General features: G+C 71.3%; 47 protein-coding genes and 2 tRNA genes (2 of these 49 only partly in view). 10 read left to right on the forward strand and 39 right to left on the reverse strand.

All coding sequences use genetic code 11. The features are described 5' to 3' along the window. A protein-coding gene (locus OG766_RS11335) for a carbohydrate kinase family protein (protein WP_266377998.1) crosses the window boundary here: on the reverse strand, positions 1 to 228 show its 5' portion. The gene continues 831 nt to the left of window position 1, outside the view; only the first 228 of its 1,059 coding nucleotides appear in the window; the start codon lies at positions 226 to 228; its stop codon lies off the left edge, out of view. A 370-nt stretch (positions 229 to 598) separates the two neighbouring features. On the opposite strand from OG766_RS11335, the gene OG766_RS11340 reads away from it, so the two are divergent. Then, positions 599 to 1,888, forward strand: a complete 1,290-nt coding sequence (locus OG766_RS11340; RefSeq protein WP_266374292.1) for an MFS transporter — start codon at positions 599 to 601, stop codon at positions 1,886 to 1,888. Between the two features lie 87 nt (positions 1,889 to 1,975). Here the strand turns inward: OG766_RS11340 and OG766_RS11345 are convergent, their stop codons facing one another. The 7 genes from OG766_RS11345 to hrcA form a co-directional block, all read right to left on the reverse strand. Then, positions 1,976 to 2,977, reverse strand: coding sequence for an adenosine deaminase (locus tag OG766_RS11345; RefSeq protein WP_266374291.1), 1,002 nt, complete (start codon positions 2,975 to 2,977; stop codon positions 1,976 to 1,978). A gap of 53 nt (positions 2,978 to 3,030) precedes the next feature. Next, positions 3,031 to 3,939, reverse strand: coding sequence for a ribonuclease Z (locus tag OG766_RS11350; RefSeq protein ID WP_328725211.1), 909 nt, complete (start codon positions 3,937 to 3,939; stop codon positions 3,031 to 3,033). Between the two features lie 63 nt (positions 3,940 to 4,002). Continuing rightward, the gene (locus OG766_RS11355; protein WP_266374289.1) at positions 4,003 to 4,362 is read right to left on the reverse strand and encodes a histidine triad nucleotide-binding protein; all 360 of its coding nucleotides are present in this window, start codon (positions 4,360 to 4,362) and stop codon (positions 4,003 to 4,005) included. Positions 4,363 to 4,437: 75 nt separating this feature from the next. Continuing rightward, a complete protein-coding gene (locus OG766_RS11360) occupies positions 4,438 to 5,178 on the reverse strand; it encodes a 16S rRNA (uracil(1498)-N(3))-methyltransferase (RefSeq protein ID WP_266374288.1) in 741 nt (246 codons plus the stop codon). Next, positions 5,175 to 6,248, reverse strand: coding sequence for a nitronate monooxygenase (locus OG766_RS11365; protein ID WP_266374287.1), 1,074 nt, complete (start codon positions 6,246 to 6,248; stop codon positions 5,175 to 5,177). The genes OG766_RS11360 and OG766_RS11365 overlap by 4 nt, the downstream gene beginning before the upstream one ends. Positions 6,249 to 6,384: 136 nt before the next feature. Continuing rightward, entirely contained in the window at positions 6,385 to 7,524 is a 1,140-nt protein-coding gene (dnaJ, locus tag OG766_RS11370) for a molecular chaperone DnaJ (protein ID WP_328725212.1), read from the reverse strand. Then, positions 7,525 to 8,541 (reverse strand): heat-inducible transcriptional repressor HrcA, encoded by a 1,017-nt coding sequence (hrcA, locus tag OG766_RS11375; RefSeq protein ID WP_266374283.1) that lies wholly within the window; start codon positions 8,539 to 8,541, stop codon positions 7,525 to 7,527. 200 nt (positions 8,542 to 8,741) lie between these two features. Between hrcA and OG766_RS11380 the strand changes: the two genes are divergently transcribed. Next, positions 8,742 to 9,464: an MBL fold metallo-hydrolase gene (locus OG766_RS11380; protein ID WP_266374282.1), complete on the forward strand. Its 723-nt coding sequence runs from the start codon at positions 8,742 to 8,744 to the stop codon at positions 9,462 to 9,464. A 10-nt stretch (positions 9,465 to 9,474) separates the two neighbouring features. Beyond that, positions 9,475 to 10,284, forward strand: coding sequence for a DUF3097 domain-containing protein (locus OG766_RS11385; protein ID WP_266374281.1), 810 nt, complete (start codon positions 9,475 to 9,477; stop codon positions 10,282 to 10,284). A gap of 287 nt (positions 10,285 to 10,571) precedes the next feature. On the opposite strand, the gene hemW is transcribed toward OG766_RS11385, so the two are convergent. The 4 genes from hemW to lepA all read right to left on the reverse strand — a co-directional run bounded on the left by hemW (position 10,572) and on the right by lepA (position 18,079). Further along, positions 10,572 to 11,804 carry a radical SAM family heme chaperone HemW gene (hemW, locus tag OG766_RS11390; RefSeq protein WP_266374280.1) on the reverse strand — a complete coding sequence of 411 codons (1,233 nt, stop codon included), beginning with the start codon at positions 11,802 to 11,804 and terminating at the stop codon, positions 10,572 to 10,574. A gap of 41 nt (positions 11,805 to 11,845) precedes the next feature. Continuing rightward, positions 11,846 to 13,738: an ATP-binding SpoIIE family protein phosphatase gene (locus OG766_RS11395; protein WP_328727468.1), complete on the reverse strand. Its 1,893-nt coding sequence runs from the start codon at positions 13,736 to 13,738 to the stop codon at positions 11,846 to 11,848. Positions 13,739 to 14,087: 349 nt separating this feature from the next. Continuing rightward, positions 14,088 to 15,977, reverse strand: coding sequence for an AMP-dependent synthetase/ligase (locus OG766_RS11400; RefSeq protein WP_328725214.1), 1,890 nt, complete (start codon positions 15,975 to 15,977; stop codon positions 14,088 to 14,090). 230 nt (positions 15,978 to 16,207) lie between these two features. After that, entirely contained in the window at positions 16,208 to 18,079 is a 1,872-nt protein-coding gene (gene lepA, locus OG766_RS11405; protein WP_266374278.1) for a translation elongation factor 4, read from the reverse strand. A 205-nt stretch (positions 18,080 to 18,284) separates the two neighbouring features. On the opposite strand from lepA, the gene rpsT reads away from it, so the two are divergent. After that, complete coding sequence (gene rpsT, locus OG766_RS11410; protein WP_266374277.1) at positions 18,285 to 18,551, forward strand: 30S ribosomal protein S20; 267 nt, start codon at positions 18,285 to 18,287, stop codon at positions 18,549 to 18,551. 205 nt (positions 18,552 to 18,756) lie between these two features. Here the strand turns inward: rpsT and holA are convergent, their stop codons facing one another. From holA to leuS, 8 genes are all read right to left on the reverse strand, one after another. Beyond that, the gene (holA, locus tag OG766_RS11415; protein WP_266374276.1) at positions 18,757 to 19,743 is read right to left on the reverse strand and encodes a DNA polymerase III subunit delta; all 987 of its coding nucleotides are present in this window, start codon (positions 19,741 to 19,743) and stop codon (positions 18,757 to 18,759) included. Positions 19,744 to 19,797: 54 nt separating this feature from the next. After that, entirely contained in the window at positions 19,798 to 20,043 is a 246-nt protein-coding gene (locus OG766_RS11420) for a hypothetical protein (RefSeq protein ID WP_266374275.1), read from the reverse strand. Beyond that, complete coding sequence (locus OG766_RS11425; protein ID WP_266374274.1) at positions 20,036 to 20,872, reverse strand: arylamine N-acetyltransferase family protein; 837 nt, start codon at positions 20,870 to 20,872, stop codon at positions 20,036 to 20,038. The genes OG766_RS11420 and OG766_RS11425 overlap by 8 nt, the downstream gene beginning before the upstream one ends. A gap of 205 nt (positions 20,873 to 21,077) precedes the next feature. Next, the gene (locus tag OG766_RS11430) at positions 21,078 to 23,594 is read right to left on the reverse strand and encodes a ComEC/Rec2 family competence protein (RefSeq protein WP_328725216.1); all 2,517 of its coding nucleotides are present in this window, start codon (positions 23,592 to 23,594) and stop codon (positions 21,078 to 21,080) included. Continuing rightward, positions 23,591 to 24,625 carry a ComEA family DNA-binding protein gene (locus tag OG766_RS11435; protein ID WP_266374272.1) on the reverse strand — a complete coding sequence of 345 codons (1,035 nt, stop codon included), beginning with the start codon at positions 24,623 to 24,625 and terminating at the stop codon, positions 23,591 to 23,593. Before OG766_RS11435 ends, OG766_RS11430 begins: the two co-directional genes overlap by 4 nt. 140 nt (positions 24,626 to 24,765) lie before the next feature. Then, entirely contained in the window at positions 24,766 to 25,611 is an 846-nt protein-coding gene (locus OG766_RS11440) for a DegV family protein (RefSeq protein WP_266374271.1), read from the reverse strand. Between the two features lie 291 nt (positions 25,612 to 25,902). After that, entirely contained in the window at positions 25,903 to 26,670 is a 768-nt protein-coding gene (locus tag OG766_RS11445) for a hypothetical protein (RefSeq protein WP_266374270.1), read from the reverse strand. 131 nt (positions 26,671 to 26,801) lie between these two features. Then, the gene (gene leuS / locus OG766_RS11450) at positions 26,802 to 29,693 is read right to left on the reverse strand and encodes a leucine--tRNA ligase (RefSeq protein ID WP_328725218.1); all 2,892 of its coding nucleotides are present in this window, start codon (positions 29,691 to 29,693) and stop codon (positions 26,802 to 26,804) included. 586 nt (positions 29,694 to 30,279) lie between these two features. Here leuS and OG766_RS11455 point away from each other — a divergent pair. Together OG766_RS11455 and OG766_RS11460 are read left to right on the forward strand one after the other, a co-directional pair. Further along, complete coding sequence (locus OG766_RS11455) at positions 30,280 to 31,797, forward strand: hypothetical protein (RefSeq protein ID WP_328725219.1); 1,518 nt, start codon at positions 30,280 to 30,282, stop codon at positions 31,795 to 31,797. After that, a complete protein-coding gene (locus tag OG766_RS11460) occupies positions 31,794 to 33,374 on the forward strand; it encodes an NADH-quinone oxidoreductase subunit NuoF family protein (protein ID WP_266374266.1) in 1,581 nt (526 codons plus the stop codon). Before OG766_RS11455 ends, OG766_RS11460 begins: the two co-directional genes overlap by 4 nt. A 65-nt stretch (positions 33,375 to 33,439) precedes the next feature. Here OG766_RS11460 and OG766_RS11465 read toward each other — a convergent pair. The 8 genes from OG766_RS11465 to OG766_RS11500 form a co-directional block, all read right to left on the reverse strand. Next, positions 33,440 to 33,512 (reverse strand) — tRNA-Ala (locus tag OG766_RS11465). Between the two features lie 223 nt (positions 33,513 to 33,735). Further along, the gene (locus OG766_RS11470) at positions 33,736 to 33,969 is read right to left on the reverse strand and encodes a hypothetical protein (RefSeq protein ID WP_147986417.1); all 234 of its coding nucleotides are present in this window, start codon (positions 33,967 to 33,969) and stop codon (positions 33,736 to 33,738) included. 446 nt (positions 33,970 to 34,415) lie between these two features. Further along, positions 34,416 to 34,488 (reverse strand) — tRNA-Ala (locus OG766_RS11475). A 94-nt stretch (positions 34,489 to 34,582) separates the two neighbouring features. Continuing rightward, positions 34,583 to 35,242, reverse strand: a complete 660-nt coding sequence (locus OG766_RS11480; RefSeq protein WP_266377992.1) for a histidine phosphatase family protein — start codon at positions 35,240 to 35,242, stop codon at positions 34,583 to 34,585. Next, on the reverse strand, positions 35,239 to 35,679 hold the full coding sequence (gene rsfS, locus OG766_RS11485) for a ribosome silencing factor (protein WP_328725220.1): 441 nt from the start codon (positions 35,677 to 35,679) through the stop codon (positions 35,239 to 35,241). Before rsfS ends, OG766_RS11480 begins: the two co-directional genes overlap by 4 nt. Before the next feature lie 112 nt (positions 35,680 to 35,791). Further along, complete coding sequence (locus OG766_RS11490; RefSeq protein ID WP_328725221.1) at positions 35,792 to 37,585, reverse strand: LCP family protein; 1,794 nt, start codon at positions 37,583 to 37,585, stop codon at positions 35,792 to 35,794. A 19-nt stretch (positions 37,586 to 37,604) separates the two neighbouring features. Further along, entirely contained in the window at positions 37,605 to 38,222 is a 618-nt protein-coding gene (gene nadD / locus OG766_RS11495; RefSeq protein ID WP_266374263.1) for a nicotinate-nucleotide adenylyltransferase, read from the reverse strand. 38 nt (positions 38,223 to 38,260) lie between these two features. Continuing rightward, a complete protein-coding gene (locus OG766_RS11500; protein ID WP_266374262.1) occupies positions 38,261 to 38,422 on the reverse strand; it encodes a hypothetical protein in 162 nt (53 codons plus the stop codon). Between the two features lie 304 nt (positions 38,423 to 38,726). On the opposite strand from OG766_RS11500, the gene OG766_RS11505 reads away from it, so the two are divergent. Continuing rightward, positions 38,727 to 39,842, forward strand: coding sequence for a M48 family metallopeptidase (locus OG766_RS11505; RefSeq protein ID WP_266374261.1), 1,116 nt, complete (start codon positions 38,727 to 38,729; stop codon positions 39,840 to 39,842). Here OG766_RS11505 and OG766_RS11510 read toward each other — a convergent pair. The 11 genes from OG766_RS11510 to rplU form a co-directional block, all read right to left on the reverse strand. Next, positions 39,827 to 40,930: an SCO2583 family membrane protein gene (locus tag OG766_RS11510; protein ID WP_266374260.1), complete on the reverse strand. Its 1,104-nt coding sequence runs from the start codon at positions 40,928 to 40,930 to the stop codon at positions 39,827 to 39,829. The genes OG766_RS11505 and OG766_RS11510 overlap by 16 nt on opposite strands. Before the next feature lie 78 nt (positions 40,931 to 41,008). Beyond that, on the reverse strand, positions 41,009 to 41,614 hold the full coding sequence (locus tag OG766_RS11515) for an SCO2584 family spore wall biosynthesis protein (RefSeq protein ID WP_266374258.1): 606 nt from the start codon (positions 41,612 to 41,614) through the stop codon (positions 41,009 to 41,011). A gap of 66 nt (positions 41,615 to 41,680) precedes the next feature. Continuing rightward, a complete protein-coding gene (locus tag OG766_RS11520) occupies positions 41,681 to 42,964 on the reverse strand; it encodes a glutamate-5-semialdehyde dehydrogenase (protein WP_328725224.1) in 1,284 nt (427 codons plus the stop codon). A 98-nt stretch (positions 42,965 to 43,062) separates the two neighbouring features. Next, positions 43,063 to 43,641, reverse strand: coding sequence for a hypothetical protein (locus tag OG766_RS11525; protein WP_423247034.1), 579 nt, complete (start codon positions 43,639 to 43,641; stop codon positions 43,063 to 43,065). A 142-nt stretch (positions 43,642 to 43,783) separates the two neighbouring features. Then, a complete protein-coding gene (proB, locus tag OG766_RS11530; protein WP_266374254.1) occupies positions 43,784 to 44,911 on the reverse strand; it encodes a glutamate 5-kinase in 1,128 nt (375 codons plus the stop codon). Between the two features lie 173 nt (positions 44,912 to 45,084). Next, complete coding sequence (locus tag OG766_RS11535) at positions 45,085 to 47,232, reverse strand: hypothetical protein (protein WP_266374253.1); 2,148 nt, start codon at positions 47,230 to 47,232, stop codon at positions 45,085 to 45,087. 139 nt (positions 47,233 to 47,371) lie between these two features. Then, positions 47,372 to 48,871 carry a bifunctional cytidylyltransferase/SDR family oxidoreductase gene (locus OG766_RS11540; protein WP_266374252.1) on the reverse strand — a complete coding sequence of 500 codons (1,500 nt, stop codon included), beginning with the start codon at positions 48,869 to 48,871 and terminating at the stop codon, positions 47,372 to 47,374. A gap of 193 nt (positions 48,872 to 49,064) precedes the next feature. Further along, positions 49,065 to 51,194: a glycosyltransferase family 4 protein gene (locus OG766_RS11545; RefSeq protein WP_328725226.1), complete on the reverse strand. Its 2,130-nt coding sequence runs from the start codon at positions 51,192 to 51,194 to the stop codon at positions 49,065 to 49,067. 505 nt (positions 51,195 to 51,699) lie between these two features. Continuing rightward, positions 51,700 to 53,136, reverse strand: a complete 1,437-nt coding sequence (gene obgE, locus OG766_RS11550) for a GTPase ObgE (RefSeq protein WP_266374250.1) — start codon at positions 53,134 to 53,136, stop codon at positions 51,700 to 51,702. Positions 53,137 to 53,254: 118 nt separating this feature from the next. Next, on the reverse strand, positions 53,255 to 53,509 hold the full coding sequence (gene rpmA, locus OG766_RS11555) for a 50S ribosomal protein L27 (protein ID WP_023550764.1): 255 nt from the start codon (positions 53,507 to 53,509) through the stop codon (positions 53,255 to 53,257). 14 nt (positions 53,510 to 53,523) lie between these two features. Then, positions 53,524 to 53,844, reverse strand: coding sequence for a 50S ribosomal protein L21 (gene rplU, locus OG766_RS11560; protein WP_030211179.1), 321 nt, complete (start codon positions 53,842 to 53,844; stop codon positions 53,524 to 53,526). Positions 53,845 to 54,159: 315 nt separating this feature from the next. Between rplU and OG766_RS11565 the strand changes: the two genes are divergently transcribed. The 3 genes from OG766_RS11565 to OG766_RS11575 all read left to right on the forward strand — a co-directional run. Next, positions 54,160 to 56,007: a hypothetical protein gene (locus OG766_RS11565; protein WP_328725227.1), complete on the forward strand. Its 1,848-nt coding sequence runs from the start codon at positions 54,160 to 54,162 to the stop codon at positions 56,005 to 56,007. A gap of 966 nt (positions 56,008 to 56,973) precedes the next feature. Then, on the forward strand, positions 56,974 to 57,459 hold the full coding sequence (locus tag OG766_RS11570; protein ID WP_328725228.1) for a D-glucuronyl C5-epimerase family protein: 486 nt from the start codon (positions 56,974 to 56,976) through the stop codon (positions 57,457 to 57,459). Between the two features lie 27 nt (positions 57,460 to 57,486). Beyond that, positions 57,487 to 57,671: the beginning of a hypothetical protein gene (locus OG766_RS11575; RefSeq protein WP_328725229.1), read on the forward strand. Its footprint extends 367 nt past the window's final position; only the first 185 of its 552 coding nucleotides appear in the window; its start codon is at positions 57,487 to 57,489; its stop codon lies off the right edge, out of view.

Below are 57,671 nucleotides of genomic sequence, written 5' to 3' on the forward strand. Positions count from 1 at the left end.
GTAGAAGTCGTCGCCGAAGGCGGCGGCGAGCGAGGTGCGCAGACCGAGCCGGGCGAGTGCGGTGGCCATGTTGGCGACGCCGCCGGGGCTCTGGCCCATCCCGCGCGCCCAGGACTCGGTGCCCCGCACCGGCGCGCTGTCCAGCCCGGTGAAGACGATGTCGAGGAAGACCGTGCCGGTGAGGAACACGTCGCACTGCGGGTCCCCTCCGGTGCGCAGCCCGCCCAACGGGTCGACGTCCGCGGAGTGTTGCTGCGCCTGCTGGTGTGCGTGCTGCGGCGCGTGGTGCGGCGTGTGACGTGGCCTGTGCTGCTCTCCGTCGGTCGTGATCACGGTGGCTCCCGGAATGCCGTGCAGTGCGGTGCAAGAGCGGTACGAATCAAGCCAGTGTGCCTGATCCGCCCTCTTGTGCACGGGTGACGGACCACAGGAAAGGCCCGCTGCTACCCGCCAGAATCCCGCACAAACCAAATGTGTCCCGCATCACACGTTCTCACCTTCTCCGTTGCCGGGCACGCTTGATACAAATTGGCGCGCGTTCCCGTGCAACACCGGGCGCTCCTCCCCGTTTTCAGCCCTTTGTTTCCCGGGAACGCCCATGTCCTCGCGCCTGCGCGCCGCGTGGCCGCTCGTCGCCGTCTTCACCGTCGGCCACCTTGCCGCCTACCTCCTGCCGACCGTCGTCGGCCGTCTCTCCACCGGACTCGGGCTCACGCCCGCCCAGGCCGGTCTCCTCGGTTCGGCACTGCTGCTGAGTTCGGCGACGGCGGGATTCGGCCAGGCCTTCCTCAGCATGCCGGTCCGGCTGCCGTTCCGGGTAGGCCCCACCGCCCGGGCCGGCCACGGAACACCGGCGCCGCGCGGCGAGCGCCACGGTCCCCGCCGGCTCGCCCGACTGGGGCTGCTGCTCGCCGCGGCGGGGTACGGGGCCGCCGCGGCCACCTCGGCGGTGCCCGTGGTCGTCGCGGGCACCGTGGTGGGCGGCTTCGGTTCGGGCACGGCGGCGGCGGTCGCCGCGGTGGGGATCGCCGCCCAGCGCGATCCCCACCGGGTGTCGGCGCTCGGCCTGCTCACGGTGTCGGCGAGCGCCGGCGCGCTCTACCTGACGATCCCGCGCCTCGGGGGCGGTCACGCGCTGCCGTTCGCGGCGCTGGCGGCGGCCGCGCTCGTGATGTGGCCCGCGACGCGGCGGCTGGACGGTGCCGGGACGCGGGCCGGCCTCCCGGGCGTACCCGAGGCTCGCCTTCCGATCGCCCCGCTGCCCCGGCGGCGATCCGGTGCCGTGCTCGCGGTCACGATGCTCTGCTGGTCGATGGCACAGAACGCGCTGTGGGGCGTCAGCGGCCGGATCGGCGTCACCCAGGCCGGACTGAGCGAGGTCACCGTCGGTGCGGTGTTCGCCGTGGCGCTGGGCGCCGGGCTCACGGGCGTCGTCGCGGCCGGGGCGCTGGGGACACGGCTCGGGCGGGCGATGCCGATCGGCGTGGGCACCGCGCTCATCGCCTGCTGCATCGTGATCAGTTCGTCGGCGCGGGACCTGACGAGCTTCGCCACGGGCGAGATCCTGTGGAACGCCTTCTACCCGGTGGTCCTGTCGTACCTGCTCGGCCTCGCCGCATCGCTCGACCGGCACGGGCGGTGGGCGGTCCTCGCGGGCTCGGCGTCGTCCCTGGGCGTGGCGTGCGGACCGCTCGCGGGCAGCCTGCTGTCCGAGTACACCGGCTACCCCGGCATGGGTCTCGTCCTGTGCGTGGGACTGCTCCTGGTGGCCGTGCCGATGACCGCGGTGGCCGTGCACACGTCGGGACGTCGCCTGCGCCCGGTGCCCGTGCCCCTGCCCGTGCCGGACGCGGCGCCGTCCCGTACCGCGAAGGTGCTCGCTTCCTGAGGGCCGGGCGGGCGGCGGTCCGGTCCGGCACCGTCCCGGCCGTCCCGGCCGTCCCGTCGGTCCTGGTCAGGTCCCGTCGGCGCGCTCTCAGTCCCTGTCGAAGTCGTACGACTCGACCGCCGCGAGATACCGCTCACGGCGTGGTTCGTCGTGGTCGAGGAACGCCGCGCGGAACGAGTTGCGGGCCAGCTCGCGCAGCTGTTCCTGGCCGAGGGCCAGCGCCTCGCGCACCGCGTGGAAGGTGTCGCCGACGTAGCCGCCGAAGTACGACGGATCGTCCGAGTTGACGGTGACCAGTAGCCCGGCGTCCATCATCGCCCGCAGCGGGTGGTCCTCCAGAGTGTCGACGGCGCGCAGGCGCACGTTCGAGAGCGGACAGAGGGTGAGGGGCACCTGCTCACGGGCCAGACGCTCGACCAGCTCCGGATCCTCCATAGCGCGCAGCCCGTGGTCGATGCGCTCGACCCCGAGGACGTCCAGCGCCTCCCGGATGTACGCGGGAGGGCCCTCCTCGCCGGCGTGGGCGACCTTCCGCAGGCCGAGGGACTCAGCGGCCGCGTACACCTCGCGGAACTTCGACGGCGGGTGCCCCACCTCCGCCGAGTCGAGGCCGACACCGGCGATGTGGTGCAGATACGGCTTCGCGGCGTCGAGCGTCTCCATCGCGGACTCCGCCGACTGGTCACGCAGGAAGCACATGATCAGCTGCGTGGAGATGCCGTGCCGCTCCTCGCTGCGGTCCAGCGCGTGCGCGAGCCCCTCGACGACGGTGCCGATCGGGACGCCCCGCGCGGTGTGCGCCTGCGGGTCGAAGAAGATCTCGGCGTGCCGCACACCCTGGGCCGCCGCGCGCGCGAGGTACGCCTCGGCGAGGTCGGTGAAGTCGTTCGCGGTGTGCAGGACCGCCATCAGCCCGTAGTACAGGTCGAGGAAGGACTGCAGATCGCTGAAGAGGTACGCCTTGCGGAGGTCTTCCGTACCGGCGTACGGCAGCTCGACGCCGTTGCGTTCGGCGAGGGCGAAGGCGAGTTCGGGTTCGAGGGTGCCCTCGATGTGCAGATGCAGTTCGGCCTTGGGGATGAGTGACATCGGTGCTCGCTCGCAGTCGGCGTCCGCACCGGCTGGATCGGACACCGGCCGGTTCAGACTTCGCGTTTGGGGACGGGGACCCGGACGAGGTCCCGGGCCACGGACAGCTCACCCTCGAAGCCCGCGGCCCGGGCCTGACGCTCGAACTCCTCGGGCTCGCTGTAGCGCTGCGAGAAGTGTGTCAGGACGAGGTGCCGTACGCCCGCATCGCGCGCCACGCGAGCCGCCTGTCCGGCCGTGAGATGGCCGTGGTCGGTGGCCAGCCCACGGTCCTCCTCGAGGAAGGTCGACTCGATGACGAGCATGTCGCAGCCCTCGGCCAGCTCGTACGCCCCGTCGCAGAGCCGGGTGTCCATGACGAACGCGAACCGCTGCCCGCGCCGCACCTCACTGACGTCCTCCAGCGTGACGCCGCCGAGCGCGCTCTCGCGCTGGATGCGCCCCACGTCGGGGCCCTTGATGCCGTGCGCGGCGAGCCGCTCGGGCAGCATGCGGCGGCCGTCGGGTTCGGTCAGCCGGTAGCCGAAGGACTCGACGGGGTGGTCGAGACGGCGCGCTTCGAGGGTGTACGAGGGCGTCTCGGCCAGGATGCCGTCCGCGGTGACGGGAGCTTCGGCGAGCCGCACGGTCTCCCGGTAGGCGGTGGCGTACCGGAGCCGCTCGAAGAAGCGCTGTCCGCTCGCCGGGTAGTGGGCGGTGACCGGGTGCGGCACCTGGTCGAGGTTGATGCGCTGGATCACTCCGGCGAGGCCGAGGGAGTGGTCGCCGTGGAAGTGCGTGACACAGATCCGGTCGATGTCGTGCGCGGCGACGCCGGCCCGCAGCATCTGCCGCTGGGTGCCCTCACCCGGGTCGAAGAGGATGCCTTCGCCGTCCCAGCGCAGCAGATAGCCGTTGTGGTTGCGGTGCCGGGTGGGGACCTGGCTGGCCGTGCCGAGCACGACCAGTTCGCGTACGGACAAGATGCGCTCCGTGCCTGTTCTGCCTGTAGACCTGCGGGCCTGTAGACCTGTGAGCCTGTCGGTCTATCCGGGCGGCCAGTTGAAGCCGCGGCCACCGAGCACATGGGCGTGCGCGTGGAAGACGGTCTGGCCCGCACCGGTGCCGGTGTTGAAGACGATGCGGAAGCCGCTCTCGTCCACCTTGTCCCCGGCCGCGACCTCGGCCGCCTCGCGCAGTATGTCGGCGGCGATGCCCGGCTCGGCGGCGGCGAGCGTACCGGCGTCCGGGTAGTGCACCTTCGGGATGACGAGCACATGCGTCGGTGCTTGCGGGTTGATGTCGCGGAAGGCGACGGTCGTCTCCGACTCACGGACGACGGTGGCCGGGACCTCCCCCGCCACGATCTTGCAGAACAGGCAGTCGGCCTGCGGTTCTCCCGCCATGGTCCGGGCCCCTTCACGACTCCGACGATCAGTGGACCTGCATGCTATCGGTGCGGCCTGCCGGCGGGGACCGGCTCAGGACCAGCGGCCGGTGCGGCCCAGCAGCAGCGCGGAGGCGGCCGTACCCGCGGTGGAGGTGCGCAGGACGCTCCTGCCCAGCCGGTACGGCTTCGCACCGGCCTCGGCGAAGACCGCCAACTCCTCGGGGGACACGCCCCCTTCGGGCCCGACGACCAGCACGATCTCCCCGGACGGCGGCAGTTGGGCGGTGGCGAGCGGCTCCGCGCCCTCCTCGTGCAGCACGGCCGCGAAGTCGGCCGCGGCGAGCAGCTGCGCGACCTGCTTGGTCGTGGCGGCGTCCGCGACCTCCGGGAAGCGGACACGGCGCGACTGCTTGCCCGCCTCACGGGCCGTGGCACGCCACTTCGCCAGCGACTTGGCGCCGCGGTCGCCCTTCCACTGGGTGATACAGCGCGCGGCGGCCCACGGCACGATCGCGTCGACGCCGGTCTCGGTCATGGTCTCGACGGCGAGTTCACCGCGGTCGCCCTTGGGGAGTGCCTGGACGACGGTGATCCGGGGCGTCTCCTCCGGTTCCTCGTGCACCGAGTCCATCCGCACGACGAGCCGGTCCTTGCCCTCGGTGTCCAGGACCACGCAGTCCGCCCAGCGCCCCGCGCCGTCGGTGAGGACGACGTCCTCACCGGGCTGCAGCCGCTTCACGGAGACCGCGTGCCGCCCCTCGGGGCCGTCCAGCACGTAGCGTCCGCCGCTGCCCGCGGCGAAGTCCTCGACGACGAAGACCGGGGCGGTCATGAGGCGGCCCGCAGTGACAGGGCGGCGCTCGCGGCGGTCAGTTCGGCGGCGAGCACCTCGACGAGCTGCCCGGCGGGCAGCTCACGGGCCATCCGGTGCCCCTGACCGGCCCACAGGGCCATGCCCTGGGGGTCGCCGGCCTTCGCGGCGGCCTTGCGCAGGCCGGAGGTGAGGTGGTGCACCTCGGGATACGCGGCGGGCGCGTACGGTCCGTGCTCGCGCATGAACCGGTTGACGAGGCCACGGGCCGGGCGGCCCGAGAACGCGCGGGTCAGGTCCGTCCTCGTGAACAGCGGGTTGGTCATGGCCTGCTTGTGCAGCACGTTCGCGCCCGACTCGGGGCAGACGAGGAACGCGGTGCCGAGCTGGGCCGCGTCGGCCCCGGCGGCGAGGACGGCGGCGATCTGGCTGCCCCGCATGATGCCGCCGGCCGCGACGATCGGGAGCTGCACGGTCTCCCGGATCTGCGCGATCAGCGCGAGGAGCCCGATGCCGCCGCCGTCGGTGGCGGGGTCGTCGCGGTGCGTGCCCTGGTGGCCGCCCGCCTCGATGCCCTGGACGCAGATGGCGTCGGCGCCCGCGTGCTGGGCGGACTGGGCCTCTTCGGGGGTGGTGACGGTGACGACCGTGAGCGTCCCGGCGCGCTTGAGCGACGCGACGGCGGCCGGGGCGGGGCAGCCGAACGTGAACGACACCAGGGGGACGGGGTCGTCCCGCAGGATGGCCAGCTTGGCCTCGTAGCCGTCGTCCCGGCCGGAGTCGGGGTCGCCGAGCGGTGTGTCGTACCAGCTCACCTCGCCCGCGAGCTGCTGCCGGTACACGTCGACGGCCGCGGCGTCCGCGTACTGCGGCTGCGGCATGAACAGGTTCACGCCGAAGGGACGGCCGGTGAGACCGCGCAGCTGTTTGATCTCCTGGTACATGCCGTCCGCGGTCTTGTACCCGGCGGCCAGGAACCCGAGCCCGCCGGCCTCGGAGACGGCCGCGGCGAGATCGGGGCAGGAAGCACCACCGGCCATGGGGGCCTGCACGATCGGACAACGGCAGAGATCGGTGAGCGCGGAGGACATGCCCCGCATGGTGCCACGTCCGGCCCCCGCGGCCGAATCCCGCCCACCACGACCACGGCGGGGACAGGGCTCCGGCATGCCGCGGGGGTACGGGACGATGTCCCGTACCCCCGCGGCGCCCGGTGAGCGAGGCCGCTCACCTACCGTTGAACGCGTCCTTCAGACGGGAGAACAGCCCCTGCTGCCCCGGCTGGAACTGACCCAGCGGTCGCTCCTCGCCCCGCAGCTTCGCCAGCTCCCGCAGCAGCCTTTCCTGCTCCGGGTCCATCTTCGACGGGGTCTGCACCTCGACGTGGACGATCAGATCGCCGCGCCCGCCACCGCGCAGATGGGTGATGCCGCGTCCGTGGAGCGGGATGGACTGGCCGGACTGGGTGCCCGGGCGGATGTCGACCTCCTCCATGCCGTCGAGCGTCTCCAGCGGCACCTTCGTGCCGAGCGCGCCCGCCGTCATCGGGATCGTCACCGTGCAGTGCAGATCGTCGCCGCGGCGCTGGAACACCGGGTGCGGCAGCTCGTGGATCTCGACGTACAGATCACCGGCGGGACCGCCGCCCGGGCCGACCTCACCCTCACCGGCGAGCTGGATACGGGTGCCGTTGTCGACACCTGCGGGGATCTTCACCGTCAGGGTGCGGCGCGAGCGGACCCGGCCGTCGCCCGCGCACTCCGGGCACGGGGTCGGGACGACGGTGCCGAAGCCCTGGCACTGGGGGCACGGCCGCGAGGTCATGACCTGGCCCAGGAAGGACCGGGTGACCTGGGAGACCTCACCGCGGCCGCGGCACATGTCACACGTCTGCGCCGACGTACCCGGCGCGGCGCCCTCGCCCGAGCAGGTCGTGCACACGACGGCCGTGTCGACCTGGATGTCCTTCGTCGTGCCGAAGGCCGACTCGCTGAGCTCGATCTCCAGCCGGATCATCGCGTCCTGGCCGCGCCGCGTCCGCGACCTCGGCCCACGCTGGGACGCGGTCCCGAAGAACGCGTCCATGATGTCGGAGAAGTTGCCGAAGCCGCCCGCGCCGAAGCCGCCCGCGCCGCCGGCGCCTCCGGCCGCGGACAGCGGGTCACCACCGAGGTCGTAGACCTGCTTCTTCTGCGGGTCCGACAACACCTCGTACGCGGCGTTGATCTCCTTGAAGCGCTCCTGCGTCTTCGGGTCCGGATTCACGTCCGGGTGAAGCTCCCGCGCAAGCCGCCGGAAAGCCTTCTTGATCTCGTCCTGAGATGCGTCGCGGCGCACGCCGAGTACGGCGTAGTAGTCCGTGGCCACTTACGACTCCGCCAGGATCTGTCCGACGTAACGTGCCACTGCGCGTACCGCTCCCATCGTTCCGGGGTAGTCCATGCGGGTCGGTCCGACCACGCCGAGTTTGGCGACTGCCTCGTCGCCCGAACCGTAGCCGACCGCGACGACGGACGTGGAGTTGAGTCCCTCATGGGCGTTCTCGTGCCCGATCCGTACGGTCATGCCCGAATCCTTGGCCTCGCCGAGCAGCTTCAGCAGCACGACCTGCTCCTCCAACGCCTCCAGCACGGGCCGGATGGTCAGCGGGAAGTCATGGCCGAAGCGCGTCAGATTGGCGGTGCCGCCGATCATCAGCCGCTCCTCGGTCTCCTCCACGAGCGTTTCGAGGAGGGTCGCGAGGACCGTCGTGACGGTGCCGCGGTCCTCCGGCTCGAAGGAGTCCGGAAGGTCCTGCACCAGCTGCGGCACATCCGTGAAGCGCCGCCCCACGACCCGGCTGTTGAGCCGGGCCCGCAGATCCGCGAGCGAGGTGTCGGAGAACGGCGCCGGGCAGTCCACGTGCCGCTGCTCCACCCGCCCCGTGTCCGTGATCAGCACCAGCATCAGACGGGCCGGGGCCAGCGCCAGCAGCTCGACGTGCCGCACGGTCGAACGGGTCAGGGACGGGTACTGGACGACCGCGACCTGCCGGGTCAGCTGAGCCAGCAGCCGCACGGTGCGCGCCACGACGTCGTCGAGGTCGACGGCTCCGTCCAGGAAGTTCTGGATCGCGCGCCGCTCGGGTGTCGACAGCGGCTTGACGCCCGCCAGCCTGTCCACGAAGAGGCGATAGCCCTTGTCGGTGGGGATCCGGCCGGCACTGGTGTGGGGCTGGGCAATGAACCCCTCCTCCTCCAGCACCGCCATGTCGTTGCGCACGGTCGCCGGCGAGACACCCAGCCGGTGGCGCTCGGTGAGAGCCTTGGAGCCCACCGGCTCCTCCGTCCCGACGTAGTCCTGGACGATGGCGCGCAGCACCTCGAGTCTGCGTTCGCTGAGCATGGCCGCACACCTCCAGCTGTGTTCCTCGTCGGTCCGGCGGTCCTGCCTGGCACTCACCCTGTTTGAGTGCCAGCTTTCCCCGGCCCAGTGTACGGCGGGGAGGTACACCCCTAGCAAGGGCGACCGAACACCCAACCGTTCCGTGACACCCGCCACGACATGCCATGACGCCGCTGGTCGCCCCGGGATAGCGTCAGGGTATGGACGTCGCTTGGGAAGAGCCGGGATGGGAACGCCTCGCCGACGGCGTCGGCCGGCGCCGCCTGCCCGTCTGGGATGCGACCGTCGGCCTCGTCGTCGGCGGGAGCGCGGCGCTGATGATCGACACGGGCTCGACGCTCCGTGAGGGAGCCGAACTCCGCACCCAGGCCGAGGCCCTCCTCGGCGGCCGCCGTGTGACGCATATCGCGCTCAGCCACCCGCACTTCGACCATGTCCTCGGCACGGCCGCGTTCTCCGCGGTCGAGGTGTACGGAGCGGTCGGCGTCGACGACGTGCTCCGGCGGGAGCGGGACGCGCTGCGCGACGACGCGATCGGGCACGGGATGCCGCCGGCGGACGCCGCGCAGGCCACCGACGTCCTCGTCACCCCGCAGCACGTCGTCTCCGGCGAGTGGACCCTCGACCTCGGCGGCCGCCAGGTCCTGCTCGCGAACGTCGGCCCCGGCCACACCGGCCACGACCTGGCCGTTCTGGTGCCGGGCAGTCCCGAGGTCGTGTTCTGCGGCGACCTGGTCGAGGAGTCGGGAGAGCCGCAGGCGGGCCCGGACGCCATCGCGTCCCGCTGGCCCGCGGCGCTGGACCGGCTGCTCGCGCTGGGCGGGGAGGACGCGGTGTACGTACCGGGGCACGGGGCGGTGGTGGACGCCGGCTTCGTCCGCGCCCAACGCGATGAGCTGGCCCGGCGGTTCGGGGTGTCGTAGCGTCTGCCCGGTGCGCAATTACAGCCCCGACCTGACGCCCCCGTGGAAGCGCTCCGCTCCCGTGCCGGAGGTTCCCGCCGAGCCCGACCTGGTGGTCGAGGAGGTCTCGACGGGGTTCTGCGGTGCGGTGATCCGCTGCGAGGCGGGGACGGTGACGCTGGAGGACCGCTTCGGCAAGCACCGGGTGTTCCCGCTGGAACCACGGGGCTTCCTGCTGGAGGGCAAGGTCGTCACCCTGGTCCGGCCGCCCTCCGGCGCTCCCGCGGCCCGGTCCACCCGTACGGCCTCCGGTTCGCTCGCCGTGCCCGGCGCCCGTGCGAGGGTGGCGCGGGCGGGCCGCATCTATGTGGAGGGGCGCCACGACGCCGAGCTGGTGGAGAAGGTGTGGGGCGACGACCTGCGCATCGAGGGCGTCGTCGTGGAGTACCTGGAGGGCATCGACGACCTGCCGTCGATCGTCGACGACTTCGGCCCTTCCGCCGACGCCCGCCTGGGGGTCCTGGTGGACCATCTGGTGCCGGGGTCCAAGGAGTCCCGTATCGCGGCGTCGGTGACGGACCCGCACGTCCTGGTGGTCGGCCACCCGTACATCGACGTGTGGGAGGCGGTGAAGCCCTCCTCCCTGGGCATCCCGGCGTGGCCGTCCGTACCGCACGGCCAGGACTGGAAGACGGGCGTCTGCCGCGCCCTGCGCTGGCCCTCGAACACCGGCGCCGCCTGGCAGCACATCCTGTCCCGCGTGACGAGCTACAAGGACCTGGAGCCGGCCCTGCTGGGCCGCGTGGAGGAACTGATCGACTTCGTGACGGACCCGCACTGACCTGTCGCCGCACGGACCACCGCACGCGCGGGCCGGGGCTCGCGAGGCCAGGACCGCCGCACGCGCGGGCCGGGGCTCGCGAGGCCAGGACCGCCCCGACTCCGTGAGGGACCCACACGCGCCTGTCGACGCAAGGGCCGCCGCACGCGCGGGCCGGGGCCCACAGGGCCAGGACCGCCCCGACTCCGTGAGGGACCCGCACGTGCCTGTCGACGCAAGGGCCGCCGCACGCGCGGCCTCGGGCCCGGTCCCGGCCGCTCCGGGCCGCTCCGGGCCGGGGTGGAGGCTCAGTCCACCAGGTCCCGGACGACCGCATCGGCCAGAAGCCGGCCGCGCAGGGTCAGCACAGCCCGCCCCTGCTCGTAGGCCGCCCGCTCCAGCAGACCGTCCTCCAGCGCGCGCCGGGACGCCTCCAGGCCCGCCGGGCGCAGGAGGGACAGCGGGCAGCCCTCCCGCAGCCGCAGCTCCAGCAGCACCCGCTCGACCCGCCGGTCCTCGTCCGGCAGGACCTCCCGGCCGGCCCCGGGCGAGCGTCCCTCCGTGAGCGCCGCCGCGTACGCGCCGGGGTGCTTCACGTTCCACCACCGCACGCCGCCCACATGGCTGTGGGCGCCGGGCCCCGCGCCCCACCAGTCGGCTCCGCGCCAGTACAGCTCGTTGTGCAGACAGCGCCCGGCCTCCGAGGTGGCCCAGTTCGAGACCTCGTACCAGTCGAAGCCCGCCCCGGACAGCACCTCGTCCGCGATCAGATAGCGGTCGGCGTGCACGTCGTCGTCCGTCATCGGCACCTCACCGCGCCGGATCCGCCGGGCCAGCTGCGTGCCCTCCTCCACGATCAGCGCGTACGCGCTCACGTGGTCCGGCGCGGCCCCGATCGCCGCGTCCAGCGAAGCCCGCCAGTCGTCGTCGCTCTCCCCCGGCGTGCCGTAGATGAGATCCAGGTTGATGTGCTCGAAGCCCGCCGCCCGTGCCTCGGCGACGCACGCCTCGGGCCGGCCCGGCGTGTGCGTACGGTCGAGCACCTTCAGCACGTGCTGCCGTGCGCTCTGCATGCCGAAGGACACCCGGTTGAAGCCCCCGGCCCGCAGTTCCGCCAGGTACGCGGGGTCGACGGACTCCGGGTTCGCCTCCGTCGTGATCTCGGCGTCGTCCGCGATGCCGAACTCGTCGCGGACCGCCCCCAGCATCCGTACGAGATCGCCGGCCGCGAGCAGCGTCGGCGTGCCTCCTCCGACGAAGAGGGTCCTGACCGGGCGCGGATCGTCGCCGAGGACCTTCCGGGCGAGCCGGATCTCCTCGATCAGCGTGTCCGCGTAGTTGTCGCGGGAGGCGAGTACGCCGCCGCTGCCGCGCAGCTCGGTCGCCGTGTACGTGTTGAAGTCGCAGTAGCCGCAGCGCGTGGCGCAGTACGGAACGTGCAGGTAGAACCCGAGGGGCCGGTCACCCGCGCCCGCGAGGGCGTGCGCGGGCAGCGCCCCGTCGACGGGCATGGGCTCACCATCAGGCAGTGCGGAAGGCATGAGCCCATTGTCCGGTACGCGCGCGGTTCACCGGACGGCGATCACCGGGCCTGGAGCACCAGCAGCGCCAGGTCGTCGTCGGGCGGGGCCTCGGCGAAGGTGTGCACCGCCTGCCTTATGCAGTCGGCGACACCCTGCGCGGTCAGCCCGGTGCAGTCGGCGAGCGCCCGCGCGAGGCCGTCCGCGTCGTCGAACATCCGCTGTCCGGAGCGCCGCTCCGTGACCCCGTCGGTGACGCAGAGCAGTGTGTCGCCGGGCTTCAGCTCGAAGGTCTGGCTCTCGTACGCGACGTCCTCGACGACGCCGAGAAGCAGCTGGGAGGCGGCGGCCGGCCGCACGGTGCCGTCGGGCCGCAGCACCAGGGGCAGCGGATGTCCTGCGCACGCCAGGGTGCAGCGGACTCCGCCGCCGGGCAGCGGCGTCAGCTCCCCGTACAGCAGCGAGAGGAAGCGCGACTGCGGTCCGTCGTGGGACGCCCCGCTGCCGGTGCCGGCTCCCGTGGCGATGCCCGTGCCGGCCACCATGAGCGCCGCCGCCTCCGCCGCCTCCATCGCGTCGTCGAGGAGCAGCCCGTTGAGCCGGTCGAGGACCTCGGCGACCTGGTACCCCTCGCGGGCGAGCAGCCGCAGCCAGGGCCTGGCGAGACCGGTGACGACGGCGGCCTCCGGCCCGCTGCCCTGGACGTCGCCGAGCATGAAGCACCAGCGGCCGCCGTTGCCCGCGGGGAAGATGTCGTAGAAGTCACCGCCCGCGAGGCCCTCGTCGCTCGGCTCGTACACGAGTGAGCTGTCGACGCCCGGGATCTGCGCGACCTGGGCGGGCAGCAGCCCGCGCTGCAGTACACGGCTGATGGTGGCCTGCCGGGTGTACTGGCGTGCGGCGCCGACCGCGAGGCCGACGCGGCGGGCGAAGTCCTCCAGCAGGGCGGTCGCCTCGTCGGGGACACCGGGCGGCGACTCGCGGCCGAGCAGCAGCAGGCCGAGGGACCGCGCGCCGACGGTCAGCCGGAACGCGACGGCGCTCCCGTCCCCGCCCTCCTGCGGCCATGCGACGTGGACCGGTACGGCTCCGCCACGCGCCTCGTCCGGTAACCGCGGCGGGTCCTTGAGCAGGACGTCGTGCAGGCCCTCGATGGCGGACTCGTCGGCGTGCCAGACCCGGGCCAGCCGTGGCGCGGGGCCCGCCTCGCCGTCCAGCCAGACCGCGCACCAGTCGGCGAGCCTCGGCACCAGCAGCTGCCCGGCGAGCGCGGCGACCATGTCCTCGTCGAGCTGCCCGGCCAGCAGATCGGACGCCTCGGCGAGGAAGGACAGGGCGCCGCGGCCGGTCCACTCCCGGTCGTCGCGCACGGCCCTGCGGGGCGCCGGGGCGAGGATCTCGGCGGCCCGCAGTCCCCGCTGCCGCGCGGCCTCGCCGCCGGGAACCGCGCCCACGGCGGCGCAGCCGTCGAGCGGGAGGCGCGACCAGACCGTCTTGAGTCCGGGCCGGTAGGTGATCCCCCAGGAGGCGGCGAGCGCGGCCACGAGCTGCAGCCCGCGCCCGTACTCGGGCTCGCCGGGGACGGCCCCCGGATCGGAGCCGTCGCCGCGCAGCGCCCGGGTCGGATGGTGGTCGGAGACCTCGATGACGAGGGCCGCGGGGTCGTCCTCGGTGGCGCCGTCCAGCCGGGCGAGCAGTTCGACGTTGGTGCCCGCGTGCACGACGGCGTTGGTGACGAGTTCGCTGACGACGAGGACGGCGTCGTCGGCGAGCCGGTCCGTACCGCGCGTGGTGACCATCCCGAGCCGGGTCCAGTCCGCGAGCGCCGCCCGTACGAAGCGGCGTGCGGCCGAGGCGGCGAGCGGGTTCCCGGGGAGGCTGGTTCGGGCGGTGGAGCGTGCGTCACCACGCTGTGAGAGCAAGTGCACCGAGCGGTGAGTGGTCTCCTGCTGCATCGGAACGGACCCCACGCGACGGCTCCTGTCCGGTTTGTTCGGCCTGTTCTTTTCTGTCCGGTTTTCATGTCATCCGGGACAACCGATGACACACGGACAGAGTGACAGACGGAGCGCACCCATAAGCACGGAGTCATCGAAGTGATGGCCAAGTAGGGGCTGTTCGAGCGAAACGGACCTCGTCGCTCCGCCCACCGGCAGGGCCCGCCGCGCACGGCAGCGGCCCGTGGCCGGGACGGAGCCGGGCCACGGGCCGCCGGGAGTGCCGGGTGGTGAAGGGCCGTGGAGGACCGTGACGGGTCGTGACGAGACGTGGGGGACCCGACAGGCCGTGACGGTGCGTGCCGGGTTACGCCTCGCGCGCCCCGTCGTACATCGCCTCGATCAGGTCCTTGTACTCGCGCTCGACGACCGGCCTCTTCAGCTTGAGGCTCGGCGTCAGCTCACCGTGCTCGACGTCGAGGTCGCGCGGCAGCAGGCGGAACTTCTTGATGGTCTGCCAGCGCTGCAGGCCCTCGTTGAGGCGCTTCACGTAGCCCTCGATGAGCTGCTCCGTCTGCGGGGCGGCGACGACCTCGGCGTACGACTTGCCGTCGAGGCCGTTGTCCTTGGCCCAGCCGAGGATGGCCGGCTCGTCGAGGGCGATGAGGGCGGTGCAGAAGTTCCGGTCGGCGCCGTGGACCAGGATGTTGGAGACGAACGGGCACACCGCCTTGAACTGGCCCTCGACCTCGGCCGGCGCGATGTACTTGCCGCCGGAGGTCTTGATCAGGTCCTTCTTGCGGTCGGTGATCTTCAGATAGCCGTCGGCCGACAGCTCGCCGATGTCTCCGGTGTGGAACCAGCCGTCGGCCTCCAGGACCTCGGCGGTCTTCTCCGGCAGGCCGTGGTAGCCCTGCATGATGCCCGGGCCGCGCAGCAGGATCTCGCCGTCGTCCGCGATGCGCACCTCGCAGCCGGGCATCGGCTTGCCGACGGTGCCGGTGCGGTACCCCTCGCCCGGGTTGACGAAGGAGGCGGCGCTGGACTCGGTGAGGCCGTACCCCTCCAGGATGTGGATGCCGGCGCCGGCGAAGAAGAAGCCGATCTCGGGCGAGAGGGCCGCGGAGCCGGATACGGCGGCGCGCAGCCGGCCGCCGAAGGCCTCGCGGAGCTTGGAGTAGACGAGCACGTCGGCGACCTTGTGCTGGGCGGTGAGGCCGAAGGAGGCCGACGCCGTGCCGGTGCGGCGGAAGTTGTCCTGCGACTCCTTGGCGTACGCGCGCGCGACGCCGGCGGCCCACTGGAAGATCTTGTACTTCGCGCCGCCGCCGGCCCGCGCCTTGGCCGCCACGCCGTTGTAGACCTTCTCGAAGATGCGGGGCACCGCCGCCATGTACGTCGGCTGGACCACCGGCAGGTTCTCGATGATCTTGTCCACGCGGCCGTCGACGGCGGTGACGTGCCCGACCTCGATCTGGCCCGACGTCAGCACCTTGCCGAAGACGTGCGCGAGCGGCAGCCACAGGTACTGGACGTCGTCCTTGGTGATCAGACCGGTCGCGGCGATGGCCTTGGCCATGTACGACCAGTTGTCGTGCGGCAGCCGGACGCCCTTGGGGCGGCCCGTGGTGCCCGAGGTGTAGATCAGGGTGGCGAGCTGCTCGGACGTGATCGCCTCGACCCGCTCCTTGACCGCGCTCGGGTGCTTGGCGAGGTACTCGGCGCCGCGCGCCTCCAGATCGGCGAGCGAGACCACCCAGCCCTCGGGGTCGCCCTCGGCCGGCTCCGCGGCGGCCGCGTCGATCACGACGACATGCTTCAGGTTCGGCAGCTCCGCGCGCCTCTCGCGGGCCTTGGCGAGCTGGGCGGCGTCCTCCGCGACCAGCACCCGGCTCTCCGAGTCGGCGAGGATGTACGCGGACTCCTCGGCGTTCGTCTGCGGGTAGACGGTCGTCGTCGCCGCGCCCGCGCAAAGGATGCCGAGGTCGGCGAGGATCCACTCCACCCGGGTGGAGGAGGCGAGCGCGACTCGCTCCTCGGACCGCACACCCATCTCGATCAGCCCGGCCGCGATCGCGTAGACGCGCTCGGCGGCTTCCTCCCAGCTGAGCGACTTCCAGTCGTCAGGGCCCTCTCCGGAGGCCGCGGGAACCGGGTATCGGTACGCCTCCGCATCCGGAGTGGCCGCCACGCGCTGGACGAAGAGCGTCGCCACGGAGGGCGGTCGGTTCTCGATCTGGGTCTGTGTGTCGCTCACGCCATCCTCCGGGCCTGCTGCTGCGGCATTGCTGCATGACTGGCTGATTGCCCCACTGGTCACAGTTGTTTAACTCACGAGTAACCCAGCGAGCCTGATCAGGGTAGAGCGCCGGGCTTCCCCACGTAAGAGGCTGCGGGCTGCCGCTTGATAACGAACAGGCCCATGCGCCGGGGGCGCATGGGCCTGTGCAACAAAGCAGGCGAACGGGTGTGTCTGGTGCGTTCGCGTTACTTCTTCGCCTTGCCTCCGCCGGAGTCGTCACTGGAAAGCACGGCGATGAAGGCCTCCTGCGGCACCTCCACCGAGCCGACCATCTTCATCCGCTTCTTGCCTTCCTTCTGCTTCTCCAGAAGCTTCCGCTTACGGGAGATGTCACCGCCGTAGCACTTGGCGAGGACGTCCTTGCGGATGGCGCGGATGGTCTCGCGGGCGATGACCCGGGACCCGATGGCGGCCTGGATCGGCACCTCGAAGGCCTGCCGCGGGATGAGCTCCCGCAGCTTGGCGACGAGCCGTACGCCGTACGCGTACGCCGCGTCCTTGTGCGTGATGGCGGAGAAGGCGTCGACCTTGTCGCCGTGCAGCAGGATGTCGACCTTCACCAGCTGGGCACCCTGCTCGCCGGTGGGCTCGTAGTCCAGGGAGGCGTAACCGCGGGTCTTGGACTTCAGCTGGTCGAAGAAGTCGAAGACGATCTCGGCGAGGGGGAGGGTGTAGCGGATCTCGACCCGGTCCTCGGAGAGGTAGTCCATGCCGAGCAGCACACCGCGACGGTTCTGGCAGAGCTCCATGATCGAGCCGATGAACTCGCTCGGCGCGAGGATCGTCGCCCGGACGACCGGCTCGAAGACCTCGTCGATCTTGCCCTCGGGGAACTCGCTCGGGTTGGTGACGATGTGCTCGCTGCCGTCCTCCATGACCACCCGGTAGACCACGTTGGGCGCGGTCGCGATGAGGTCGAGGCCGAACTCGCGCTCCAGGCGCTCACGGATCACGTCGAGGTGGAGCAGACCGAGGAAGCCGACACGGAAGCCGAAGCCGAGGGCGGCGCTCGTCTCCGGCTCGTAGACCAGCGCCGCGTCGTTGAGCTGCAGCTTGTCGAGGGCGTCACGCAGCTCGGGGTAGTCCGAGCCGTCCAGCGGATACAGGCCGGAGAACACCATCGGCTTGGGGTCCTTGTAGCCGCCGAGGGCCTCGGTGGCGCCCTTGTGCAGGGTCGTGATGGTGTCACCGACCTTGGACTGGCGGACGTCCTTCACACCGGTGATGAGGTAGCCCACCTCGCCGACGCCGAGGCCGTCCGCCGCGAGCATCTCCGGGGAGTTGGTGCCGATCTCCAGGAGCTCGTGCGTGGCGCCGGTGGACATCATCCGGATGCGCTCGCGCTTGTTGAGCTGGCCGTCGATGACTCGTACGTACGTGACGACGCCGCGGTACGAGTCGTAGACGGAGTCGAAGATCATCGCGCGGGCGGGGGCGTCCTTGACGCCGACCGGGGCCGGCACGTCCTGGACGACCCGGTCGAGCAGGGCCTCCACGCCGAGGCCGGTCTTGGCCGAGACCTTCAGCACGTCCGACGGGTCGCAGCCGATGAGGTTCGCGAGCTCCTCGGAGAACTTCTCGGGCTGCGCGGCGGGCAGGTCGATCTTGTTGAGGACCGGGACGATGGTGAGCTCGTTCTCCATCGCCAGGTAGAGGTTGGCCAGGGTCTGCGCCTCGATGCCCTGGGCGGCGTCCACCAGCAGGACCGTGCCCTCGCAGGCGGCGAGCGACCGGGACACCTCGTACGTGAAATCGACGTGGCCCGGGGTGTCGATCATGTTGAGGATGTGGGTCTTGCCCTCACCCTCGCCCGTGGTGGGCGACCAGGGCAGCCGCACCGCCTGGGACTTGATCGTGATGCCACGTTCACGCTCGATGTCCATACGGTCGAGGTACTGAGCGCGCATCTGCCGCTGCTCGACCACACCGGTCAGCTGGAGCATCCGGTCGGCAAGGGTCGACTTGCCGTGGTCGATGTGCGCGATGATGCAGAAGTTGCGGATCAGCGCCGGGTCGGTACGGCTCGGCTCGGGCACATGGCTAGGGGTCGCGGGCACGCAGGGTCCTGATTCTTGAGCGCCGAGCGCTCGTCTCGGGTCGATGTCGGATCGATACGCAGCCTCCATGGTCCCATGGCTGCCGGGCTGCGCTCGGTTTGGGCCGGTAGGAGTGCGGCTGGTAATCTAGGCGGCTGTGTCTCGTGTGCCCTCTCAGCTACGGGACACGTCTCTGATAGATCATCGAACCTGAAAAGGCTCTTTCGTGGCGAACATCAAGTCCCAGATCAAGCGGAACAAGACGAACGAGAAGGCGCGCCTGCGCAACAAGGCCGTCAAGTCCTCGCTCAAGACCGCGATCCGCAAGGCCCGTGAGGCTGCCGCCGCGGGTGACGTCGAGAAGGCCACCGTGGCCGCTCGCGAGGCGTCGCGCAAGCTCGACAAGGCTGTCTCGAAGGGTGTCATCCACAAGAACGCTGCCGCCAACAAGAAGTCGGCGATTGCCTCCAAGGTTGCCTCCCTGCAGGGCTGAGCCCTCGATTTGATCGCCGGGACGGACCCAGCGGGCCCTCTCTTCCGCTCCTGACCGGCACCTCCGCGCCGCACGCGGCCTGCGTTCGCCACGCGGGTGCGGCGCACCAGATGGAGACGAGGCCCCGGCCACCACCCTTCCCCAGGGTGACGGCCGGGGCCTTCGTCATGCGCTTCGGCCGTCATGCGCTTCGGCGCGGTCGCCGTCAGCGGCGCAGGCGAGCCGCCCGGGCCACCGTGACGACCGCTTTCTCCAGCGCGTACTCCGGATCGTCGCCGCCGCCCTTGACGCCCGCGTCCGCCTCCGCGACCGCGCGGAGGGCGAGCGCCACGCCGTCCGGTGTCCAGCCCCGCATCTGCTGGCGGACACGGTCGATCTTCCAGGGCGGCATGCCCAGCTCACGCGCGAGGTCGGCCGGGCGCCCGCCGCGGGCCGAGGAGAGTTTGCCGATCGCCCGCACACCCTGCGCCAGCGCGCTGGTGATCAGCACCGGGGCGACGCCCGTCGAGAGGGACCAGCGCAGGGCCTCCAGTGCCTCGGCGGCGCGCCCCTCCACCGCCCGGTCGGCGACGGTGAAGCTGGAGGCCTCCGCACGTCCGGTGTAGTAGCGGCCGACGACAGCCTCGTCGATGGTGCCCTCGACATCCGCGACGAGCTGCGACACCGCGCTCGCCAGTTCCCTCAGATCGCTGCCGATGGAGTCGACGAGCGCCTGGCACGCCTCGGGCGTGGCCGAGCGCCCCAGCGCCCGGAACTCCGACCGGACGAAGGTCAGCCGCTCCGCGGGCTTCGTCGTCTTCGGACAGGCCACCTCACGCGCGCCGGCCTTGCGCGCCGCGTCCAGCAGGCCCTTCCCCTTCGCCCCGCCGGCGTGCAGCAGGACCAGCGTGATCTCCTCGACCGGCGCGTCGAGGTAGGACTTGACGTCCTTGATCGTGTCGGCGGACAGATCCTGCGCGTTCCGCACGACGACGACCTTGCGCTCCGCGAAGAGCGAGGGGCTCGTCAGCTCGGCGAGCGTACCGGGCTGAAGCTGGTCGGGGGTGAGATCGCGTACGTCCGTGTCGGCGTCGGCGGCCCGCGCGGCCGCCACCACCTGCTGCACGGCACGGTCCAGCAGCAGATCCTCCTGGCCCACGGCGAGCGTGAGGGGAGCGAGGGGGTCTTCGTTCGTGTTCTTCCTGGTGGCCATCGCGGTCCAGCATCGCACGGGGCACTGACACCGCCGGCTGCTCCGGCGGTTTCGCTACAGTTCCTCGCGCCAGCCGTCCCAGTCGGCCACGAACTCGTCCAGCTCGACCGCGCTCAGCCGGCTCTGCGGGTCCTCGACGACGACCAGCCACTGCGCGTCCTCGGCGTCGTCCTCCCCGGCCAGGGCATCGCGTACCAGCTGGGGTTCGTCGGCCACGCCGAAATGGTCGCCGATGGCCTCGATGACCTCCTCCGCGGCGTCGCGGTCGGGCAGCACCAGCACATGTCTCATGTCACTCACCGCCATATTGTGCCGCCTGGCGGACGCCCGGCTGCCCGACCTCCGGTACCCGGTCCAGTTCCAGCCCGAAGTGCTCCCGGTACGCGGCCAGGACCTCCGCGTCGTCCCCGAGCCGCCGCTCCTCCTTCTCGCCGTGCGCCGTGGTGACGAGCTTGCGGCCGGACAGGGTGATCCTGCCGTCGTCGGTGAGCCGCGAGCAGACCAGTGACCGGGTGAAGTGCGAGGCGGGCGAGGTGCGGTGGTACCAGGCTCCGGCCTCGAAGTCCGCCAGCTCACGCGGACGCGTGTCCATCCGGAACTGCGGCTTCCCGTCCCGCAGCACATCGAGGTCCCCGTCCGGCGCCACGGCGATCCGGAACGTGCCGGCGGGATCGCTCTGCTCGCCCCGCTCCTCCAGGAGGAGGGGGTGATGGCTGTGATCACCGAATCCGACGTCGGCGAGCCAAGGTCCGGTGCCGTCGGCGGTCTCCACCCGCAGGGTCATGTGGTCGTACGGAATGCCGAGCCCTCCGTCCGTCGCGAAGATCCGCGCCTGGAACAGAGTGACCCCGAAGCCGAGGCTCCTCAGCAAGGCCGCGAACGCACCGTTGAGTTCGTAGCAGAAACCACCCCGGCCGGCTTCGACGATCTTGTCGACGAGGAGCTTGTCCTCCAGGACCAGGTTCTCCCCCAGATGGACCGAGAGGTTCTCGAACGGTACGGAGTGCAGATGCCGCAGCTGCAGCTCGCGCAGCGCCGCCGAGTCCGGCACCCGGTGCCGGGTGGCCCCGATGCGGCGGAGGTAGGCGTCGACGGTCTCCGGCGGAAGGTTCTGCGATGCGGCGTCCATGAAGGCAGTCTGGGCCGGAAGCAGAGGACGGCGCCATGCTCCATTGGTCCTGGACCGGTGGACCGAGGCACCTCGGCCCCCCAGCCGCGCCCACGGCGCACCACCGTCGGAGCCACGACACCCACCGCCGACCCACGGCAGGACCACCGCCGAGCCACCGGCACCCACCGCCGGCCTGCGGCGCACCACCGCCGGCCCGCGACGCTCATGGTGCCCGGGGGCTCCGGGGCCCGCTCGCCACGGCGCGGAGATCCGCACCGGCGCCGGTCACCGCGATCGCCCCGTCCCTGTCCGTACGCAGCACCAGCGCCCCCTGGGACCGCAGCGCGGCGATGGTCCGGGGTGCCGGATGGCCGTACGGGTTGTCCCGGCCCGCGGAGATGAGCGCCAGCCTCGGCCTGACTCCGGCCAGCAGGGCGGAATGCTGGTAGGCCGAGCCGTGGTGGGCGACCTTGAGGACGTCCACCGGCGGCAGCGCGGGGTGGGCCCGTATCAGCCCCTGCTGCGCGGGAGGTTCCAGATCTCCGAGGAGCAGCAGCGACAGGCCTTCCGCCGTGCGGACGAGCAGGGTGACGCTCGCGTCGTTCGGCTCCCCCGATGCCGTGCCGGGGGAGGGCCCCGGACCGGGGTCGGGCCACAGCACCTGCCAGGTGAGCCGTCCCGTACGACGCCGTTCCCCCTGCCCCGCACGGATCACGGGGACTCCCGCGGCCGCGGCCGTCCGGTGCACGAACTCGGCCTGGTCGCGCGGCTCGTCCAGGGTCGTCGTCTGGACGGCGCCGACCGATCTGCCCCGTATCGCGCCGGGCAGCCCTGCGACATGGTCGGCGTGGAAGTGCGTCAGCACCAGGAGCGGCACACTCGTGACACCCAGCTCACGCAGACACCGGTCGGTGAGCCCCGGGTCCGGCCCGGCGTCCACCACAACGGCACTGCCGTCGCCCGCCGCCAGCACCGTTGCATCACCCTGACCGACGTCGCACATGGCGAACGACCAGCCCGGCGGCGGCCATCCGGTCACGAACCGCGTGACCTGCGGCGGCCGCAGCACCGCGAGGACGAGCAGCAGGGCACACCCGGCCGCCGGCCAGGGATTTCGTACCAACCGGCGGGCGACGAGCACGCCCACAACGGTGATCACGGCCAGCAGCAGCGCGCCCCGCCAGCCACCCGGCCACTCGGCCTGGGCGCCGGGCAGCCCGGCTCCGGTGCGGGCGACTGCGGCGATCCACCCTGCGGGCAGGCCGGCGCACCAAGCCAGCACCTCCGCGGCCGGCATCGCCACCGGCGCCATGGCGAGCGAGGCGAACCCCAGCACCGTGGCCGCGGCGACCGCCGGCTCGGCGAGGAGATTACACGGGACCGCCACGAGGCTGACCTGTGCGGCGAACACCACCACGACAGGAGCACACACCGCCTGCGCCGCGGCGGCCGCGGCCACTGCCTCCGCGAGCCGTCCCGGCATCCCGCGGCGCCGCAACGCCGCGCTCCACCTCGGGGCGAGGGTGAGCAGAGCGGCCGTGGCCAGCACGGACAGCAGGAAGCCGTAGGTGCGGGCCAGCCAGGGATCCCACAGCACGAGCAGCAGCACCGCCGCCGCCAGCGCGGGAAGGAGCGACCTGCGGCGCCCGGTGCCGATGGCCAGCAGTGTGATCAGCCCGCATGCCGCGGCCCGCAGCACACTCGGATCCGGCCGGCACACCACCACGAAGGCGAGGGTGAGCGCGCCTCCGAGGAGTGCCGTCGTGCGCAGCGAGATGCCCAACCGCGGTGCCAGCCCGCCCCGTTCCGCCCGGAGTGCGGTACCGGGTGGGCCGATGAGCAGGAACAGGACGATGGTGAGATTGCTGCCGGAGACCGCCAGGAGATGGGTGAGGTCGGTCGCGCGGAAGGCGTCGTGCAACTCGGGCCCGATGCGGGAGGTGTCTCCGACGACCAGCCCGGGCAGCAACGCGCGGGCGTCCGGCGCCAGCCCGTCGGTCGCGCGTCTCAGTCCCGCGCGCAGTTCCCCGGCTGTGCGCTGCACCGCGGTCGGCGGCCCGGTGATCCGCGGCGGCCCACTGTCCCTTGCCTTCAACACGGCGGCGAACCGGCTCTCCCCCTCCAGCGGCGGCTCCGACCGAGCGGCCAGCGTGAGCCGGGTCGAGGGGAGCAGCCGTATCCACTGCCCGGCCGCGGCACCGGGCCGGACGATCACCAGGACCGGCGCCCGGGTCGCCACGGTCTCCCCGTCCGTCGTTGTCACCCGGACGACTTCCGCCTCCAGCACGACCGCCGTCCGTGTCAGCCGATCACCCCATACCTGCGGCCTGGTCCTGCGCGGATCGGAGGTGACGGTCAACTCCGCGGTCAGCCGCCCGTATTGGCGTGCCGTCTCGGGCACCGGCCCCCGGTACAGATCCGCGCCACGCAGTCCGCCCGCCCCCGCCCCCGCGGCGGCGCAGAGCAGCACAGCGGCGGCAGCGATCCGGTTTCCGGCGCCGCGCCATGAGCCCAGCCGTACCGCCCGCACCAGCAGGGGCACCAGAAGCAGGACGGCCGCGGCGAGGCAGGCCAGTACGGCCACGCCCGCCCAGGGCGGTGGAGCGGACAGGGCGAGGGCTGCCGCGCCCCAGGCCGCCAGCGCGGGCAGCACCAGGCGGAGGTCGGGCGGGCCTTCCTGGTGGGGATCGGCCGCGCCCAGCCGGTGTGCGGACCCGGTGTGAACTGCCGGGCGCGTCATGGCCGTACCAAGGGCTGGAGGTCGGCGAACCGGCGGTCACCGATCCCGTTCACCTCGCGGAGTTCGTCCACGGAGCGGAAACCGCCGTGCTCGGTGCGGTAGTCGACGATGTGCTGGGCGAGCACGGGGCCGACTCCCGGCAGCGTGTCGAGCTGCTCCACCGTCGCGGAGTTGAGGCTCACCGGAGCCCCGCCCGCCGAGCCGCCGCCCGCGGGACCCGCCGCCCCTGGAGCAGGAAAGCCCGGCGGTGGCACGACACCCACGACCACCTGCTCCCCGTCCATGAGCACCCGCGCCCGGTTGAGGCCCGTGATGTCCGTCCCGGCCCGCACACCGCCCGCCGCTCGCAACGCGTCGGCGACACGCGACCCCGCGGGCAGCCGGAGCACGCCCGGTCGCCGGACCTTGCCGCTCACATCGACGACGACGCGCCCCGCGGGTGGCGCGGGTGGTGGCCCGGCCGAGGGCTTCGGCTCCTGTGCGATCGGCATGGGGCGGCCGTCCCGGACCAGTTGCGGCGCCCGCACCGGCTCCGGCCGCCCGCTCCAGAAGTGCTGCGCGCCGAATCCCGCGGCCACGACGAGCACGACCACGAGCGCGGCCAGCGTCCTCGGCTCCAGTCCCCATCGCAGCCGGCCCCATGACGGCACCCGCTCCCAGAGAGCGAGCCGCCAACGCTCCCGCAGTGACAGCACAGGAAGGGGCGGTTCGGGCGACGACCGGTCCCGCACGGCCGGATCAACGGCCGGTTCAACGGACGGATCGGGTGCCGCTCCCCTCGCCGCCGCCCGCGGACCTGCCGCCGTGGCCACCGCGCGCGAGGGCTGGAACAGCGCGTCCGCCCGTCGGCGCAGGGCCGACGGCGGTGGGTCCGGCGCCGAAGGAGACCGTGAGGCGGACGCCGGGGCGGATGATGAAGCGGATACCGGACGAACCCCTGTCCGCAACCGCCGACGGCGGTCACGGACACGGCCGTCCGAGCCGGGCGCACGGCCCGGACCACTGGTCACAGAGCGTGATCGGAGAGTCATGCACCCGACGGTAGGCACATCTGCCCGATCCCGCTGAGGTGCCTCAATTCCGGTGGACAGCCGGCCCGTTGTGGAAAACTCCGCCACCCTTACGAGTGTCGGGAGTGCCCGGCAGCCCCCTTACTTCGGTGAGACCACAGCTACTTCGGTGAGACCACAGCCCCCAGCAGCCCCGGTCCGGTGTGCGCGCCGATCACCGCGCCGACCTCGCTCACATGCAGTTCCGCGAGGTTGGGCACCCGCTCCCGCAGCCGTTCCGCCAGGGCCGCGGCCCGCTCCGGCGCCGCGAGATGGTGCACCGCGATGTCCACCCGTCCCGTGCCCGCCCGCTCCGCGACGATCTCCTCCAGCCGGGCGATCGCCTTCGAGGCCGTGCGCACCTTCTCCTTCAGCTCGATCCGGCCGCCGTCCAGCTGGAGCAGCGGCTTCACCGCGAGCGCCGAACCGAGCAGGGCCTGGGCGGCGCCGATACGGCCGCCACGGCGGAGATAGTCGAGGGTGTCGACGTAGAAGTAGGCGGACGTACCCGCGGCCCGTTTCTCGGCCGCTGCCACCGCCTCGTCGAGGGTGCCGCCGGCGTCCACCGCCTCGGCCGCCGCCAGTGCGCAGAATCCGAGTGCCATCGCGACCATGCCGGTGTCCACTACACGCACCGGAACGGGTGCCTCTCGCGCGGCCAGCACCGCCGCGTCATAGGTTCCGGAGAACTCCGAGGAGAGATGCAGGGAGACGATTCCGGTCGCTCCGGCCTCCGCCGTCGCCCGATAGGCCGCCGCGAACGTCTCGGGGCTCGGCCGGGACGTCGTCACGGGGCGGCGCTTCTGCAGCGCCACGGCGAGCGAGCGTGCCGAGATCTCGGTGCCGTCCTCAAGGGCCTGGTCACCGAGCACCACGGTCAATGGCACCGCTGTGATGCCATGCAACTCCATCGTCTGCGGCGGCAGGTAGGCCGTGGTATCGGTGACGATCGCGACATGGCGGGACATGAGCGGGAGGTTACCCTCAGGGGCCCCCGCACGGCAGCCCGACCCCGCCCCACTCATCGGTTCCGGTCCGCGGATCGCCTCCGTCCGGGACAGTTTCGCGGTCCGTCTCCCAGGACGTGGCGCAGTCCGGCGACCGGCGCGAAAGCCGGACCCACGCCCGGTGCCGAGCGGGATTCCGGGCACGCCCGCACCTCATGCCGGGTGCCGGCACACATTCCGGTTGGCCGAAACGGCCTCGCCACGGACCCGCCCCACCAGAAACCGACCCGGCACGAACCGGGCCGCCCGGCTTCAGTTGGTCGTCTCCGGACGGGCCGTCTTCTCCCACGAGTACGTCATCGGCCGACGCGGATCACGCGCCGTGATCGCCTGCGGGCCAGGCGCACCGTCCCCGGGCTGCGCCTCCGCCGTGTCGTGCCCCTCCGGGGAGTCTTCCGCCTCCCGCAGTCCCTGCGCATCCTGCGCGGTATGCGCCGCCTGCGAAGGCTCCGCGGCCGGCTCCGGCCACACCGGCTCCGCCCGCGCCCAGTCGCGCAGGGCTCCCGCCTCCACGTCGATCTGCGTGCTCAGCGCCTCGAGGTCGTCCTCCGCGAACGACCGCGCCCGGTCCCGGGCCGCCCAGCGCAGCGACTCGGCGGAATGGGTGATCCGCTCGACCCGCTCACGCAGCTGCGGGAGCCGCTCCTCGACCTTGCTCCGGTCCGGCTCACGCTCCAGCCGCCTCAGCTCGCCGTCGAGCTCCCGTCCGTGCGCGCTCAGTCGCTCGAAGAGGCCGATCGACTCCTTCAGCGACGCGTCCTCGGCCACGCCCGCGGCCAGCGCGTCCTGCGTGGCCCTCATCGACGTACGCAGATGGAGCCTCAGCTGGGCCAGCTCGCCGGACACACCGACCTGCCCGAGGCTCTTCGCCCGCAGCGTCGTGTCCTCGACGGTGCGCCGCGCCTGGGTGATCGTGCGGTCCACTCCGCGCTTGGCCGCACCGATCACCTTGACGCTCGCGTACACCCCGAGTGCCACGAAGGCGACGAAGAGCAGCGCCAGGATGAGGATGGCTTCCATGGGGCGCCCTCCGAGTCGTGTGCAGTGTGTCCTCCCACCGTAAACGGAGCGGACAGGCCGAGGGTTCCATCGGAACCCCCAACCTGCCCGTAGGGGAAGAACCAGGGTCCGGGCCCGGCCCGCTCCAACGGCTACGCGGGAACGATGTTCACCAGCTTCGGGGCGCGCACGATCACCTTGCGGATGTCCGCGCCGCCCAGCGCCGCGACGACCGCCGCGTCACCGACGGCCAGCGCCTCCAGCTCCGCGTCCGTGATCGACGGGGAGACCTCCAGGCGCGCCTTGACCTTGCCCTTGATCTGCACGACGCAGGTCACGGTCTCGTCCACGACGTACGCCGGGTCGGCGACCGGGAAGTCCTGGTGCACCACGGAGTCCGGGTGGCCCAGGCTGCGCCACAGCTCCTCGGCGATGTGCGGCGCCAGCGGCGCGATCAGCAGCACCAGGCGCTCCGCCACGGAGCGGGCCACCGGGCCGCCCGTCTTGGTCAGGTGGTTGTTCAGCTCGGTGATCTTGGCGATGGCGGTGTTGAACCGCATCGCCGCCATGTCCTGGCCGACGCCGTCGATGGCCTTGTGCAGGGCACGCAGCGTCGCCTCGTCCGGCTCCTCGTCCACGACGGTGACCTCGCCGGTCGCCTCGTCGACGACATTGCGCCACAGTCGCTGCAGCAGCCGGTACTGGCCCACGACGGCGCGTGTGTCCCAGGGCCGGGAGACGTCCAGGGGGCCCATCGCCATCTCGTACAGACGCAGTGTGTCCGCACCGTACTCGGCGGCGATCTCGTCCGGCGTGACCGCGTTCTTCAGGGACTTGCCCATCTTGCCCAGCTCGCGCTTGACCGGCTCGCCCTCGAAGAAGAACTTCCCGTCCCGCTCCTCGGCCTCGGTGGCCGGCACCGGGAAGCCGCGGCCGTCGCGGTAGACGTACGCCTGGATCATGCCCTGGTTGTACAGCTTGTGGAACGGCTCCACGGAGGAGACGTGACCCAGGTCGAACAGCACCTTGGACCAGAAGCGGGCGTACAGCAGGTGCAGCACGGCGTGCTCGGCGCCGCCCACGTACAGGTCGACGCCGCCGTGCGGCTGCCCTTCGCGCGGGCCCATCCAGTACCGCTCGATCTCGGGGTCGACCAGCTTGTCGGCGTTGTGCGGGTCCAGGTAGCGCAGCTCGTACCAGCACGAACCGGCCCAGTTCGGCATGGTGTTGGTCTCGCGCCGGTAGCGCTTGACACCGTCGCCCAGGTCCAGTTCGACGTCGACCCACTCTTCGTTGCGCGACAGCGGGGTCTCGGGCTGGGTGTCGGCGTCGTCCGGGTCGAAGGTGCGCGGCGAGTAGTCGTCGACCTCCGGCAGCTCCAGCGGCAGCATCGACTCCGGCAGGGCGTGGGCCACGCCGTCCTCGTCGTAGACGATGGGGAAGGGCTCGCCCCAGTAGCGCTGCCGGCTGAACAGCCAGTCGCGCAGCCGGAAGTTGATGGTCGCCTCGCCGATGCCCTTGGCGACCAGCCACTCGGTGATGCGGGCCTTGGCCTCGGTCACGTCCAGGCCGTCCAGGGAGATCTCGTCGTTCGACGAGTTGATCGCCGGCCCCTGACCGGTGAACGCCTCGCCCTCCCAGCCCTCGGGCGGCTGCACGGTACGGATGATGGGCAGACCGAAGGCCTCGGCGAACTCCCAGTCGCGCTCGTCCTGGCCGGGCACGGCCATGATGGCGCCGGTGCCGTAGCCCATCAGGACGTAGTCGGCGACGAACACCGGGATGCGCGCGCCGGTCACCGGGTTCAGGGCGTAGGCGCCGGTGAAGACACCGGTCTTGTCCTTGTGCTCGGTCTGCCGCTCGACGTCGCTCTTCGTCTGCGCCTGCTTGCGGTACTCGGCGACGGCCTCGGCCGGGGTGGCCGCGCCGCCGGTCCAGGCGTCCTTGCCCTGGGCCTCCTGCGGCCACTCGGCCGGCAGGATCGCGTCGATCAGGTCGTGTTCGGGCGCCAGGACCATGTAGGTCGCGCCGAACAGGGTGTCGGGGCGGGTGGTGAAGACCGTGATCCGCGCGCCGTCGCGACCGTCCACGGAGAAGTCGACGCGCGCGCCCTCGCTGCGGCCGATCCAGTTGCGCTGCTGCAGCTTGATGGCCTCGGGCCAGTCCAGCGCGTCCAGGTCGTCCAGCAGCCGGTCTGCGTAGGCGGTGATGCGCATGTTCCACTGGCGCAGATTCGCCTTGAAGACCGGGAAGTTGCCGCGCTCGGAGCGGCCGTCGGCGGTGACTTCCTCGTTGGCCAGGACGGTGCCCAGTCCGGGACACCAGTTGACGGGGGCGTCCGACGCGTACGCCAGGCGGTAGCCGCCCAGCACATCGGCGCGCTCGACGGCGCTCAGCTCACCCCAGGGGCGCCCGGACGGTGTCGCGCGCTGCCCGCTCTCGAACTGCGCCACCAGGTCCGCGATCGGACGGGCCTTCTTCGCCTCCTCGTCGTACCAGGAGTTGAAGATCTGCAGGAAGATCCACTGGGTCCACTTGTAGTAGTCCGGGTCGATCGTCGCGAACGACCGGCGCTTGTCGTGGCCCAGGCCCAGCCGTCGCAGCTGGACCTTCATGTTCTCGATGTTGGCCTCGGTGGAGACGCGCGGATGCGTACCCGTCTGGACGGCGTACTGCTCGGCGGGCAGGCCGAAGGCGTCGAAGCCCAGGGTGTGCAGCACGTTGTGGCCGGTCATCCGCTGGTGGCGGGCGTAGACATCGGTCGCGATGTAGCCCAGCGGGTGACCGACGTGCAGGCCCGCACCGGACGGGTACGGGAACATGTCCATGATGAACTTCTTGGGGCGGGCGACGACGGCCTCGTCCCCGGCCAGATCACCGCTCGGGTTGGGCGCCTCGTACGTACCGTCGAGGTCCCAGAAGTCCTGCCAGCGTGCCTCGATGTCGGCGGCCATGGCCGCCGTGTAGCGGTGCGGTGCAGCCACCTCGGCGGAGGGGGCCCCACCCGCGCCGAAGGCCACGGGGGAGGAATTCGTCTCGCTCATGATCCTTAAAGCTCCATCGATCGTCTCTGCCTGCGAATACCGAAACGAAAAATCCCCTCGCACAGGAGGGGACGCCGCGCCGATTCCGAGCGTGTGATCAACGTTGTGATCACCGGTCGGGACTGATCAGCGCGGCTCGCTAAGCAGAAGGCGTACGGCACGCATGGCGCCAGGGTACCGCAGGGCCCCTCGAGGCCGCATCGAGGATCCGTCCGGCGGGCACTCCGTACGGCGCCCGTGCCACCCGGAAGCGGAGGCGCGGGTCTCTGAAGAGGTGTCTGCCAGGCATCCGAGGGCTTCCGCGCGGATGTCCGGAGTCCGGCAGAACGTCCGACACAAGAGTTGCGGACGTCCTCCGTACGAGTGAGAAGCCCTTCCGGGCATCGAAGTTACTCGGCGTATCGCCCCTATCCGGGGCAACCCCAGAGTCAGTTGTCGGTCAGCCTCACCACTAAACACCGAAACCTGGTACCCATTGGTATGACGCGACTTAGAGTGCGACCCACGGGACCGCTTTCCCGCACCATTCGGAGTCGCCCCCATGAACCCTCGTCGCAAGATCCGTTCGTCGCCCGGAGAACCGGGCATGAGCAGGCAGACACAGGGCGGACTTGTCGTTGCCGCTCTCGTGCTCATACCCCTGCTCGCCATAGCTGGAAGTGATACGTTCCGCGCCGCGCTCGATTTCACCACCGGCGTTCTGTCCCTGGTCTCTCTGACCGCCTCGGTCGCCTGGGGCCTCATCGCCACCGACCGCGTGTTCCTCTCCACACGCCACCGTCTGCTCGCCCAGGCCATCCACCGGACCACCGCCGTCGCCTCGCTCGGCTTCCTGCTGCTGCACGCCACGGTCAAGGTCTCGCTCGGACACGTCGAACTACTGGGCGCCCTGGTCCCGTTCGGCCTCGGCATCACCGGTACGTCCGGCCTCATCGGCTTCGGCTCCCTCGCCGGTCTGCTGATGGTGATCGCCGCCTCGACCGGCGCCGCGCGCAGCGCCCTCGCCGGCAACAGCCGGATCGCCGGCCGCTGGCGGGCACTGCACATGCTGGCCTACCCGGCCTGGTGCTCGGCACTCGTGCACGGCCTCTACGCGGGTCGCCCCGCGGCCGCCTGGGTGATCGTCATGTACTCCCTGTCGCTGGCCGGAGTCGCCGCCGCCGTGTCCCTGCGGCTGTTGCCGCGCCCGGTGAAGCGGCAGCTCGTCGAGCGGATCATGACCCTGACCGGCGCGACCGGTGAGGGCCCCGCGGCTGCGGAGCAGGGCCTGCGCGACCCGTCGACGGCGCCCCTCCCCGGCGCCTCGGGCATTCCCGCACAGCCGCGGTACGAGCGCGAGTTCCAGCGCGCCACCGCCGAACGCGACGATGCGCCGGGCCGCCCGCTCGGACAGCCCATGGGATCGGCTCTCGGCTCACCCATGGGGCAGCCGCTGGGCTCGTCACGCGGCGAGCAGCGCAGGCTCGCCGCCCCGTCCCCACCGTTGTACGAGGCGACGCAGCAGCTCTACGAAGCCGCACCGGCCCCCTCCTCCGAGCCGGCCGCGGCCGCGGGGTCCTTCCCCGGAGCCGGCCCGGTGCCCGGCGGGCCGCTGTCCGGCGACGGCCCCGGAACGGGGATCTCCGCCGCCTACCGCGCCGTCTCCCTGGCCGGTGACGCCTCCGCGCGTACCGCCGCAGGGAGCCCGGCGTCCCCGGGAGCGCCCTCGGGCGACGTCCCGTTCGCCGAGCGCATTCCCATGACCGAGGAGCTGCCCGTGGTGGACGATTCCGCGCCCCGCTCCGGTCTCTGGCCGGCCCCCTCCCCGCCGCCGCCCGCGCAGGCGTTCCCCCAGCCGCCGACGTCCTCCCCGTACGACACCGGCGCCACCTCCCCGTACAACGACCCGTACGCGACGGCGACGGGCTCGCCGTACGGCACCGCCGGATCCGCGTACGACCCCGGATCCCCGTACGGCACCGCCGGCACCACAGGCGGCTACGACGGCACGACGCCCGCCGACCCCCTCAGGGGCCCGCTGGACGAGACACAGCCGTCGCCCGGCCCGCTCTATCAGCCCCCGGCCGGGGAACCCTGGAACACACCCGCAGGAGACCGACCGTGAACGCCCCCCTCCCCGATGTCCCCGAAGTCCGCGTCGTCGGCCTCCCCCAGCTGACCCAGGGGTTCGATCTGGTCGAGCGGCTCGACCTCTCCATGCACCTGAAGGTGCACGGCCCGCTCGAACCCATGAGCGGGGAGCGGCTGGCGCAGCTCGCCGAGAACATAACCCTGCGCGGCCGTGGCGGCGCGGGCTTCCCGTTCGCCCAGAAACTGCGGGCCGTGGCCAAGTCGGCCATCCGGCGGGGTGTGCGTCCCGTCGTGGTGATCAACGGCAGCGAGGGCGAGCCGGCGTGCCGCAAGGACACCGTGCTGCTCAACCGTGCACCGCACCTCATCCTGGACGGCGCGCTGCTGGCCGCCGAGGCCCTGGGCGCACGCACCCTGATCGTCGCGGTGACCCGCAACTCCACCGAGATCTCGATGCGTGCCGCCCTCGCCGAGCGGGGGCTGTCGGACCGGCGTGGACAGCAGCTGCGTGCGCGGGTGCAGCGCAATCCCGAGCGCATGGTCTCCGGTGAGGCGTCGGCGGTCATCCGGGCGATCGGTGGCGGACCCGCGCTGCCGCCCGGGCGCCGTGAGCGCGCGTCGGACACGGGTGTCGGCGGCGCGCCGACGCTCCTGTCGAACGCGGAGACGTTCGCCCAGATCGCCATCGCCGCCCGGATCGGCGCCCGCAGGTACGGCCACACGGGCCTGGAGAACGAGCCGGGCACCGTCATGCTGACGGTCTCCGGGGCGGTCGCACGCCCCATGGTGATCGAGGTGCCGACCGGTGTGCCCATGCGGTACGTGCTGCAGCTGGCGGGAGCGCCGCCGGTCCCCCAGGGCGTGCTCACCGGCGGATACCACGGCAACTGGATCGACGCGGCGGCCACGCACGACGCGGTGATCTCGAGGGAGTCGCTCGCCAATGTGGGCGGCTCGCTCGGCGCGGGCGCGATCCTGCCGATCGGTCCCGAGACCTGTCCGCTCGGCGAGGCGCAGCGCGTGGCGAACTGGCTCGCGGCCGAGACGGCCGGCCAGTGCGGCCCTTGCAAGCTGGGCCTGCCCGCGGCCGCCGGCGGGCTGTCGGACGTGATCAACGGCGGCGGACCGGCCGCCCTGGAGGCGCTGCGCGAGGTGACGCAGGCGGTCAAGGGCCGGGGCGCGTGCAAGCACCCCGACGGCTCCGCGCGCTTCTTCGCCTCGACCCTGTCGGCGTTCACCGACGACCTCGCCGCGCACGTCCTGCACGGCGGCTGTGGTCGCGAGACGGTCGGTGTGCTGCCGCTGCCCGGTCCCGGCTACCAGGAGGCGGAGGAGTCCATCCCGAGCGGTGAGAAGCTCGCCGTGGACTGGACGCTCTGCCAGGGGCACGGCATCTGCGCGGAGATCGTGCCGGAGCTGATCCGTATGGGCGCCGACGGATACCCGTCGGTGGCGGAGGCTTCGGTTCCGATGCATCTGCGCGGGCGGGCACAGCGTGCTGTACGCCGCTGCCCGGCCCTCGCGCTCCGTATCGAGCAGGCGCCCGCCGAGCGCCGGCCGGCGCTGCCTCCGGGCGGCGACCGCAAGGCCCTTGGCAGCGGCCGGGGTTGACGGGAGACACGGAAGAGGGCCATCCGGATCGGATGGCCCTCTTCTTGTGCTCTGACGAGCTGCTGTGGAGCTAAGGAGAATTGAACTCCTGACCTCTTGCATGCCATGCAAGCGCTCTACCAACTGAGCTATAGCCCCGTGCTGTCCGCCGCTTCCTGCTTCTCTGGGTTTCCCCCGCGGCGACAGAGAGAACATTACACGGTCCCCCCGGGGGTTCACCAAATCGTTTCCGGTCCGCACCGATATGACCGGTAACACACCTGTTCGTGATCGCGGGCGTGATGACGGTTCAGCCCGCCCGAACTCACACTGGACGTCGGGGTGATGGCGCTGTCGTCGCCGTGCGGGCCCGTCCTGGGCGTCAGGCCGTCGCGAAGGAGTAGAAGCGCTTGAGCGTGCAGTGCTCGTCGAGCAGCCGTCCGTAGATCGGCTCCCCCTCGAGTTCCCGGTAGGTCTCGATGGGGTCGCCTTTTATGATCAGCGCCCGTGCGCACTCCTCGCACCAGTACTGGTACTCGGGGTTGACCGGGTCCATGTCACGGACGATGGGTGTGCCGCCGCCGCACCAGTCGCACTTCCTCCTGTGTGCACCCATCATTCAGCTCCAGCTGTGGCCGCAGGCCGTGCACACGTACGAGATACCTCCGTTGTCGCCGAGCACTTGGGCAACATGGGACGAACCACAAGAGGGGCAGCTGAGGCGGGCAGAAACCTCGGCAGCGACGAGCAGGTCATCATCCTCCTCGATGCTGCCTCCGGGCATCGCCGCTTCCTCCCGTTCAGGCCGTCATCCCCCTCCAGCCGTCCCGATTCTGCCATGGCAAAGCAAGGTGGTCATCGACGTCGGCGAACGAGACCGGACATCGCTCCCGGGATCGCCACGACCGCCGGCGCGAGGGCGCTCACCCACCGCGTGCGGGACGGCGCCGGCGCCCGGGCGCGGTGCTCAGGAGGCCCGCCCTGACGCCCATGACCAGGGGAATCGGCGAAAAAGCAGAATCCCGCTCCCCTGAAGGGAACGGGATCCGGATGATGATGCTGTGGAGCTAAGGAGAATTGAACTCCTGACCTCTTGCATGCCATGCAAGCGCTCTACCAACTGAGCTATAGCCCCTTGTGTTCTTCGCGCTCCGCGCTGCGAACAAGAAGAACCTTAGCCTGTGACCAGCCGGAAAGTGAAATCCGGCCGGTCCCGGGCGGCAGGGCCCTCAGTCGTCGTCGCCGAGGACCGGCTCGGGGAGCGTGCCCGCGTTGTGCTCCAGCAGACGCCAGCCCCGGGCGCCCTCGCCGAGGACGGACCAGCAGCAGTTGGACAGGCCGCCCAGACCCTCCCAGTGGTGGGCCTCCAGACCGAGCAGCCGGCCGATGGTGGTGCGGATCGTGCCGCCGTGGCTGACCACGACGAGCGTGCCGCCGTCGGGCAGGTCGTCGGCATGGCGGACGACGACCGGAGCGGCCCGGTCGGCGACCTCGGTCTCCAGCTCGCCGCCGCCGCGGCGCACGGGCTCGCCGCGCTTCCAGGCCGCGTACTGCTCGCCGTAGAGCCCGACGATCTCCTCGTGGGTGAGGCCCTGCCAGGCACCCGCGTAGGTCTCGCGCAGCGCGGCGTCGTAGGTGATCTCGTGACCGGTGATCGCGGCGAGCTGGCCGGCGGTGGCCGCCGCCCGCTTCAGGTCGGAGGCGATGATCGCGTCCGGCTTCAGCGAGGCGAGCAGCCGGGCGGACCGGCGGGCCTGACCGACGCCGGTCTCGGTGAGGTCGATGTCCGTGGAGCCCTGGAAACGCCGCTCCAGATTCCAGGCCGTCTGGCCGTGGCGCCACAGGACGATGCGGCGTCCCCTGCCCTTGCCGGCGTCGCTGCCGCTCAGCTCAGCTCACCGTCCGTCCCACTGCCGTCGCCGACGAGCTTGGCGTGCTCCTCGGCCTTGCCACGGGTCTTCTGCGCGTCCTCGGGCAGCGGCAGCTCGGGGCAGTCCTTCCACAGCCGCTCCAGGGCGTAGAAGACGCGCTCCTCGTTGTGCTGCACGTGCACGACGATGTCGACGTAGTCGAGCAGGATCCACCGTGCGTCGCGGTCGCCCTCCCGGCGTACGGGCTTGGCGCCGAGGTCCTTCAGCAGCTTCTCCTCGATCTCGTCGACGATCGACTTGACCTGGCGGTCGCTGGGGGCGGAGGCGAGCAGAAAGGCGTCGGTGATCGACAGCACGTCGCTGACGTCGTACGCGATGATGTCGTGCGCGAGCTTGTCCGCGGCCGCCTGTGCGGCGACGTTGATGAGCTCGATGGAACGGTCCGTAGCGGTCACAAGCAGGCTTTCGTCGGCGGTCGGGACCCTTCAAGGGTCTCACGGACCGCCGACAACCCCTGCAGGGATTACCCCCGCCCCGGTGCCGGGGCGGGGGAACGCCGGTGCCGGATCAGCGGGCCTCGTAGTCCTGGCCGAGGACGACCAGGACGTCGGCGTTGGCGGCCGCCTTGCCCTTCTCGACCGCGCTCTCCTTCAGCCCCAGGGTCTTGGCGACCTCCACGGCGTTCTGCTTCTGGGCCGCGTCACCGTAGATGACCTGCGAGGACGACTCCGTGTCCGCCTTGCCCGCGTCGACGAACGCGTAGCCGCCGTTCACCAGCACGATCCTGCTGTCCTCGGTGGCGTCGCCGTCGCCGCTGGCGTTGCGCACACCGACGCGCACCGCCGCGCCCTGCTCGGGAGCGCTGATCTTGCCGCCCAGGATGTCCTTGACGACGCTGTCGCTCGCCTCCTGGCTGAGCCTGCCGTCCTGCTGGACGGGCAGCAGCGCGGTCTTGTAGTCGCCCCCCTTGGCGTGCTCGGCGAGCTTCGCCAGCGAGGCGCCCAGGTCCTTCTCGGGCAGTGACGGGTCGAGGATCTGGGCCAGCGTCTCGACGGTCACCGTGGCGGCCTTCGCCTCGCTCGGCACCTTGCGCAGCACGCCGTACATCACCTGTCCGAAGCGCTGCAGCTGCTGGGCCTCGGCCTCGCCGGGGGCGCGGTAGGTGGCGTAGGCGACGGCCATGCGGCCGTTGAGCGTCTGGTTCTCGCCCTTCTTCACCAGCGGCGCCTCGCCCTTCTTCGCGCCGGGCACATCGGTGTCGGTGGTGATGTCGATGCCGCCGACCAGCTCGACGAGGTTCTCCAGGTACGGAGTGTCCAGCCGCCAAGTGCCGGTGATCCGGGTGCCGAGCAGGGCGCTGATCGACTCGCGGGTGCCCGTGGTGCCGTCCTCGTCGACGGACTTGCCGAGCGTGGTGGCGGTGCCCTCGTCGTTGGCCACGGAGAGGGAGTTGGGCAGCAGGACGGTGGTGCCCTGCTTGGTGGTCGAGTTGTCGACGAGCAGGGCGGTCGACGTGCCCTTCTGCTTGGTGTTGTGCAGATGCAGCACGATCACGTCCCGCTTCTGCGGGCCCGTAGCGGTGTTCTGCGCCCCGCCGGATTCGGAGGTTCCGGGCAGCTTGCCGGTGTACCAGAGGTAGCCCACGCCACCGGCGAGGGCCAGGGCGAGGACGACGACGAACGCGACGACACGGTTGCGGCCTCGGCGCTTGGCCTCCTCGCGCCGCTCGGAGCGGCTCTCGGTGAACTTCAGCCAGTCGATGACGTCCTCGGAGTCCTCGTCCGGCTCCTCGACGAACGAGAACTGCTCGGTGCCGTAGTCGCGGTCGCCGCCACCTGCGCCGGGGCCCCGGTCGGGCCCCTCGGGGGCGGGCCGGCGCTGCCCGGGCACGGCGGTGCCCCGCTCGGGTGCGGGTGGCGCGGGGCGCTGCTGCGCCCTGGGCTGAGGCTGGGCCGGGGCCGCCGGCGGCTGGGGCGGGACGCTCCACTGCTGCGTGGTGTCGACGGCGGCCTGCTGGCCGGTGTCGTAGCCGTAGCCGTCGTAGCCGTAGCCGCCGCCCTGCGGGTGGGGCTGCCTGCCGTAGGGGTCGTACCCCTGCGGCTGCTGCTGGGGCTGTTGCTGCGGCCGCTGCTGAGGCTGTTGCTGCGGTTGGGCATACGGGTCGTAGCCGTATCCCTGCTGCTGCTGTTGCTGCTGCTGTTGCTGTTGCTGTTGCTGGGACTGTTGCGCGTACGGGTCGTAACCGTGTGACTGCTGAGTGTGCTGGGGCTGCTGGTAGACCGGCTGCCCGTACTCGTCGTAGCCGATGATCTGTGGCTGCTGCGGGTAGTACGGGTCGTACGGGTTCTGCTGGTCGTTCACCGGTGCCCCTCTCCGTGGCTCACTCGCCGCGGTACAACTGGCGCTTGTCGATGTAGCGCACCACACCGTCCGGCACCAAATACCAGACCGGGTCGCCCTGCGCGACCCTCGCCCGGCAGTCGGTGGACGAGATCGCCAGCGCCGGCACCTCCACGAGGGAGACACCGCCCTTGGGGAGCCCGTCGTCGGTCAGGTCGTGGCCCGGCCGGGTGACGCCGACGAAGTGCGAGAGCGAGAACAGCTCTTCGGCGTCACGCCAGGTGAGGATCTGGGCGAGCGCGTCGGCCCCGGTGATGAAGAAGAGGTCCGCGTCGGTGTTGAGCGCCCGCAGGTCCCGCAGGGTGTCGATCGTGTACGTCGGGCCGCCGCGGTCGATGTCGATGCGGCTCACCGAGAACTGCGGGTTGGACGCCGTGGCGATGACCGTCATCAGATAGCGGTCCTCCGCCGGTGTGACCACCTTGTGGCTCTTCTGCCACGGCTGCCCGGTCGGCACGAACACCACCTCGTCGAGGTGGAACAGGGCGGCCACCTCGCTGGCGGCCACCAGGTGTCCATGGTGGATCGGGTCGAACGTCCCGCCCATGACGCCGAGTCGGCGCTTGCCGCGGCCGGTAGGCACTTCCTGCTGTCCCATGCGTGCAGAGCCTACTGGTACGGGGGTTCGATCCTGCCTCAGCGGTCGCGGTTGAAGCGGGTGGTGATCCACAGCAGCAGGAGCAGCGCGCCCAGCGCGCCGAAACCGGTGAGGTAGGGGCTGAGGCTTTCGTGGTTGCCACCGTGCTCGGCGCCCTCGGCGAGAGTGACCAGGCTGGCGGCGGTGCTGGCGAGACTCATCTTCTGCAGGACCTCGATCGGGAGTCGGAGCGGAGACTTCGGGCACATCGTATGCGGGTGCTCCGGGCACGCTCACGCCGACTCAGTCGTTGTCGGTTTCGTCGCCGCGGATTTCACGGCGGTCGCACGGTGCGCCGGGTCGGCCGACCCGGTGGTGTCCACGGGACCGCGGAGTTATCCACAGGCTCCCCGGCCTCGCAACCACAGCGCCTAGTCTGGGGTCTGTCAGGGGGACGGGTCACGACTCGCAAGGACACGCAGGACTCGTGGAGAACCAGGACTCGTGGAGAACAGGGGGCACCCGATGACCGACAGCAGTTCCGAGAATGTGCCGAGCAGGCAGCGCAAGCGTTTCCCCGCCATCTCCTCGCGGGCGTACGAGCATCCCGCGGACCGCTCGGCGCTGGTCGCGCTGCGCAAGCTGACCGGGTTCGACACCGTGTTCAAGGCGCTGAGCGGGCTGCTGCCGGAGCGCAGTCTGCGGCTGCTCTTCCTCTCCGACTCCGTGCGGGTGAGCGATGCCCAGTTCACGCATCTGCACACGATGCTCCGCGACGCCTGTTACATCCTGGACCTGGAGAAGGTCCCGCCGATGTACGTCACGCAGGACCCGAAGCCCAATGCCATGTGCATCGGCCTGGACGAGCCGATCATCGTGGTCACGACGGGCCTCGTGGAGCTCCTCGACGAGGAGGAGATGCGGGCGGTCGTAGGACATGAGGTGGGCCATGCCCTCTCCGGCCACTCCGTGTACCGCACGATCCTGCTCTTCCTCACCAATCTCGCGATGAAGGTCGCCTGGATCCCGCTCGGCAGTGTCGCGATCATGGCGATCGTGACGGCGCTGCGCGAGTGGTTCCGCAAGTCGGAGCTGTCCGCGGACCGGGCGGGGCTGCTGGTGGGGCAGGATCTGCAGGCGTCGATGCGTGGCCTGATGAAGATCGCCGGCGGCAATCACCTGCACGAGATGAATGTGGACGCCTTCCTGGAGCAGGCAGAGGAGTACGAGGCGGGAGGCGATCTGCGGGACTCCGTGCTGAAGATCCTCAATGTGCTGCCGCGTACGCACCCCTTCACCACGGTGCGCGCCGCCGAGCTGAAGAAGTGGGCCGAGAGCCGCGACTTCCAGCGGATCATGGACGGCCACTACCCGCGCCGCACGGAGGACAAGGACACGTCGGTCACGGACTCCTTCCGTGAGTCCGCCTCGCACTACGCGGACACGGTGCGTACCAGCAAGGATCCGCTGATGAAGCTCGTCGGTGACATAGCCGGCGGCGCGGGCGACCTGGGCGGCCGGCTTCGCGACAAGTTCACGGGCAGCGCGGCCGGCAGCGGCGGCGCCAAGGGCGGTAGCAACGGCAACGGCAGCGGGCCGGCGGACGGTGGCTCGGGCGCCGCGGGTCAGGGCGAGGGCTGAGACCCGGGCGCGAGGGCTCCGCAGACCGCGGCGGCGGCCCGGCCCGTCTCGTAGGGGTCGGTGCCCGTCGGGCCCTCCGGGGTCGCCCGTCGGCCCGCCGTCAGGGGCTGTAGCGCCGAGGCGGCATCGGCCGAGCACGCCATCGGACCGGCCTGCAGATAGCTGTGGAGCAGTTCGGTGCGGTGGGTGCGCAGGTCGTCGCGGTCGAAGCGGAAGTGCAGCTCACGCCGGACGGTGAACAGGGACGCCGCCGGTTCCCCGGCCCGCTCGCCCGTGGCTGCGACCGCCCCGGGGCCCGGGTCGGCGGGGCGGACCGCATAGACGAAGGTGTGGTCCGAGGTCACTTCGAGGGCGTTGGGTCCGACGTCGGTGACCCGGAGCGTTCCCCGGACCCGTACGTCGGGATCGGCCAGGGCGACCTTGGCCGGGTCGAAGCGGACCAGCCAGCCCGTCGCCGCATGCCGTCCGTCGCCCGCGGAGGCGGCCAGGGACCGGTCGAACTGGTCGAACTGGTCCGGGTCGAGCAGGACCCGCACGGGCCGGACGACGCCGCCGTTGAGCACTTCGGGGTCGAGGGAGGACTCGACGAGGTAGTCCTTGGCAATGGTCAGCGCGGTCATGACCTGGCTGTCCGAGAAATTCCTGGTGCGCCGGGCGCCCGGGAGGGTGATGCCGGCGGCGCCGGTGCGGAACTGGGCGGCGGGGCTGTGGGCGTAGAGCTCGGCCGGGTCCCCGCCGGGCACGGCGTCCTTGGGGGCGAGCGGTACGACGGTGCTGCGCAGTGGCTGGGCCGGCTGCGAGGCCGGTGGCCGGTAGGGATGGCGGACGCCCATGTAGATGGCGGTGCCGAAGGCCAGGGCGATCAGCAGGACCAGCCACAGGACGTACCTGGAGCCGGGGCGGGCACTCCACCCGGGCCGGCTGCGGACGGCCCTGGCGTGGTCGCCCATCCGTTCCTGTGCGGAGTACTCCTGAAGGCGGGCAGCGCGGACGAACGATTCGTCGAAGACGACGGACCGGTACTCGTCCTCACCTCCGCCGGGGAGCCCCTCGGGTGTCCCCTCAGGTGGGTCTCCACGCCCTGCCATACCTTCAGAGTAGGTCTGGGGAACCAGACGTAAACGCGCGGCTGCGCGACAAGTTCTGACAAGCTCTCACGCACTCCGTCAGGGAGTGCGGGGAACCGCGGAGACGGGGGGTGCGGAGTACTCGGCGGAGGCCGAGGGGCCGGTCACGCGGTCCGGTACGGAGCCCTTGGACGGGGCGTCGACGCCGGTCGTGGCGGGTGTGGGGACACGGTCCTGGCGGTTCGCCGCGGCTCCCCGGTAGACGGCGGTGAAGGCCAGGGCGACCATGCCGATGCCCATCACCAGGGCGAGGACCCAGGCGACCGGGCGGTGCCAGCGGGCCGCGCCCCGGTAGGGGCGCAGGGAGCCGCCGTGCGGTCCGTAGGGGTCCTGGTCGCGGCCGAGGCCGTCGGGGTCGTCGCCGTAGCCGTGCTCTCTGCCGTACTCGCCGGCGGGGCCGTAGCCGTCGTCGTAGAGCTCGTCGTCGGCGGGGCCACCACCTGCCCGGGCGCGGGCGGCCTCGGCCTCGGCACGGGCCTGAGCGGCGGCGAGGAGGCGCTCGACGGCGCTGGGCTCATGGACCGCCGCGGCCCGTACGAAGTCCTCGTCGAACACCACGGGGGCGAAGTCCTCGTCCGCGCCTCCGCGGTCGTCGTCGGGCTCCCAGCCGTCCGGGAACGGCCTGCCCCCCACGTCGTCCGGCACGCCTTCAGGGTAGACCTGGGAGGGGGTTTTCGGCAGGGAGTGCGGGCAACTGCCCGCACTCGCCCGTCACCGGGTGTGACCGTCTCCGGTCACGATGTACTTGGTGGAGGTCAGCTCCGGCAGACCCATCGGGCCTCGGGCGTGCAGCTTCTGGGTGGAGATGCCGATCTCGGCGCCGAAGCCGAACTGGCTGCCGTCGGTGAAACGGGTCGAGGCGTTCACCGCGACCGTCGTGGAGTCGACCAGCTGGGTGAAGCGGCGGGCCGCGGCCTGGGAGGTGGTGACGATGGCCTCGGTGTGCCCGGAGGACCAGAGACGGATGTGCTCGACGGCCGTGTCGAGGGAGTCCACGACGGCGGCGGCGATGTCGTAGGAGAGGTACTCGGTCTCCCAGTCCTCGGCCGTGGCGGGCACGACGGTGGCCTTGGAGCCCTCGGCGAGGGCCAGGGTGCGCTCGTCGGCGTGGACGGTGACGCCGGCCTCGGCCAGGGCGTCCAGGGCGCGCGGCAGGAAGGCGGCCGCGATGTCCTGGTGGACGAGGAGGGTCTCCGCGGCGTTGCAGACGCTGGGCCGCTGGGCCTTGGAGTTGATCAGGATGTCGACGGCCATGTCGAGGTCGGTCTGGGCGTCGACGTAGACGTGGCAGTTGCCGGTGCCTGTCTCGATGACCGGGACGGTGGACTCCTCGACGACGGTGCGGATCAGTGAGGCACCGCCGCGCGGGATGAGGACGTCGACGAGGCCGCGGGCGCGCATCAACTCGCGGACGGAGTCGCGGCTCTCGCCCGGGACGAGCTGCACGGCGTCGGCGGGGAGCCCGGCGCCGCCCACGGCGTCGCGCAGGACCCTGACCAGGGCCGTGTTGGAGGAGTAGGCGGAGGAGGAGCCACGGAGCAGGACGGCGTTGCCGGACTTCAGACAGAGCGCGGCGGCGTCCACGGTGACGTTCGGGCGGGCCTCGTAGATGATCCCGACCACGCCGAGGGGGACGCGGACCTGGCGCAGGTCGATCCCGTTGGGGAGGGTCGAGCCGCGGACGACCTCGCCGACGGGGTCGGGCAGTGCCGCGACGTCCCGGACGTCGGCGGCGATGGCCCGGACCCGCTCCGGGGTCAGCGTGAGCCGGTCGATGATCGACTCGCTGGTGCCCGCCTCACGGGCGCGGGCGATGTCCTCGGCGTTGGCCGCGACGATCTCGCTCGTACGGACCTCGAGGGCGTCGGCGATCGCCAGCAGGGCGTCGTCCTTCACCGAGCGCGGAAGTGGCGCGATGTCGGCGGCGGCCGCGCGGGACCGGTAGGCGGCCTGGGTGACCGGGGTCAGGTTGTCGTACGGCGAGAGCGAGGTCATGCCCGCAGGGTAATGCGCCCTCTGCGGGCATCCCTCACGTATTCCGCACTACGAGACGCCATGGACCGGGCCCTGGTACGTGTCCGGGCCGGGCTTCGTCAGAAAGGGTGAACGCCGACCGGGGCCGCGGGGGGCGGACCGTACCCCTCGGCGATGCGCTGGTGATAGGTCTCGCGGTCGATGACCTCCAGGCCGACGATCTTCCACGGTGGCAGTCTGGCGCTGGAGCGGTGCTCGCCCCACAGGCGCAGCGCGACGGCCGCCGCGTCGTGGAGGTCCCGGGCCTCTTCCCAGTAGCGGATCTCGGCGTGATCGTTGGCGTACCGGCTGGTCAGCAGGAAGGGGTGGTCGTGGGCGAGCTGCTCCAGTCCGCGTCTGACCTCCTTCAGCGGGGCTTCCGCGCCCGAGACGCACAGCGTGACGTGCCACAGCTTGGACATCACGCGCTCGCTGCCGTGCGGCTCGGGGTCCCGTCCGGGCTCACGATCCGTGCCGCCGAGGTCGTCGGTGCCGGCGTCGGCGTCGACGAGGTCGTCCAGTGCGCCGATACCGTCGGGATCCTGGAAGTCGGCCCCTGCTTCCACACTGCTCAGGGAACGCTGCTCCCCAACGGCCCTGCGGGCGTGGGTGGTTCCCCGTGTCCCACGGGGCGCAGCCCCGGGGCGCGCTCGTCTCACCGGCGGCCTCCTGTTGATGCGTTGTGGTGCCGAACTCCGCCTACCCCCCTGACAAAGTTGACCAGTCCGCGAGGGGGCGTGGGGCGGTTTTGGTAAAGGTCCTTGCCGGGGAGCCGGACTTTCAGCCGTTTCAGGGGCGGCGTCAGGTGTGGAGTACGACGAGATCGTCTCTGTGTACGACCTCTCGTTCGTACGCGGGACCGAGTTCCTTGGCGAGGTCGCGGGTGGATCGGCCGAGGAGGAGCGGGATCTCCTTGGAGTCGAAGTTGACGAGCCCCCGGGCGACGGCGCGGCCTTCGCCGTCGCGCAGCTCCACCGGGTCGCCGGCGCTGAACTCGCCGTCCACCGCCGCGATTCCGGCCGGCAGCAGCGACTTCTTGCCCTGCACGACGGCTCGTACGGCTCCGTCGTCGAGGGTGAGTGAGCCCTGCGGGGTGGAGGCGTGGGCGAGCCAGAGCAGCCGGTCGGCGGAGCGCCGGCCGGTCCTGCGGAAGTAGGTGCCGGTGTCGCGTCCGGCGAGGGCGTCGGCCGCCCTGCTGGCGGAGGTGAGGACCACGGGGACGCCGGCCGCGGCGGCGATACGCGCCGCCTCGACCTTGGTGACCATGCCGCCCGTGCCGACGCCCGCCTTCCCCGCCGAGCCGATCTCCACGCCCGCCAGGTCCTCGGGCCCGTGGACCTCCGCGATCCGCGAGGTGCCGGGCCTGCTCGGGTCGCCGTCGTAGAGACCGTCCACATCGGACAGGAGGACCAGCAGATCGGCCCGTACGAGGTGGGCGACGAGGGCGGCGAGCCGGTCGTTGTCGCCGAAGCGGATCTCGTCCGTGGCGACCGTGTCGTTCTCGTTGACGATCGGGACGGCTCCCATGGCGAGCAGCTGGTCCAGGGTGCGGTAGGCGTTGCGGTAGTGGGCGCGGCGGCTGGTGTCGTCGCTGGTGAGGAGCACCTGTCCGACGCGGACGCCGTAGCGGGCGAAGGAGGCGGTGTAGCGGGCGACGAGCAGGCCCTGGCCGACGCTGGCGGCGGCCTGCTGGCGGGCCAGGTCCTTGGGGCGCCGGGCCAGACCGAGCGGTGCGAGTCCGGCGGCGATGGCGCCGCTGGAGACCAGCACGACCTCCTTCTCGCCGCCGCTGCGGACCTTGGCGAGTACGTCGACGAGAGCGTCCACCCGGTCGGCGTCGAGGCCCCCGGCGGCCGTGGTGAGCGAGGACGAGCCGACCTTGACGACGATCCTGCGTGCTTCCGTTACGTACTGCCTTGCCACTGTCACGTGGCGAATCTATGCCAGCGGTGACGATCGGCGCGCGTCCATTTCACTCGCTGGACAGGCGCTTGGACAGTGCCGACGCCCCCTGCACGACGGCCCGTAAGTCCGCCCTTCTCGGGGCGTCTTACGGGCCGTTCCGGCAGTGGCCGCCGCCGGTGGTGGCAGGCGGCCGGAGCTCAGCGGGCGGCGGTGGCCGTGGCTTCCGCGCCGTCGGCTTCCTTGGCGCCGTTGCCCTCCGTGTCGCCGCCGGCGCCGCCGGCGTCCGACTCGCGGTCGAGCTCGCCGATGGCCTGCTCTCCGATGCGCTGTTCCACGCCGGCGTTGCGGACCTCCGCCTCGGCCGCGAGCGCGCGCACCGCCGTGTCGAACTGCTCGATGGACGTGGGCTCGTCGGGCCCGAGCAGATACTTCTTCAGCTCGGCGCGGGCGTCCGCGAGGGTGTCGGCCACCGGGTCGGCCACGGCGGCCAGGAGCCGGTCGAGCTCCTCGGCGCTGTTGGAGAGGATCACCGCGGCACGTACGGCCGTGTTCTGCCGCTTGAACTCGTCCACGCCGAGCTCCGCCGAGTCGGTCACCGCGTACGGCTTGCCGCTGGCGATGAAGTCCGAGACGACGCTGGAGATGTCGGAGACCATGGCGTCGGACTCGTTGAAGCAGTCGTAGAGCTTCGGCTCGGAGCCGGTGACGACCCTGTGCTCCCACCAGCCGGACGAGCGCCAGTAGGCGTCGCTCCACTCGGCCCGGAGCCGCTTGATCTCGGCGAGCCGCACGGGGTCGGCGAGGGAGACCCTCGACTCCTCCGCCTCGTCGCCGCCGGCGCGGCCGGGCTTGGTGAGCTCGGCGAGCCGGGCCTCGGCGCGGGTCAGCTCGGCGCGGGCCGCTGCCTGGTCCGACTGCGCGGCGGCGGCCTGCTCGGCCCAGCGGGGGTCGTCGGCCCGCTCGGCGGCGGCCTGCTGCACCATCGCCGTGATCCGCTCGTGCACGGCGAGGGCCTTCTTGTTGCGGATGCCGGTGAAGGGGTGTGGCTTGTAGATCACGCGCACCGGACGCTCGGCCTCCAGCAGCCGCCGGACGATGTTCTCACCGGCGAGCAGCAGGGAGGTGTTGCCGGGGTTGTTGTCCCAGCCCTCCCAGGTGGGGGCGTACAGGACGGTCGGGACGGGGTTCTTCGGCGTCCCGGTCCAGGTCTTGATGGGGGCCAGCTGGGGGCGGCCCACCTCGACGATGTCGTCGTCGCGGACGCCGACGTCGGCGAGGGCGTACCGGTCGCGGCCGGCCCGTCCCGCGGTCCACACCTCGTCGTACACCTTGGAGAACGGGTTGACGCTGGCGAGCTTGTCGCTGTCGCCGTGGCCGATGAAGACGTGCTTCATGGTCGGGACACGCAGCATGTGGATGTTCTTGCCGACGTTGGCCGGGTAGAGCGTGACACGGACCGAGTCGAGCTTCATCGCCATCAGGTGCTGGCCGCCGGGGATGCAGAGCACGGGCACGGAGGTCTCGTTGAGCTTCGCGACCAGACCGCGTTCACGCATGATGATGACCGGCCGGCCCTCGATCTGCTCCATCGTCTCCAGCCACATGTTGACCTGGTACGCGGAGTCCTCGGACCCGGAGAAGTACAGGGCGACGGTCGGCTGGTACTCGCCGAGCCACTTCTGCACCGCCTTCAGCACGGCGGGCGCGGACGGCACACGGCGCCTGCGGCGCAGGTACGGCACGAGGGCGACGGTGTAGAGCAGGCCGAGACCGATGGTGACGGCGGCGCCGACGTAGCCGATGATGTCGCGGCCGGAGGCGGCAGCGATGATCACGCCCGCCATCGCGGGGAGGTCGAGGTGCAGCATCTTCTCGCCGGAGCGGCGCAGCAGGGCGCGCGGCGGGGCGTCCGGGATGCGTACGGCGTTGAGGTCGACGTTACGGGTGACGACCGGCATGACCCGGCGCAGCCGGATCAGGGTGGTCAGTGCGCCGTGCGGCGCCTGGAGACCGTAGAAGAGCAGGAAGCAGGCGACCGCGGCGTAGAACAGTGGCTGATCGGCGAGGTTCTCGCGGGCGAGCAGCAGGATCAGCAGCAGCTGGCGGAGCAGGAAGCGGATCGGCAGACCGGCCCGGACCTTGTTGAGGCGGTTGACCAGGTAGCTGCCGCGCTGGTGCAGATACCAGTCCGCGGCATAGGTCACGGCCGCGGCTGCCGCGAACATCCAGATGTTCGGGATCAGCGCGGCGATCATGACGCAGGGGTAGCCCAGTCCCATCAGGACTGCGGCGGCCAGCTCTGACCGGCTGCCCACACGTGCCAGGCGAATGGCGGTCGAAATCACGTAGAACCTGCTCCAAAGGTGCCGGTTGATTCACGTTTAAGGAAATTGTGAAGGCGGGGCCTTACGCACTCGGGCCTCTGTATCGCGGAAGCGATCTCAGAGGCCCGAGTAAGATCATTCACTCATTGATGGAGAAGTATTACACATCTTCCTGGCGGTCCAGGACGGACGCCAGAGCCTGCTCGAATCCGGAGGCCTCGCTGGCCTCGCGGGTCGGGTCCTGCTGCCGTACGTCGATGACATGGCCGGTCAGCTCGGAAAGCAGCACGTCCAGCGAGGTCCGGGCCACGGCCTCGGAGGACAGCAGCGAACCGGACGGCTCCTGGCCGAACGCCTTGGTGCGCATCGGCGTGGCCGTGCGCTCCGGATTGACGCAATTCACACGGATTCCGTCGGCCGCCCATTCGTCGGAGAGGGCCTGGGTGAGATTCACCATGGCCGCCTTGGTGGACGAGTAAAGGCTGTATTCGGCGCGGCCGCGGGTGTAGCTGGAGGAGGTGTAGAGCAGCAGTTGACCCTTCGTCTCGGCCAAATACTTGTATGAAGCACGAGCAATCTGGACGGGCGCCAGATAATTGACGTTCAGCGCTTCCTGAATGGTCGCGTTGTCGGTCTCCGCGAGCTTGCCGATACGCAGGACGCCCGCGGTGTTGATGACGTAGTCGACGCGGCCGCTCTCGGCGTAGGCCTTGGACAGCGCGTCGTCCACGTGCTCCGGGTTCTCCACATGGGTGCCGGTGGTGGAGCGGCCCAGGGCGTAGACCTTCGCGCCGTACCGCTCGGCGAGGGCGGCGATGTCCGCGCCGATGCCGTACGAGCCGCCGAAGACGACGAGGGTCTTGCCGGCCAGCAGCTCACGGTAGGCGGCCTCGTCGGCCTGGCGCGGGGCGGTGGAGGAGGCGAGCTGGAACAGCTTGTCGGCGATGAAGACGTCGACCGGCTGGGTCACCTTCATGTTGTACTCGTCGCCCGCGACGACGTAGATCGGCACGTCGGGCAGGTACTTGAGCACGACGCTGCAGTCGTCCGTGGCCTGGAAGTTGGGGTCGCCGGCGGCGATCTCGTAGGCCCGGCGGATCGTGGAGAGCTTGAACGCCTGCGGGGTCTGGCCGCGGCGCAGCCGGGACCGGTCCGGGACGTCGGTGATGAACTCGCCGTCCTCGCCGTGCGTGCGGGTCACGATGATGGTGTCCGCGGAGGGGATGGCGACGTCGACCGCCTGGTAGCGCTCCAGGGCGTCGACACAGTCCGCGATCACTCGCTGTGACAGAAGCGGACGCACCGCGTCATGGAAGAGGACATTGGCGTCCTCCCCCTCGGCGAGGCCCTCGCCGAGGGCCCGGATCGCGCGCTCGGTGGTCTCGTTGCGGGTCGCGCCGCCCTCGATGACCTTGCGGACCTTCGTCAGTCCGGCCTTCGCGATGATCTTCTCGACATCGGGCACGAAACCCGGCGCCATCAGCACGATCACATCGTCGATGGCCTCCGCCTGCTCGAAGATCGTCAGCGTGTGCTCGATGACGGCCTTGCCGGCGATCTTCAGCAGCTGCTTGGGGATCGCGAGCCCCACGCGCTGGCCGGTACCACCGGCGAGCACGACTGCTGTGGTGCGGGGCTTGGCTTCGTGCGGCACGGACACAGACGAACCTCTACCTTGCGATGACTGGGGGACGGTGTGATGGTCGCACTCTCCGTGACCGTCCCGCAAGGCGGACATCGAACGCTCCACACCCTGCAGAAACCGGCTGTTCACCCGCTGGCCAGGGAAGTTTGCGAGGGCAGAACAGGACGAAGGGGTGACTGATACCACAGGGGAGAGGTGTGGCTGAGCGTTACTTCATCGCTTTGTCGACGACATTGAGTACAAGTTCGTTGCCTGCGCTGAAGAAGATCTTCACCGTTACCTCGTCCCGAGGCCGGGAGCGCAGCCGCCGCACCGTCGCGCGCACCTGCGCGAACGGGCGCTTCTTGAGCAGGTCGACGGAGGGATACGGGAAGACCGTGCCCTTCTCGACCACGTCGTCGAGGAAGCGGCCGATGCGGACGGGCTCGGCGCCGGCGGCGGGGCGCAGCCAGAGGTCCCACACGTCGTGGGCGGACGCCTGGACCTTGGCGGGGGCGGCGAGCGGGACGGTGCAGCGGAAGCCGTCCGCGCCGACGCGGGCGCCGGGGAACTCCAGTGCACCGGTGTCCTTACCACGGCGGCGCAGCAGCAGGACCGGGTCGGCGGTCAGTTGCGCTTCTCCCAGCAAACGCCCGGAAATGGTGAGGTGCCGAGCAGTGATGTTGACGTCGCCGGACTCGGCGTGGACGGGACGCACCCACGACCGCAGCGTGAGCCCGCCCTGCCTTACATAGGGGACGAGGGCGCGGACGGGAACGCCGGGGCGGACACGGGCGGCGGCCCGCATCGCCCCGCGCTGGTCGACGGCGCGGGTGGCGAGCGGGGGGCGGTCGCCGTCGTAGCCCTGGGGAACGGCGTGGCAGGTCCAGATGCCCTCGGCGAGGTCCGCGTCCGCGGGGACGGTGGCGCGCCCGCTCGCGTCGAAGGGAAAGACCCGGTCGGGGGCGGCGGGGTCGGGGTGCGCGCAGACGAGCACGGTCTCCCCCGTCTGCTCCCCGAGCAGGGTCACGGTGAGCGCGCCGCTCTCCTCGGCCACGCAGTCCACGCGGCGGTCGCCCGCGGCGGGCGAAGGTACGGGGGCGGGGATCTCGGGGTTGGATGCGGGGGCGGGGGCGGGTGCGCTTACGCTCTCGTGGCCGGAGCCGGCCGAAGGGGTCGCCGAGGGGACGGGCGGACCTTCGGTGTGCGACCGGGAACCCGCGCCCAGGGCCGCGAACAGTTCCTCGTACTGCTTCGCGACCGGGCCCGGGTCGAAGCGGCGGGCGTGGGAGCGGGCCGCGGCGCCCATCCGGCGGCGCAGCGGCTCGTCGTCGATCAGCCGGAGCAGCGCGGCGGCGATGGCGTCGGTGTCGCCGACGGGGACGAGCAGCCCGTCCACACCGTCCGCGATGATCTCGCGCGGTCCGTAGTCGCAGTCGGTGCTGACGACGGGCAGTCCGCAGCGCATCGCCTCGACGAGCGTCATGCCGAAGGACTCGTGGCGCGAGGTGGAGACGGCGATCGCGCCCTTCACCCACTCCGGTTCGATCGGCGAGCGGGGTCCCATGAGATGAACGCGGTTGTAGAGGCCGAGTTGGTCGATACGTCTGCGGAGACGTTCCTTCTGCTTGCCCCAGCCGCAGATGCGCAGCGTCCAGTCCGGCCGTACGGCGACGACCTTGGCGAACGCCTCGATCAGCACGTCGTACTGCTTCTCCGAGGCGAGCCGCCCGGCGGCGACGACGGTGGTCCCGCCCAGGTCGGAGGTGGCGACCATGGGCTCGGGCACGCTGTTCGGTATGGCCAGCACCTGGGTGTCCGGCAGCGGCATCCGGTCCCGCCAGACCACGGCGTCGCCCTCGGAGACGGTCACGAACACGTCGAGCGCGGCGAGGTGCTCACGCATCTCGGCGCGCAGCTCCGGCTTGTGGTGATTGTGCGTCATGTGCTCCTGGCCGATGAGCACGGCGCGCTCGGGCGCGAACTGGGCGACGTACGCGACGAGTCCGGGCCTGGTGCCGATCACCACGTCGGCGTCGGAGCCGGTGTAGTGCTCACGCACGCGCTGGTCGGTGAGCCTGCTGTACTCGGCGAAGCGCGCCTCGTGGGCCGGAAAGCGCTCGGCCGGCTGGAGCGCGAGCGGATGCTTCTTCTCGTTGCCCGGGGAGGAGGGGCGGGTGTCGATGAGCGGTACGACGGAGATGCGGGGGTCGATCGCGAAGAGCGGCTCGTCCCGGTGCCGGAAGACGGAGACGATCTCCACGTCGTGGCGCCCGGCGAGCTCCTCCGCGAGGTTGAGCGTGGTGCGGATGGTGCCGCCGATGCCATAGATGGTGTGGATGAGGAAGGAGACCTTCATCAACGCTCCGTTCAGCCGTGCTGGGGCACCTTGCTGCCCCACCCCCCGCGTACAAGACGGTGATAGCGGGCGAGAGGTTGTGCCACCGCACGGATCCGAACGGACCGGATATCTCACACAAGGCCGGAGGTACGTGCACGAGCCACGAGAAGCTGCGCGACGTTGCTGTTACCCGTCCTCGGAGGCCGACGCCGAGCCGGGCCGGGCCGAGCCCCGGCCCGGCCCGCCCGAAGCGGGACGGTCCGGGCCGGGGGCACTACGGAGGCAAAGCAAGGTCCGCCCTCGCCGAGGCGAGGCGGTCCCGGCCCCGGCTCCGGGGGCCAGGTCCAGGACCGCCGAAGGTCGACGCCCAGGTCAGCCGCCACCACCCCGGGCCAGGGCCGGACCGGCCTCGGCCCGGGGCCAGGTCCAGGACCGCCGAAGGTCGACGCCCAGGTCAGCCGCCACCACCCGGAGGCCGACGCCCCGGCACGTCAGGTCCGGGCCTCGTCTGTGCCCGGTGCTGCTAGAACGGGTCGAAGTCGTCGAACTCGCGCTGGGCCTCGTCGCGCTCCGCGTCGCGGTCCTTGCGGCGCTGGGCCGCGGGGCGCGGGGCCTCGAGGCGGTGGTCCTCGCCGCGGCGGCCGAGCATCTCCGCGCCGGCCATCATCGTGGGCTCCCAGTCGAAGACGACCGCGTTGTCCTCGGGGCCGATCGCGACGCCGTCGCCCGCGCGGGCGCCCGCCTTCATCAGCTGTTCCTCGACGCCGAGGCGGTTGAGGCGGTCCGCCAGGTAGCCGACGGCCTCGTCGTTGTTGAAGTCGGTCTGGCGCACCCAGCGCTCCGGCTTCTCGCCGCGCACCCGGAAGAGGCCGTCCTCCTCCTGCGTGACCGTGAAGCCCGCGTCGTCGACCGCCTTCGGGCGGATGACGATCCGGGTCGCCTCCTCCTGCGGCTTGGCCGCGCGCGCCGTCGCCACGATGTCGGCCAGCGCGAAGGACAGCTCCTTCAGCCCGGTACGCGCGACCGCCGACGCCTCGAAGACGCGGTAGCCGCGCTCCTCCAGGTCCGGGCGGATCATCTCCGCGAGGTCCTTGCCGTCCGGGATGTCGATCTTGTTGAGGACGACGATCCGGGGACGGTCGTCCAGTCCGCCGTACTGCTTCAGCTCCTCCTCGATGACATCGAGGTCGGAGACCGGGTCGCGCTCGGACTCCAGCGTCGCCGTGTCCAGGACGTGCACGAGCACCGAGCAGCGCTCGACGTGCCGCAGGAACTCCAGGCCGAGGCCGCGGCCCTGGCTGGCGCCGGGAATCAGGCCCGGCACGTCCGCGATGGTGTAGACGGTCGAGCCGGCCGTGACGACGCCGAGGTTCGGGACCAGCGTCGTGAAGGGGTAGTCCGCGATCTTCGGCTTGGCGGCGGACAGCACGGAGATCAGCGAGGACTTGCCCGCGCTCGGGTAGCCGACCAGCGCCACGTCCGCGACGGTCTTCAGTTCCAGGACGATGTCGCCGGTGCGTCCGGGCTCGCCGAGCAGCGCGAAGCCGGGAGCCTTGCGGCGGGCCGACGCCAGCGCCGCGTTGCCGAGGCCGCCGCGGCCGCCGTCGGCCGCCACGTACGTCGTGCCGTGTCCGACCAGGTCGGCCAGGACGTTGCCCTCGTTGTCGAGGACGACCGTGCCGTCCGGCACCGGCAGGACCAGGTCCTGACCGTCCTTGCCGGAACGGTTGCCGCCCTCGCCGGGCTTGCCGTTGGTCGCCTTGCGGTGCGGCGAGTGGTGGTAGTCCAGCAGCGTCGTCACCGACTGGTCGACGGTGAGGATGACGTCTCCGCCACGGCCGCCGTTGCCGCCGTCCGGTCCGCCGAGCGGCTTGAACTTCTCACGGTGAACGGAGGCGCAGCCGTGGCCTCCGTTACCCGCGGCGATGTGCAGCTCGACGCGGTCCACGAAGGTGGTCATGGGGTGTGCCTCCAGTACGTACGGAAATGTCTACTGCGTAACACGCGAAAGGCGGACCCACTTCCCGTCACGGGAAATGAGGTCCGCCCTCGCGAGAACTGTTCTACGGGGCCTTGATTCAGGCGACCGGAACGATGTTCACGACCTTGCGGCCGCGGTGGGTACCGAACTCCACCGCACCGGCCTGCAGCGCGAACAGCGTGTCGTCGCCGCCGCGGCCGACGCCCGCGCCCGGGTGGAAGTGGGTGCCACGCTGACGGACCAGGATCTCACCCGCGTTGACGACCTGACCGCCGAAGCGCTTCACGCCGAGCCGCTGAGCGTTGGAGTCGCGACCGTTCCGGGTGGACGATGCGCCCTTCTTGTGTGCCATCTCTCCTCAGTCCCTTACTTCGCAGCCGTGGGGATCGCCGTGACCTTGATCGCCGTGTACTGCTGGCGGTGGCCCTGACGACGGCGGTAGCCGGTCTTGTTCTTGTAGCGCAGGATGTCGATCTTGGCGCCCTTGTGGTGGTCCACGACCTCGGCCTCGACCTTGATCCCGGCCAGCACCCACGGGTCGCTGGTCACAGCGTCGCCGTCGACAACGAGCAGGGTCGAGAGCTCGACCGTGTCGCCAACCTTGGCAGTGGAAATCTTGTCAACCTCAACGATGTCGCCGACAGCAACCTTGTGCTGGCGACCACCGCTGCGCACGATGGCGTACACGCGGATCTCTCTCTCGCTCGAAACGGGAACCCCTGAAGCCAGCCGTCCGCACGGACCAAGGGCCCGCGACTGTCCGCAATGGATGAACGGCCTCTCCCGGCCGAGGGCCGGAAGGGAGGTGCTCAGAAGCTGACGCGTATGGAAACACGCCGACGGTCAAGGTTACGGGGCGGGCCGCAGGGGGTCAAACCAGGTCGTCGGGGAAGACGAGGACGCCGTTCCGCCCACTGCGGATGATCAGGGCTGGTGGCCGCCCGGCCCAGGGTTGTTGAATGTGCGCTCGTGTCCCTGCGCTCCCTTCTCACCCTGCCTCGTATGTTCCGGCACGGTCCTTCCGTCGGTGCCGACCTGCCCCCGGACGAGGCCGTTCGCCTCGACGAGCGGCCGGAACCACTGCGCGACGCGGTGGCCGCGGCGACCGCCGGGGACCACGGGCCCGCGCGGGAGCTGCTGGCGGCGACGCGGCTGGGCGCCGAGTGGGAACGGCGCAGCGACTACGTCGGCGCGTTCGCCGACTCCGCCCTGCACAGTCCCGGCTGGCTGGACGCATGGCTCGCCGAGTCGCCCAAGGACCCGGACGCGATGCTGGTCAAGGCCGATCTGTGCATAGCTCAGGCGTGGGCGATACGGACCGGGGCCCGCGCAGGACAGGTGTCGCCCGACCGGCTCAAGGCGTTCTTCGCCCTGCTCGAGGACGCCGTCCCGGTGCTCGGCGCGGCTGCCGAGGTCAACCCCGACGACCCGGTGCCGTGGCGGATCGCCCTCACCCATGCCATGGGCATCCAGGCGCCGCGCGAGCTCTTCGACGCGTACTGGGCCGAGGCCACCGCCCGCGCCCCGCACCACTACGGCTGCCACGCCGCCGCACTGTGGTATCTGTGCGAGAAGTGGCACGGCTCGCACCAGGAGATGTTCGACTTCGCCGAACGGGCGGCCGACGAGGCTCTGCCGGGCTCGAAGCTCCGCGCGCTGCCGCTGGCGGCCGCGATCGAGTACGACGTCGTCGCCGACGCGGGGAAAGAGGGGCCGATCGACCGGTCCCGGATCGTCGCCGCGGTGGACCGCGCGCTGGAGCTGTCCTCCTTCTACGAGCCCGGCGACCCCGAGGCGGCCGGCTTCCGCAACGAGCTGGCCCTGATGCTGATCCTGGCCAAGCGATTCGAGGAGGCGCTGGACGTCTTCCGGGCGATCGGGGTGCAGGCCCGCTCCTACCCGTGGGCGTACTTCGGGGACGCGCGTCAGGAGTTCCTGGACTTCCGCACCGGCGTACGGATGCAGATCGCGAGCGCGACCCCTTTCTTCTCCAGGCCCTCGCGGTCGGTGACCGGCTCGGTGACGGATGTCCCGGCGGGGCCCGTGGTCCACCTGATGGCGATCGCCGCCGCACCGCCCGCACAGGTGGCCGCGGCGGCGCTGATGTGCGGGATCCCGCTGCGGATCGCCCCGGCCGGCGGCTCGGCCAGCTATGTGGCGCTCGCCCCGGACGGTTCGCCCGGGCGGCGGGCCGCCCTGAGCGGCGGCGAGGACCGGCTCACCGGCGCGGCGGACACCTTCACCACCGGCGAGAAGTGGCCGGCCCTGGTGCTGCGCCGGACCGGCGGCCTGGCCGGGTTCACGCTGCTGCACAAGGGCAAGGAGGTCGCGGCCCACGCCTGGGACCCGGCCGCGCCGGTCGCCGACCACGCCTCGGCGGCCGCGACCGCCGGCGCGCTCGCCCGGGTCTACGGCCTTCCCGACCCGCGCCCGCTCACCGGCCTGCTGCGCTCCTCGGCCGCCCCGGCCCGCCACCAGGCGGACCTGGTCACCGCCCTTGGCCTGCCGCCGCTCCCGGCGGGCTTCGGCGAGCACCCCGACGCCCTGGCCGGCGTCCCCGGCACCCGGCTGCTGGAGCGCCGCGGCATCCTCTCGGGCCTGCGCGACACCCTGACGAACGACCCGGACCGCCTCCTCGTCCAGCTCTCGGGCGAAAGCCCGGCTCCCCGGCCGAAGCTGTGGTGGCTGCTCCGGAGCGTCGCGCTCGTGTTCTTCACCACAGCGGCCGCGTACGCCTGGTGGTCCCCCGGCGTGAACACGCCGCGCTCCCTCTTGTTCTCGCTGCTGAGCCTCGTCTTCGCCGCGCAACTCGCCTCCGCGACCAGGGAACGCCGCCGCCGCGTCCGCTGAACGCATCCGACTCGACGGTTCGTCAGAAAGCCTCGGAGCTCGGCGAATCGCCGCCGGGACGGACACGCGTCAGCGGTGCGCATCAGCGGCCGCGACTGGTCACGGTTTCATCACGAGCACCACGCAAATGCCCCCAAATGCATATCAAACCGCTGGTATGAACCAACGACCTCTCCGCCTTGTTGAGTTGGCCACCTTCTCTCATCACAGAACTCCACACCCTTCACATACGATCCACTTCATCACTGACTGATCAATGCCCATGGGGGGGTACTCAGCCATGGCTGGAAAGAGGCGTGCCGACGTCGGCCGCAGACGGTTCATCCGGATCGCAGGCGGCACCGCGGCCGGCGTCGCGGTAGCAGGCGGGGGCGCGTTCACCGCCATGGCGACCGGGGTGTTCGACGGGAAGCCCGACCCGTTCGCGAACATGCCGCGTTCGCTCGCGCTGAGCCTGCCGCAGACGCCCGGTGGCTTCCCGGTGCCGCCGCTGCCGGACCCGAACGACGGGGGCACGGGCTACGCGCCCGACCCGTCCACGCACATTCCGTCCGCGCGCTCCGCGCCGGACCCGCGGGCGGTCGAGAAGGACGTTCCGACCACCCTGCCGTTCGAGTTCAAGACGAGCGGCTTCACGATGGTGGCGGACCTCCCGGAGGCCCTGCGCCCCTGGCGCAACCGCCCGACCCTCTGGGAGAACAGGACCCCCACGGGTCTCTACCGGCTGAACGCCCAGGGCGCCTACCTGTACCACCCCAACAACGGGGCCACGGGCTACGATCACCCGGTGGGCCAGGTCCAGTTCGGGCTCGGCTGCATCACACCAGCTACCGCATCGAGAAGGACCCGACCCGCAAGGCGGTCTTCCTCCAGCGCGCCAAGGCCCAGGCCGACCGCCTCATCGCCAAGCGCGTCGAGGCACGTGGCGCCTGGTACTTCCCGTACGGGTTCAGCTTCAAGCACGAAGTGCACAGCGGCGTCGACTACAAGGCTCCCTGGTACTCGGGCATGGCCCAGGGCGAGGCCATCAGCCTCTTCGTCCAGCTCGCGCAGCTCGAAGGCATCACCGAGTCCGAGCGCACCCTCTACATGGCGGCCGCGCACGGCGCCTTCTCCTCGCTGCTGCGGGGCGACAACGGGGTTCCGTGGTGCGTGAACAAGGACCGCGCGGGCTACCTGTGGATCCAGGAGTACCCGTTCAAGACGGCCGGTGCGGGTGACTACACGTACAACGGCATGGTCTTCGCCATGTTCGGCCTCTGGGACTACTTCCAGGCGACCGGCAACGCGCTCGCGGCCAAGCTGTACGACGGCGCCTGCACCACCATGGCCCGCTACTTCCCGCTGCTGCGCAACGCCCGTGGGCTCTCGTACTACTGCCAGACGCACCGGATCCAGACGGACTCGTACCACCCGCACCACATCACCCTGTGGCGGCAGCTGCACTGGTAGACGAACAGCGTCGTCTTCGCCAACCAGATGGACCTGCTGATCGACGACTTCCCGCCGTACGTCCTGCCGGCCGGCGCGAGCATCGCCATCGCCAAGGGCACGCACACGCTCTACAAGATCGCCACCAAGCCGGACGGGTCCTACGACAAGAACCTGGCCGCGCCGGACAAGATCCTGTCCACGAAGAAGGTCACCTTCGCCAAGGCCACCGG

The sequence above is a fragment of the Streptomyces sp. NBC_00259 genome (genome assembly GCF_036181745.1).
Classification (GTDB): Bacteria; Actinomycetota; Actinomycetes; order Streptomycetales; family Streptomycetaceae; genus Streptomyces; species Streptomyces pratisoli.

What these genes read in the sequence shown, in the direction of transcription:
- OG766_RS11340 (WP_266374292.1), top strand. Translation starts at nt 599, where the DNA reads ATGTCCTCGCGCCTGCGCGCCGCGTGGCCGCTCGTCGCCGTCTTCACC.
- OG766_RS11345 (WP_266374291.1), bottom strand. Translation starts at nt 2,977, where the DNA reads ATGTCACTCATCCCCAAGGCCGAACTGCATCTGCACATCGAGGGCACC.
- OG766_RS11355 (WP_266374289.1), bottom strand. Translation starts at nt 4,362, where the DNA reads ATGGCGGGAGAACCGCAGGCCGACTGCCTGTTCTGCAAGATCGTGGCG.
- OG766_RS11360 (WP_266374288.1), bottom strand. Translation starts at nt 5,178, where the DNA reads ATGACCGCCCCGGTCTTCGTCGTCGAGGACTTCGCCGCGGGCAGCGGC.
- OG766_RS11365 (WP_266374287.1), bottom strand. Translation starts at nt 6,248, where the DNA reads ATGTCCTCCGCGCTCACCGATCTCTGCCGTTGTCCGATCGTGCAGGCC.
- hrcA (WP_266374283.1), bottom strand. Translation starts at nt 8,541, where the DNA reads ATGCTCAGCGAACGCAGACTCGAGGTGCTGCGCGCCATCGTCCAGGAC.
- OG766_RS11380 (WP_266374282.1), top strand. Translation starts at nt 8,742, where the DNA reads ATGGACGTCGCTTGGGAAGAGCCGGGATGGGAACGCCTCGCCGACGGC.
- hemW (WP_266374280.1), bottom strand. Translation starts at nt 11,804, where the DNA reads ATGCCTTCCGCACTGCCTGATGGTGAGCCCATGCCCGTCGACGGGGCG.
- OG766_RS11395 (WP_328727468.1), bottom strand. Translation starts at nt 13,738, where the DNA reads ATGCAGCAGGAGACCACTCACCGCTCGGTGCACTTGCTCTCACAGCGT.
- holA (WP_266374276.1), bottom strand. Translation starts at nt 19,743, where the DNA reads ATGGCCACCAGGAAGAACACGAACGAAGACCCCCTCGCTCCCCTCACG.
- OG766_RS11425 (WP_266374274.1), bottom strand. Translation starts at nt 20,872, where the DNA reads ATGGACGCCGCATCGCAGAACCTTCCGCCGGAGACCGTCGACGCCTAC.
- OG766_RS11430 (WP_328725216.1), bottom strand. Translation starts at nt 23,594, where the DNA reads ATGACGCGCCCGGCAGTTCACACCGGGTCCGCACACCGGCTGGGCGCG.
- OG766_RS11435 (WP_266374272.1), bottom strand. Translation starts at nt 24,625, where the DNA reads ATGACTCTCCGATCACGCTCTGTGACCAGTGGTCCGGGCCGTGCGCCC.
- OG766_RS11440 (WP_266374271.1), bottom strand. Translation starts at nt 25,611, where the DNA reads ATGTCCCGCCATGTCGCGATCGTCACCGATACCACGGCCTACCTGCCG.
- OG766_RS11445 (WP_266374270.1), bottom strand. Translation starts at nt 26,670, where the DNA reads ATGGAAGCCATCCTCATCCTGGCGCTGCTCTTCGTCGCCTTCGTGGCA.
- leuS (WP_328725218.1), bottom strand. Translation starts at nt 29,693, where the DNA reads ATGAGCGAGACGAATTCCTCCCCCGTGGCCTTCGGCGCGGGTGGGGCC.
- OG766_RS11455 (WP_328725219.1), top strand. Translation starts at nt 30,280, where the DNA reads ATGAGCAGGCAGACACAGGGCGGACTTGTCGTTGCCGCTCTCGTGCTC.
- OG766_RS11470 (WP_147986417.1), bottom strand. Translation starts at nt 33,969, where the DNA reads ATGGGTGCACACAGGAGGAAGTGCGACTGGTGCGGCGGCGGCACACCC.
- nadD (WP_266374263.1), bottom strand. Translation starts at nt 38,222, where the DNA reads ATGGGACAGCAGGAAGTGCCTACCGGCCGCGGCAAGCGCCGACTCGGC.
- OG766_RS11500 (WP_266374262.1), bottom strand. Translation starts at nt 38,422, where the DNA reads ATGAGTCTCGCCAGCACCGCCGCCAGCCTGGTCACTCTCGCCGAGGGC.
- OG766_RS11505 (WP_266374261.1), top strand. Translation starts at nt 38,727, where the DNA reads ATGACCGACAGCAGTTCCGAGAATGTGCCGAGCAGGCAGCGCAAGCGT.
- OG766_RS11510 (WP_266374260.1), bottom strand. Translation starts at nt 40,930, where the DNA reads ATGGCAGGGCGTGGAGACCCACCTGAGGGGACACCCGAGGGGCTCCCC.
- OG766_RS11520 (WP_328725224.1), bottom strand. Translation starts at nt 42,964, where the DNA reads ATGACCTCGCTCTCGCCGTACGACAACCTGACCCCGGTCACCCAGGCC.
- OG766_RS11545 (WP_328725226.1), bottom strand. Translation starts at nt 51,194, where the DNA reads ATGAAGGTCTCCTTCCTCATCCACACCATCTATGGCATCGGCGGCACC.
- obgE (WP_266374250.1), bottom strand. Translation starts at nt 53,136, where the DNA reads ATGACCACCTTCGTGGACCGCGTCGAGCTGCACATCGCCGCGGGTAAC.
- rpmA (WP_023550764.1), bottom strand. Translation starts at nt 53,509, where the DNA reads ATGGCACACAAGAAGGGCGCATCGTCCACCCGGAACGGTCGCGACTCC.
- OG766_RS11565 (WP_328725227.1), top strand. Translation starts at nt 54,160, where the DNA reads ATGTTCCGGCACGGTCCTTCCGTCGGTGCCGACCTGCCCCCGGACGAG.